Source organism: Streptomyces sp. NPDC058295 (assembly GCF_042880655.1).
Taxonomy (GTDB): domain Bacteria; phylum Actinomycetota; class Actinomycetes; order Streptomycetales; family Streptomycetaceae; genus Streptomyces; species Streptomyces coriariae.
The window spans coordinates 191,812-248,827 of sequence record NZ_JBHVYO010000009.1; the positions used below are offsets into that span (position 1 = coordinate 191,812).

Annotated in this window: 50 protein-coding genes (2 of these 50 running past the window's edge); 20 read left to right on the top strand and 30 right to left on the bottom strand. The window is 71.1% G+C overall.

Going from position 1 to position 57,016, the window contains the following annotated elements:
* From ACFVYS_RS12480 to ACFVYS_RS12520, 9 genes are all read right to left on the bottom strand, one after another.
* A protein-coding gene (locus tag ACFVYS_RS12480; protein ID WP_389501371.1) for a sensor histidine kinase crosses the window boundary here: on the bottom strand, positions 1–1,226 show its 5' portion. 208 nt of this gene lie to the left of the window's left edge; 1,226 of the gene's 1,434 nt are visible here — the first part of the coding sequence; the start codon lies at positions 1,224–1,226; its stop codon lies beyond the left edge, outside the window.
* A 9-nt stretch (positions 1,227–1,235) separates the two neighbouring features.
* Positions 1,236–2,123 carry a DUF5936 domain-containing protein gene (locus ACFVYS_RS12485; RefSeq protein WP_389501373.1) on the bottom strand — a complete coding sequence of 296 codons (888 nt, stop codon included), beginning with the start codon at positions 2,121–2,123 and terminating at the stop codon, positions 1,236–1,238.
* Positions 2,124–2,141: 18 nt separating this feature from the next.
* The gene (locus ACFVYS_RS12490; protein ID WP_389501456.1) at positions 2,142–3,086 is read right to left on the bottom strand and encodes a type II secretion system F family protein; all 945 of its coding nucleotides are present in this window, start codon (positions 3,084–3,086) and stop codon (positions 2,142–2,144) included.
* Positions 3,087–3,091: 5 nt separating this feature from the next.
* Positions 3,092–4,429, bottom strand: a complete 1,338-nt coding sequence (locus tag ACFVYS_RS12495) for a CpaF family protein (RefSeq protein WP_389501375.1) — start codon at positions 4,427–4,429, stop codon at positions 3,092–3,094.
* Positions 4,430–4,445: 16 nt separating this feature from the next.
* Entirely contained in the window at positions 4,446–4,817 is a 372-nt protein-coding gene (locus ACFVYS_RS12500; RefSeq protein ID WP_389501377.1) for a TadE/TadG family type IV pilus assembly protein, read from the bottom strand.
* Between the two features lies 1 nt (position 4,818).
* Entirely contained in the window at positions 4,819–5,202 is a 384-nt protein-coding gene (locus ACFVYS_RS12505; protein ID WP_389501379.1) for a TadE/TadG family type IV pilus assembly protein, read from the bottom strand.
* Between the two features lie 5 nt (positions 5,203–5,207).
* Complete coding sequence (locus tag ACFVYS_RS12510; protein WP_389501381.1) at positions 5,208–6,461, bottom strand: CpaE family protein; 1,254 nt, start codon at positions 6,459–6,461, stop codon at positions 5,208–5,210.
* A 13-nt stretch (positions 6,462–6,474) separates the two neighbouring features.
* Positions 6,475–7,182, bottom strand: a complete 708-nt coding sequence (gene cpaB, locus ACFVYS_RS12515; RefSeq protein WP_389501383.1) for a Flp pilus assembly protein CpaB — start codon at positions 7,180–7,182, stop codon at positions 6,475–6,477.
* 107 nt (positions 7,183–7,289) lie between these two features.
* Positions 7,290–8,162, bottom strand: coding sequence for a hypothetical protein (locus ACFVYS_RS12520; RefSeq protein ID WP_389501385.1), 873 nt, complete (start codon positions 8,160–8,162; stop codon positions 7,290–7,292).
* A gap of 250 nt (positions 8,163–8,412) precedes the next feature.
* On the opposite strand from ACFVYS_RS12520, the gene ACFVYS_RS12525 reads away from it, so the two are divergent.
* Complete coding sequence (locus ACFVYS_RS12525; RefSeq protein ID WP_389501387.1) at positions 8,413–10,110, top strand: chitinase; 1,698 nt, start codon at positions 8,413–8,415, stop codon at positions 10,108–10,110.
* 112 nt (positions 10,111–10,222) lie between these two features.
* Here the strand turns inward: ACFVYS_RS12525 and ACFVYS_RS12530 are convergent, their stop codons facing one another.
* The gene (locus ACFVYS_RS12530; RefSeq protein ID WP_389501389.1) at positions 10,223–10,663 is read right to left on the bottom strand and encodes a hypothetical protein; all 441 of its coding nucleotides are present in this window, start codon (positions 10,661–10,663) and stop codon (positions 10,223–10,225) included.
* Positions 10,664–10,782: 119 nt separating this feature from the next.
* Here ACFVYS_RS12530 and ACFVYS_RS12535 point away from each other — a divergent pair, with 119 nt between their 5' ends.
* Together ACFVYS_RS12535 and ACFVYS_RS12540 are read left to right on the top strand one after the other, a co-directional pair.
* Positions 10,783–11,295 (top strand): SigE family RNA polymerase sigma factor, encoded by a 513-nt coding sequence (locus tag ACFVYS_RS12535; protein WP_389501391.1) that lies wholly within the window; start codon positions 10,783–10,785, stop codon positions 11,293–11,295.
* Positions 11,296–11,392: 97 nt separating this feature from the next.
* Positions 11,393–12,652 carry a hypothetical protein gene (locus ACFVYS_RS12540; RefSeq protein WP_389501393.1) on the top strand — a complete coding sequence of 420 codons (1,260 nt, stop codon included), beginning with the start codon at positions 11,393–11,395 and terminating at the stop codon, positions 12,650–12,652.
* Positions 12,653–12,686: 34 nt separating this feature from the next.
* Here the strand turns inward: ACFVYS_RS12540 and ACFVYS_RS12545 are convergent, their stop codons facing one another.
* Positions 12,687–13,277, bottom strand: coding sequence for an isochorismatase family protein (locus ACFVYS_RS12545; RefSeq protein WP_389501394.1), 591 nt, complete (start codon positions 13,275–13,277; stop codon positions 12,687–12,689).
* Positions 13,278–13,369: 92 nt separating this feature from the next.
* Positions 13,370–14,707: an Nramp family divalent metal transporter gene (locus ACFVYS_RS12550; RefSeq protein ID WP_389501396.1), complete on the bottom strand. Its 1,338-nt coding sequence runs from the start codon at positions 14,705–14,707 to the stop codon at positions 13,370–13,372.
* Positions 14,708–14,986: 279 nt separating this feature from the next.
* Here ACFVYS_RS12550 and ACFVYS_RS12555 point away from each other — a divergent pair, with 279 nt between their 5' ends.
* Positions 14,987–16,357 (top strand): M14 family metallopeptidase, encoded by a 1,371-nt coding sequence (locus ACFVYS_RS12555; protein WP_389501398.1) that lies wholly within the window; start codon positions 14,987–14,989, stop codon positions 16,355–16,357.
* On the opposite strand, the gene ACFVYS_RS12560 is transcribed toward ACFVYS_RS12555, so the two are convergent.
* The 5 genes from ACFVYS_RS12560 to ACFVYS_RS12580 all read right to left on the bottom strand — a co-directional run bounded on the left by ACFVYS_RS12560 (position 16,354) and on the right by ACFVYS_RS12580 (position 21,121).
* Complete coding sequence (locus ACFVYS_RS12560; protein WP_389501400.1) at positions 16,354–17,082, bottom strand: hypothetical protein; 729 nt, start codon at positions 17,080–17,082, stop codon at positions 16,354–16,356. The genes ACFVYS_RS12555 and ACFVYS_RS12560 overlap by 4 nt on opposite strands.
* A 65-nt stretch (positions 17,083–17,147) precedes the next feature.
* Positions 17,148–18,626, bottom strand: a complete 1,479-nt coding sequence (locus ACFVYS_RS12565) for a GntP family permease (RefSeq protein ID WP_389501402.1) — start codon at positions 18,624–18,626, stop codon at positions 17,148–17,150.
* Between the two features lie 269 nt (positions 18,627–18,895).
* Positions 18,896–19,306: a RidA family protein gene (locus tag ACFVYS_RS12570; protein ID WP_389501404.1), complete on the bottom strand. Its 411-nt coding sequence runs from the start codon at positions 19,304–19,306 to the stop codon at positions 18,896–18,898.
* Positions 19,307–19,313: 7 nt separating this feature from the next.
* Complete coding sequence (locus tag ACFVYS_RS12575) at positions 19,314–20,081, bottom strand: IclR family transcriptional regulator (protein ID WP_020128061.1); 768 nt, start codon at positions 20,079–20,081, stop codon at positions 19,314–19,316.
* Positions 20,078–21,121: a sugar kinase gene (locus ACFVYS_RS12580; protein WP_389501406.1), complete on the bottom strand. Its 1,044-nt coding sequence runs from the start codon at positions 21,119–21,121 to the stop codon at positions 20,078–20,080. Before ACFVYS_RS12580 ends, ACFVYS_RS12575 begins: the two co-directional genes overlap by 4 nt.
* Before the next feature lie 171 nt (positions 21,122–21,292).
* Here ACFVYS_RS12580 and ACFVYS_RS12585 point away from each other — a divergent pair, with 171 nt between their 5' ends.
* Positions 21,293–22,567: an amino acid deaminase gene (locus ACFVYS_RS12585; protein WP_389501408.1), complete on the top strand. Its 1,275-nt coding sequence runs from the start codon at positions 21,293–21,295 to the stop codon at positions 22,565–22,567.
* A gap of 11 nt (positions 22,568–22,578) precedes the next feature.
* Positions 22,579–24,273, top strand: a complete 1,695-nt coding sequence (locus ACFVYS_RS12590; RefSeq protein WP_389501409.1) for an amidohydrolase family protein — start codon at positions 22,579–22,581, stop codon at positions 24,271–24,273.
* Here the strand turns inward: ACFVYS_RS12590 and ACFVYS_RS12595 are convergent.
* Positions 24,233–25,132 carry a serine protease gene (locus ACFVYS_RS12595; RefSeq protein ID WP_389501411.1) on the bottom strand — a complete coding sequence of 300 codons (900 nt, stop codon included), beginning with the start codon at positions 25,130–25,132 and terminating at the stop codon, positions 24,233–24,235. The two genes, ACFVYS_RS12590 and ACFVYS_RS12595, sit on opposite strands and share 41 nt — an antisense overlap.
* A 143-nt stretch (positions 25,133–25,275) precedes the next feature.
* Positions 25,276–25,929 (bottom strand): hypothetical protein, encoded by a 654-nt coding sequence (locus tag ACFVYS_RS12600; RefSeq protein WP_389501413.1) that lies wholly within the window; start codon positions 25,927–25,929, stop codon positions 25,276–25,278.
* Positions 25,930–26,053: 124 nt separating this feature from the next.
* Between ACFVYS_RS12600 and ACFVYS_RS12605 the strand changes: the two genes are divergently transcribed.
* The 7 genes from ACFVYS_RS12605 (at position 26,054) to ACFVYS_RS12635 (ending at position 33,013) form a co-directional block, all read left to right on the top strand.
* Positions 26,054–27,265 (top strand): pyridoxal phosphate-dependent aminotransferase, encoded by a 1,212-nt coding sequence (locus tag ACFVYS_RS12605; protein WP_020128071.1) that lies wholly within the window; start codon positions 26,054–26,056, stop codon positions 27,263–27,265.
* A gap of 77 nt (positions 27,266–27,342) precedes the next feature.
* Complete coding sequence (locus tag ACFVYS_RS12610; protein ID WP_389501415.1) at positions 27,343–27,783, top strand: hypothetical protein; 441 nt, start codon at positions 27,343–27,345, stop codon at positions 27,781–27,783.
* Positions 27,784–27,940: 157 nt separating this feature from the next.
* Complete coding sequence (locus ACFVYS_RS12615; protein ID WP_389501458.1) at positions 27,941–28,525, top strand: Uma2 family endonuclease; 585 nt, start codon at positions 27,941–27,943, stop codon at positions 28,523–28,525.
* A gap of 117 nt (positions 28,526–28,642) precedes the next feature.
* Positions 28,643–29,707: a hypothetical protein gene (locus tag ACFVYS_RS12620; protein ID WP_389501417.1), complete on the top strand. Its 1,065-nt coding sequence runs from the start codon at positions 28,643–28,645 to the stop codon at positions 29,705–29,707.
* Between the two features lie 12 nt (positions 29,708–29,719).
* Positions 29,720–30,892: a toxic anion resistance protein gene (locus tag ACFVYS_RS12625; RefSeq protein WP_389501418.1), complete on the top strand. Its 1,173-nt coding sequence runs from the start codon at positions 29,720–29,722 to the stop codon at positions 30,890–30,892.
* Complete coding sequence (locus ACFVYS_RS12630) at positions 30,889–32,424, top strand: substrate-binding domain-containing protein (RefSeq protein ID WP_389501420.1); 1,536 nt, start codon at positions 30,889–30,891, stop codon at positions 32,422–32,424. Before ACFVYS_RS12625 ends, ACFVYS_RS12630 begins: the two co-directional genes overlap by 4 nt.
* On the top strand, positions 32,411–33,013 hold the full coding sequence (locus ACFVYS_RS12635; protein ID WP_389501422.1) for a hypothetical protein: 603 nt from the start codon (positions 32,411–32,413) through the stop codon (positions 33,011–33,013). The genes ACFVYS_RS12630 and ACFVYS_RS12635 overlap by 14 nt, the downstream gene beginning before the upstream one ends.
* A 163-nt stretch (positions 33,014–33,176) precedes the next feature.
* Here ACFVYS_RS12635 and ACFVYS_RS12640 read toward each other — a convergent pair whose 3' ends face one another.
* Positions 33,177–35,000, bottom strand: a complete 1,824-nt coding sequence (locus ACFVYS_RS12640) for a phosphoenolpyruvate carboxykinase (GTP) (RefSeq protein WP_389501423.1) — start codon at positions 34,998–35,000, stop codon at positions 33,177–33,179.
* 324 nt (positions 35,001–35,324) lie between these two features.
* On the opposite strand from ACFVYS_RS12640, the gene ACFVYS_RS12645 reads away from it, so the two are divergent.
* The 4 genes from ACFVYS_RS12645 to ACFVYS_RS12660 all read left to right on the top strand — a co-directional run bounded on the left by ACFVYS_RS12645 (position 35,325) and on the right by ACFVYS_RS12660 (position 39,161).
* The gene (locus ACFVYS_RS12645) at positions 35,325–36,038 is read left to right on the top strand and encodes a hemolysin III family protein (RefSeq protein WP_020128078.1); all 714 of its coding nucleotides are present in this window, start codon (positions 35,325–35,327) and stop codon (positions 36,036–36,038) included.
* Positions 36,039–36,163: 125 nt separating this feature from the next.
* Positions 36,164–37,750 carry a DHA2 family efflux MFS transporter permease subunit gene (locus ACFVYS_RS12650; RefSeq protein ID WP_389501425.1) on the top strand — a complete coding sequence of 529 codons (1,587 nt, stop codon included), beginning with the start codon at positions 36,164–36,166 and terminating at the stop codon, positions 37,748–37,750.
* Positions 37,751–37,754: 4 nt separating this feature from the next.
* The gene (locus tag ACFVYS_RS12655) at positions 37,755–38,390 is read left to right on the top strand and encodes a TetR/AcrR family transcriptional regulator (RefSeq protein ID WP_389501427.1); all 636 of its coding nucleotides are present in this window, start codon (positions 37,755–37,757) and stop codon (positions 38,388–38,390) included.
* A 33-nt stretch (positions 38,391–38,423) separates the two neighbouring features.
* Positions 38,424–39,161: a Mut7-C RNAse domain-containing protein gene (locus ACFVYS_RS12660; protein WP_389501429.1), complete on the top strand. Its 738-nt coding sequence runs from the start codon at positions 38,424–38,426 to the stop codon at positions 39,159–39,161.
* Here ACFVYS_RS12660 and ACFVYS_RS12665 read toward each other — a convergent pair.
* The 5 genes from ACFVYS_RS12665 to ACFVYS_RS12685 form a co-directional block, all read right to left on the bottom strand.
* The gene (locus tag ACFVYS_RS12665; RefSeq protein WP_389501460.1) at positions 39,158–41,575 is read right to left on the bottom strand and encodes a galactose oxidase-like domain-containing protein; all 2,418 of its coding nucleotides are present in this window, start codon (positions 41,573–41,575) and stop codon (positions 39,158–39,160) included. The two genes, ACFVYS_RS12660 and ACFVYS_RS12665, sit on opposite strands and share 4 nt — an antisense overlap.
* Positions 41,576–41,598: 23 nt before the next feature.
* Positions 41,599–42,789 (bottom strand): glycosyltransferase, encoded by a 1,191-nt coding sequence (locus ACFVYS_RS12670; protein ID WP_389501431.1) that lies wholly within the window; start codon positions 42,787–42,789, stop codon positions 41,599–41,601.
* Positions 42,786–44,435, bottom strand: a complete 1,650-nt coding sequence (locus ACFVYS_RS12675) for an ArnT family glycosyltransferase (protein WP_389501433.1) — start codon at positions 44,433–44,435, stop codon at positions 42,786–42,788. The genes ACFVYS_RS12670 and ACFVYS_RS12675 overlap by 4 nt, the downstream gene beginning before the upstream one ends.
* The gene (locus tag ACFVYS_RS12680) at positions 44,432–45,766 is read right to left on the bottom strand and encodes a glycosyltransferase (RefSeq protein WP_389501435.1); all 1,335 of its coding nucleotides are present in this window, start codon (positions 45,764–45,766) and stop codon (positions 44,432–44,434) included. The genes ACFVYS_RS12675 and ACFVYS_RS12680 overlap by 4 nt, the downstream gene beginning before the upstream one ends.
* Positions 45,767–45,979: 213 nt before the next feature.
* The gene (locus tag ACFVYS_RS12685; RefSeq protein WP_389501437.1) at positions 45,980–48,025 is read right to left on the bottom strand and encodes a thioredoxin domain-containing protein; all 2,046 of its coding nucleotides are present in this window, start codon (positions 48,023–48,025) and stop codon (positions 45,980–45,982) included.
* Between the two features lie 157 nt (positions 48,026–48,182).
* Here ACFVYS_RS12685 and ACFVYS_RS12690 point away from each other — a divergent pair, with 157 nt between their 5' ends.
* Positions 48,183–51,383: a tetratricopeptide repeat protein gene (locus tag ACFVYS_RS12690; protein ID WP_389501439.1), complete on the top strand. Its 3,201-nt coding sequence runs from the start codon at positions 48,183–48,185 to the stop codon at positions 51,381–51,383.
* Between the two features lie 211 nt (positions 51,384–51,594).
* Here ACFVYS_RS12690 and ACFVYS_RS12695 read toward each other — a convergent pair whose 3' ends face one another.
* Both ACFVYS_RS12695 and mca read right to left on the bottom strand, forming a co-directional pair.
* The gene (locus ACFVYS_RS12695) at positions 51,595–51,858 is read right to left on the bottom strand and encodes a hypothetical protein (RefSeq protein ID WP_389501441.1); all 264 of its coding nucleotides are present in this window, start codon (positions 51,856–51,858) and stop codon (positions 51,595–51,597) included.
* Positions 51,851–52,711, bottom strand: a complete 861-nt coding sequence (gene mca / locus ACFVYS_RS12700; RefSeq protein WP_389501462.1) for a mycothiol conjugate amidase Mca — start codon at positions 52,709–52,711, stop codon at positions 51,851–51,853. The genes ACFVYS_RS12695 and mca overlap by 8 nt, the downstream gene beginning before the upstream one ends.
* Positions 52,712–52,836: 125 nt before the next feature.
* Between mca and ACFVYS_RS12705 the strand changes: the two genes are divergently transcribed.
* Together ACFVYS_RS12705 and greA are read left to right on the top strand one after the other, a co-directional pair.
* Complete coding sequence (locus ACFVYS_RS12705) at positions 52,837–53,238, top strand: DUF4307 domain-containing protein (RefSeq protein WP_389501442.1); 402 nt, start codon at positions 52,837–52,839, stop codon at positions 53,236–53,238.
* A gap of 210 nt (positions 53,239–53,448) precedes the next feature.
* Positions 53,449–53,949, top strand: a complete 501-nt coding sequence (gene greA / locus ACFVYS_RS12710; protein WP_171399139.1) for a transcription elongation factor GreA — start codon at positions 53,449–53,451, stop codon at positions 53,947–53,949.
* Between the two features lie 77 nt (positions 53,950–54,026).
* Here greA and ACFVYS_RS12715 read toward each other — a convergent pair whose 3' ends face one another.
* The 3 genes from ACFVYS_RS12715 to ilvA form a co-directional block, all read right to left on the bottom strand.
* Positions 54,027–54,890 carry an ABC transporter permease gene (locus tag ACFVYS_RS12715; RefSeq protein ID WP_267018663.1) on the bottom strand — a complete coding sequence of 288 codons (864 nt, stop codon included), beginning with the start codon at positions 54,888–54,890 and terminating at the stop codon, positions 54,027–54,029.
* The gene (locus ACFVYS_RS12720; protein WP_389501444.1) at positions 54,887–55,918 is read right to left on the bottom strand and encodes an ATP-binding cassette domain-containing protein; all 1,032 of its coding nucleotides are present in this window, start codon (positions 55,916–55,918) and stop codon (positions 54,887–54,889) included. The genes ACFVYS_RS12715 and ACFVYS_RS12720 overlap by 4 nt, the downstream gene beginning before the upstream one ends.
* A gap of 224 nt (positions 55,919–56,142) precedes the next feature.
* Positions 56,143–57,016 carry the 3' portion of a threonine ammonia-lyase gene (ilvA, locus tag ACFVYS_RS12725; RefSeq protein ID WP_389501446.1) on the bottom strand. The gene runs 356 nt beyond the window's last position, so 874 of the gene's 1,230 nt are visible here — the last part of the coding sequence; the start codon falls outside the window, past its right edge; it ends in the stop codon at positions 56,143–56,145.

A 57,016-nucleotide genomic window follows, 5' to 3' on the forward strand; every position in this document is an offset into this window, starting at 1 on the left:
ATGAGGAGCTCGCCGTGCACGGCCGCTCGCACCTCCACATGGGTCGGGGCCGCGTGGCGGTGGGCGTTCTCCATGGCCTCGGAGGTGATCGTGAGGAGCTGGCGGGCCACCGCGGGCGCGACGGGGAGCGTCGCACGGTCGCCGGAGGCGTGGTAGCTGACCGGCAGGCCCGTCCGGTCCCCGAACACGTCGGCATGGGCGGCCAGTTCGGGCAGGAGGTCGACGTCCTGCGCCGGGTCCGACTCCCGGCGGAGGTCGGTGAGGAGTTCGCGGGACTCGGCGGCGGCGCGGCGCGCGGCGCGGGCGACCAGCTCGGCGTGCTGCCGCACGATGACCGGGTCCATGCCCGGCGAGCCGGCCGAATGGGCCAGGGCGTCCGCGGCGAGGGCCACCCCGTGCAGGGTCTTGGCCACGGAGTCGTGCATCTCCCGGGCCAGTCGGGCGCGTTCGGCGGCGACCGCCTCGGTGCCGGCCAGGCGGGCCTTGACCGCGGTCAGGGCCTGGGTGGCCGCGCCGAAGCGGAGCATCAGGTGGCGCAGCGACGAGCCCATCGCGCCGGTGATGACGCAGAGGCCCGGCAGCAGCAGTCTCTCGGCGAGGCCGACGCCGGGCTCTTGCACGAGGGTCGCGTGGACCAGCAGCAGGATCAGTGACTGGAGGGACGCGAAACAGGCGGCGCCCCGCCAGCCGTAGACGATGCCGGCCAGCAGCGGGGTGCAGACGCTGACGTAGGCGAGCGTGGTGTCCGGCCCCGCCGAGATCAGCAGCAGGGTGCCGAACAGGGTGTCCACGGCCAGCAGCGAGGGGTGGCGCAGCAGGAGGGGGCCGAAGCGCTCCCAGTCGCGGAACAGGACGTAGGACCCCATGAAGGTGACGACGACGGCCGCGCCCACCAGGCGGGTACCCAGGCCAGGGGCGGCGTTGAGGAGGGCCGCGGGCGCGGCGACCGCGATCATGGCCAGCCGGAACCCGAACACCTGCCGGCACATCGCCTGGAGCGCGTTGACCTGAAGAGGGACGTCCTCCAGTATCGGCACCTCGGCTTTCGGCACCCCGGCCTTCTTCGACATCTCGGGGGCAGAGCCGGTCCCGGTGCCGGTGCGGGTGCCGGTCGGCAGGGTGTCCGCCGGTGCCGGGGCGACCTCCCGCTCCGGGCGGCGGCGCCTCAGCACTCCGCCGCGCGTCCGCGCCCTCGGCGTCACGCTCGTCGTCGTCATGGCCGTCATCCCGTCCGCCTACTCGCCCGTGATCGAGGTGAAGTCCGTGCCGGAGCCGAGCAGCATCCCCGCGCCGAGGAGGAGCATCGTCGCCGGGACCATGAACGTGGTGATCATCAGCGTGGCCTTCGGGACCGCGCGGGCCGCCTTGCGGCGGGCGTTCTGCGCGTCCGTCCGGCGCATGTCCTTGGCGATCGAGACGAGCGTGTCGACGATCGGCGCGCCGAGTTCCTCGCCCTGCTGGAGCGCCGTGACGAACATGGCGACCTGCTCGGAGTCGTTGCGGCGGCGCAGTTCCTGGAAGGCCTCGCGGCGGCTCACGCCGAGGTCCATCTGACGCAGCGTGATGCGGATCTCGTCCGCCCAGGGGCCCGCGTAGCGGGACGCCACCCGGTCGAGGGCCTGCCGGAAGCCGAGGCCCGCGCTGACCACCACGGCGAGGACGTCGAGGAAGTCCGGCAGGGTCCGCTCGATGGCGTCCTTGCGGACCCGGATCGCGGACCAGATGCCGACCTCGGACCAGAACACGCCGAAGGCGAGCATGAGCAGCCCGACGAAGAAGCTGCCCTGGAGCAGCGCGGCGAACGCGCCGAGGGCGCCGATCGCGCCGTAGACGGCGCGCCGGGCCGCGTAGCGGTCGATGGTCAGGCCGCCCGGGTTGCCCGCGAGGTCTATCCTGCGCCGGTACCTGTTGACCTGCTTGGGGCCCATCAGCCGCAGGACGGCGGGGGCGTACCGCATGCCCATGCGGTCGACGAGCGAGCCGACGGCGCCGGTGCGCGTCGAGCCGACCTCCAGGGCCAGCGCGAGGTCGCTGGGCAGCTTCACGTCGGCCCGGTACATACGGATGCCGGCGAACATGCCCCAGACGCTGAGGCCCACGGCGAGTGCGAGCAGAAGTTCCATCCCTACGCCACCTCCTGCTCAGACGTCGATACGGGACATACGGCGGATGAGGACGAAGCCGACCGCGTAGAGCCCGAACGCGATGATCACGCAGGCCTGGCCCACGGCCGAGCCCGTCATGCGGTCCAGCGTTCCGTCCTCGACGCTGTTCATGAGGAACAACGCCCCGACCCCCAGCGCGGGCACCGCGTAGGACGTCATGTTCACCTGCGACAGCTGGGTCCGGACCTCGCGCCGGGTCTCCTTGCGTTCCTCCAGGGTCTCCGTGAGGTTGCGCAGGGCGCCGACGACCTGGCCGCCGGCCCGGTTGGAGAGGACCAGGGTGGTGACGAGGACGACCAGTTCGCGGGAGGGGAGCCGGTCGGCGAGCTCGCCCAGGGCGTCGTCCATGGAGTGCCCGACCGCCAACTGGTTGGCGACCCTGGCGAGTTCCTCGCCCGCCGGGGCCTCCAGTTCCTCCGCCGCCATGCCGATCGCGGTGCGCAGCGCCAGGCCGGCGTGGGTGGCGTTGGCCAGGATGCGGGCCAGTTCGGGGAGTTGGTTGATGAACTTCTCGATGCGTTTCTGGCGTTGCCAGTTGAGGAACTGCCAGGCCGCCCAGACGCCCAGGAGGCCGGCGATCGGGCCGAAGAAGGGGGCGAGGGTGGCCTGGCCGATCAGCCACAGGCCGGCCACCGCCGCCAGCATGTAGACGAAGAACTCGCCGGGGGTCACGTCCAGGCCGGTCGCCGCCAGTTTCAGCTCCAGCCTGCGGCCCGTCCGCGTACGGCGCAGGCGGCGGTCCAGGGTGCGGAAGCGGCGTCGGCGGCCGGTGCCGGGGAGCTGGCCGGTGTAGGACAGGCGCTCCACCAGCTCCGCCCGGCGGGCGTGGCCCTGTGCGTACGCGTGCAGGCCCGCGACGGCCAAGGCGCAGGTCAGGACGGTTCCGCCGGTGGTGAGGGTGATCAGGGTCTCGAGGTCCATCAGCGTCACCGGGCTTCCCTTGTCGTCAGTTCGTGTGCCGCGCGCGCCACCCCGAACGCCTGCGGGATCGGCTGGCTCGCCATGTACAGGCGGTCCGCGGTGCGGCGTGGGAGGGGGAAGTACTCGAAGGCGCCGTAGACGCGGCCGTCGGCGGCCATCGGCTGGGCGTTGAAGCGGGCGATCGTCGCCAGCCGGTACGGCTCTCCGCCGTGGCTGTCCAGCACGGCTATCTCGGTGATGCGGCGGGCGCCGTCGGCGAAGCGGGTGAGCTGGACGACGACGTCCACCGCGCTGTTGATCTGGTCGTGCAGCGCGACGAAGGGGATCTCGACGTCCGACATCGACGCGAGGGTCTGCAGGCGCATCAGGGCGTCCTCGGCGCTGTTGGCGTGGACCGTGGCCAGGGAGCCGTCGTGGCCGGTCGACATCGCCTGGAGCATGTCGAGCGACTCGCCGCCCCGGACCTCGCCGACCACGATCCGGTCCGGGCGCATCCGCAGGGAGTTGCGGACCAGGTCGCGGATGGTGATGCGGCCGTTGCCCTCGACGTTCGGGGGCCGGGACTCCAGGCGGATCACGTGCGACTGCTGGAGCTGGAGTTCCGCCGAGTCCTCGATGGTGATGATGCGTTCGCCGTCCGGGATCAGGCCGGAGAGCGCGTTCAGCAGCGTCGTCTTGCCGGTGCCCGTGGCGCCCGAGACGATCACGTTGAACTTGGCCTGCACGAGACCGGCCAGCAGGTACAGCATCTGCTCGTCCAGCGAGCCGAAGCCGATCAGCTCGTGGAGGGTGAAGGACCGTGGGAAGCGGCGGATGGTGAGGGTGGGGCCGGTCAGCGACAGCGGGGGGATGATGACGTTGACCCGTTCGCCCGACGGCAGCCGCGCGTCGACCATCGGGTTCGTCTCGTCGACGCGGCGGTTGACGGTGGAGACGATGCGTTCGATCGTCTGCATCAGCTGGTCGTTCGACGCGAAGCGGATGGGGAGTTGTTCCACCCTGCCGCCCCGTTCGACGAAGATCGCGTCGGGGCCGTTCACCATGATCTCGGTGATCGACGCGTCCTCGAGGAGCGGCTCCAGGATGCCCAGGCCCAGTGCCTCGTCGACCACCCGGCGGATCAGCTGTGAGCGTTCCACCGTGGACAGGACGGGGCCCTCGCGGCTGATGATGTGTCCGAGGACCCGCTCCAGCCGCGCCCGGCGCTCGGCGGCGGCCAGCGAGCTCATCTCGGCGAGGTCGATCTCCTCCAGCAGCTTGGCGCGGTAGGAGGTCACCAGGTGGCCGTCCTCGCCCCGGCCGCCGTTCTCCTCGGGGGAGGTGATGCGTGCCCGCAGGCTCATGTCGGATGCCCTTCCCTCAGTGGTCGACCGGCATCGTGGCCGTCTTGTGGGCCTGACCGAAGTCCCCGATGCCGGGAATGACGGACGGGATGGTGACGGTGGAGGTGACCCGGACCTCGTCGCCCAGGCCGGCCGCGCTGCAGCTCACGTCCAGCCAACTGCTCACCGCCCGCTCGCAGTCGGCGCCGTAGTCCTCGTCGAGAGAGGCGCTGCGGGCTCCGGTCCTGGCCGCCGTGCCCGCCTGCTGTGCCGCGTACGCGATCAGGCCGAGCTGTACGGCACCCAGCGCGACCAGCAGCAGGAGGGGCAGGAACCCCAGGTACTCCAGGGCCGCTTGGCCCCGGTCCCGGGAGCGTGCTCCCGCGCGTGCGCGGCGTCCGTGGGCCATCTCAGTCGCCGTCCTCTTCCTCGACGGCGCCCGCGTGACCGTGCACCGTGAACGGGAAGTCGATGGTGCCGGGGAAGAGGACCGGGACCTTGAGGGAGACGTCCGCCGTGACATAGCCGCTGCCGCCGCACTCCACCACGGCGTTCCCCTTCCACGCGTCCCCGAGCTTGTCCAGGCCCGCCTGCCGGCACGCCTCGAGCCGCTCCCCCGGAGGGGCCGCCGTCCCCGCCCGCACCGCCTCGTCGGCAGCATGCCCCGCGAGCGTGAACGTGTACCCCACGAGGACGAACTGCCACACCACCACCAAGGTCACGATGATCAGCGGTGTCATGCCGAGGAACTCGATGGTGACCTGGCCCCGGTCGCGTGCCCGATGTCCCCACATGCCGTTCACTCCCTCCGCCGCCGGAACCCGGCCGCGCCCCGGTCCCCGCGCGCCCGTCCGCCGGACCTGCGCACGAGGGCCGTCTCCGGGGCCTTGACCAGCCCCAGTTCGGCCGCGAGCGCCCACAGGGCCTGCCGGACGGTGCCCTTGCCGTCGAGGGCGTGCACCCGGCCGGCGTCGACCGCGGCCTGGAGTTCACGGAAGTTGGCGGGGACCGTGGTCGCGGCGATCGCCGTGCCGGTGATCTTCTGGATGAGCGGGGGCTGGATCTCCGTACTCCGGGTGTGGCGGTTGACGACGACGGTCGTCTCCTCGGCCTTGCGGATCTGGAGCCGGTCCCACATGCGCACGGTGCGTTTGGCGCCGCGCACGGCGACGACGTCCGGGGTGGTGACGAGCAGGGCCCGCTCGGCCAGTTCGACGGCGGCCGCGCCCGCGCCGCTCAGCTGGGCGCCGCAGTCGACGACGACGACCTCGTAGCGGGAGCGCAGGGCGCCGATGATCTGGCGGGCGGCACGGTCGGTGACCTCCTCGCCGCGTTCGCCCTCGGCCGGGGCGAGGAGCAGGGCCACGCCGGTGTCGTGCCGGAAGACGGCCTCGGCGAGGATGCGGGGCGAGAGGTCGGTGATGGCGGCCAGGTCGACGACCGAGCGGCGGAACTGGACGTCCAGGTAGGAGGCGACATCACCGGACTGGAGGTCGAGGTCGACGAGGGCGGTGGGGCGGCCGGACGCCTGGGCGGCGAGGGCGAGCTGTACGGCCGTGAGGGTGGTGCCCACGCCTCCCTTGGCACCGCTGACCGTGACGACGGTGCCGCCGACACCGGTGAACACGTCGGCCCCGTGCCCGAGATGGCGCCGTACGCCGACCGACCACTGGGCGACGGCCTGGACGCGGTTCGCGAGGTCCTCGTAGCTCAGTGGGAGGGTGACCAGGCCGCGGGCGCCGGAGTCCATGGCGGCGGCGAAGAGGCCGGGCCCCACGTCGGTGGTGACGAGGATGACGCCGACCGCGGGAAACCGCAGGGCGACCTCCCGGACCAGCTCCAGCGCCGGTACGGGGCCGATGCGTTCGTGGACGACGACGACCTCGGGCAGTTCGTCGACCGACTCGGCGGCGAGCCGGGCGAGGGTGTCCACGAGCTGGGTGGAGTCGGAGACCGGGGCGACCGGTTCGGCGTCCGGGAGCTGGCTGAGCAGGGTGGTGAGGGAACGGACCGCGTCCGCGTCGCCGACGGCCGGGAGGATCCTCGTGGGCATGGGCGGCGGCCTCTCACTTGTCCGTGACGAGTTCGTAGGTACGGTCCTGGTCGGGGACCGTGGTGTCGCCGCCGGGCGCGACGAGGGCGAGGCGGACGCGCTTGGCGAAGGACTCGGCGTAGGTGATGCGCTGGGCGTCGAGCGTGGACAGCGCGAAGGTGATGGGGACCGCGTCGGTGGGCGACTGGCCGCGGTTGTTCTCGTCCGGCTCCAGGGCGGTCAGTTCGCCCACGTCGAGGACCCGGGCGTTCGTCACGATGATCTTCGACTGGTCGGGGTCGCTCTCCCGGGCACCCTCGAAGGTGGCGTACACGTTGACGGACGACCCCGGGGTGATCTTGCCGGCGACACCGGTGGCCGCGTCGATCATGATGGCGACCTCCTGCTGGCCCGGTTGGAGCGCGGGCTGGTCGACGATCATGTCGCTCTGGAGCAGGGAGCCCTTCTTCAGCGTCGTCACGGCGATCTTGCCGCGGATGGCGGCGAGGTCGGTGACCGCGTTCTCCGACAGCCAGCGCTCCGGCATCTCGATCTTCTTGAACTGGCCCGCGTTCAGGGTGGTGTAGGGCGCCACGTCGGAGCGCAGCTCGTACGCCGTGACCTCGGGGCCGACCTTGGACTTCACGTCGTCGATGACGGAGAGGACGCCGGCGAACGCGCCGAGGGCGCACAGGACCGACAGGAGCAGGAGAATCACGCCGCGGCGCTGACGGGAGTTCATGGGCCGTACAACCTCGTTGGGGGTCGGGTCGAGCGGACGGGAACGGGCGTACAGGTCGAGCTGGTTCGGTCGGGCTGGTGCGGTCGATCTGGTGCGGTCGGGCTGGTTCAGTCGCCCGCGGTGAGCGCGCGGGCGGCGGGGCGGGCGGTGAGGTCGGAGGCGGGCGGCGGGGTGGCGGAGCAGAAGACGCAGCGGTCGCCGATGACGTCGATGCCGCACCAGTGGCAGACGCTCTGCCGCACCGACGTGACCAGCTGGTAGAGGACCGACAGGTCGGGCAGGTAGGCGCAGAACTCGATCACCTTGCCGGTGCCCCACCAGTCGGCGGACTCGGCGGGCAGGTGCGTCTCGCGCAGCCCCTGGACCTTCCAGGCGGGGGCGAGGACCTCGGTGACCCAGTCGGACTGCAACTGCCCGCGGGCGACGAGCAGCCAGGTGCCGAACTCCGGTCCGGGCAGCACCGTTTCGGGGGTGGCCTTGACGAGTTCGGGCTGCGGGTGGGCGAGCACACCGAACTGACTACCCGGAACCCATGACCTGGCATGCGATGTCAGGCCGACCACGGGCACCCGGTCGAGGCGGGCGACCGAGCCGAGCAGGGCGCCCGCGTGGAGGTAGTGGGTGAGCAGCCGGCCCGCGGCGGCGAGGACGCCGGGGCCGAGGTCGCAGGAGGCCAGCTGTCGCAGCTGGCGGGCGAGGACGGCCGTCGCGAGCGGCGGGAGGTCGGGGCGGAAGAGCGCGATGCGGTCGCTCTCCAGGAGGGAGCGGATGGTGTGCAGGCGCTGCTCGACGGCGCCGGGGGCGGACCGCGAGTACACGACGATCACGTGTCCGTACTGGTCGACGAGGGCCTGGACGGCGGCGAGGGCATGGTCCAGCGGCTGCCGGTCGAGGTCGGCGAGCACGGTGGCGGGCAGGGTGCGTTCATCCTGCGGCGGCAGCGCCAGATCGGCTCCGGTCACGGCAATGGCTGTTGGCACGCGCAGCTCCCCGATTCCCGCGGTCCGGCCCACCGGCGTTACTCCGGTGCACCGGGGTGACTTCATTGCGTGACTACCTCAGCACTGTATCCACGCCTCTGTGGCCGGAGAACAGCTTTCCCTGGCTGCCAAGCAACTCTTCTTCGCGCAAGTCCCGCCAAATCGGGGCAGGTTACGCACGCGTGTCCTCCACCGGCCCTCCACGACCGGACCTCTTGACAACAGAATTGGTCTGGACCAACTTACTGTCATGTCCCCATCGAAACGAACGACACGACTCGGGTCGGGAGCCGCGGGCGTCCTCGCCGCCGCCCTCGCCCTGTCCATGACGGGCGCGGCTCAGGCGTCCGCCGCGGACCTGAACAACGCGAAGAACGCCGGCTTCGAGTCCGGCCTGGCCAACTGGACCTGTTCGGCGGGCAGCGGCACGACCGTCTCCTCGCCGGCGCACGCGGGCGCGGCCGCGCTGAAGGCGACACCGGCGGGGCAGGACAACGCCCGGTGCGCCCAGACGGTGGCAGTGAAGCCCAACTCGACGTACACGCTGAGCGCATGGGTTCAGGGTGGCTACACCTACCTGGGCGTGACCGGCACCGGCACGACGGACGTGTCGACCTGGACGCCCGACTCGGCGTCGTGGAAACAGTTGTCGACGACCTTCACCACCGGCGCGTCGACCACGTCCGTATCCGTGTACACGCACGGCTGGTACGGCCAGGCGGCCTACTACGCGGACGACGTGTCGGTGTACGGCCCCGACGGCGGCGGAGGCGGCGACCCGGCCCCGACGGTGCCCGGCGCACCGGCCGGGCTGACCGTGTCGGGCACGACCTCGTCGTCCGTGTCTCTCGCGTGGAACGCGGTCTCCGGCGCGACCGGCTACTCCGTCTACCGCGGCGGCACGAAGGTGACGGCGGTGACCGGGACCTCGGCGACCGTGACCGGCCTCGCCGCCTCGACGTCGTACAGCTTCCAGGTCACGGCGACCAACGCGGCCGGCGAGTCGGCGAAGTCGACGGGGGTCACGGGAACGACGACCAGCGGCAACACCGGGGGCGGGACCGTGCCCAGGCACGCCGTGACCGGCTACTGGCAGAACTTCAACAACGGCGCGACCGTCCAGAAGATCTCGGCCGTCTCCTCCCAGTACGACATCATCGCCGTGGCCTTCGCGGACGCGACGACGACGCCGGGGGCCGTGACCTTCAACCTGGACTCCGCGGGCCTGGGCGGCTACACGGTCGACCAGTTCAAGGCGGACATCAAGGCGAAGCAGGCGGCCGGCAAGAAGGTCATCGTCTCGGTGGGCGGCCAGAACGGCACCGTGTCGGTGAGCGACCCGACGTCCGCGGCGAACTTCGCGAACTCGGTGTACACGCTGATGCAGACGTACGGCTTCGACGGCGTCGACATCGACCTGGAGAACGGTCTGAACGCGACGTACATGTCGCAGGCGCTGCGGTCGCTGTCGTCGAAGGCGGGCTCCGGGCTGGTCCTGACGATGGCCCCGCAGACGATCGACATGCAGTCGACGTCGAACGGCTACTTCCAGACGGCGCTGAACGTGAAGGACATCCTCACGGTCGTCAACATGCAGTACTACAACAGCGGTTCGATGCTGGGCTGCGACGGCAAGGTCTACAGCCAGGGCTCGGTGGACTTCCTGACGGCGCTGGCCTGCATCCAGTTGGAGGGCGGCCTGGACCCGTCCCAGGTGGGCCTGGGCCTGCCGGCCTCGACGAGCGGCGCGGGCAGCGGATACGTGTCGCCGACGGTGGTCAACAACGCCCTGGACTGCCTCACCAAGGGCACGGGCTGCGGCTCCTTCAAGCCGTCGAAGACCTATCCCGCGCTGCGGGGCGCGATGACGTGGTCGACGAACTGGGACGCGTCGGCGGGCAACGCGTGGTCGGCGGCCGTGGGCCCGCATGTGCACGGACTGCCGTAACGGCGGGCCGTGCGGGGTCACGGGCGGCGGGTGAGCCGGTGACAGGCGACGGATGACGGAGGGTGTCGCTCCACGGGACGACCGTGGAGCGACACCCTCCGGTGCGTCCGCGCTAGTACCCCGCGGGCCGGTAGTGGCCCAGCACCCAGGCCAGTTGGGCGAACCAGCCCTGCAGCCGCTCCCTCGGCTTCGCCGTCACCACGCACTCGTAGACCCTGCCGTCCATGTGCACCACGGCGACCATGAGGGCCTTGCCGTTGGGGCTCGCCCGGTAGTGGACACTGCGGATCTCGGGCCAGGGGAACTCGACCGTGATGTCGTACATCTCGAAGGCGACGCCCGCCGCGTCCACGACGACCGAGTTGTGCTTGTCGACCGCGAGGAACTCCGGACCGGGCGGTGGCTCCGCCTGCGGGGCGTACTGCGGGGCGTGGTGCTGCGGGTGCTGCGCGTACGGCGGGTGCTGCGGGTGCTGCGGGTGCTGCGGGGCATACGGCGGCGGGGGCGGGCCGAAGCCCGGCGGCGGCGGAGGGGACGGCGGCTGGTCTGTCACCACGAAAAAGTACCCCCGCGATCCTGTGCGGCCACTTTCGGTCTCCCCTGAAACATTTCCCGCACCCCACCGCATTAGGGAGTTGAGGACAACACGGCAACCGCACAGGGGGATCATTCATGAGACAGGCCGCCCGCGCGGACGAGTACGCCGAGTTCGCGGCGGCGCGCACCGGGCATCTGTACCGGTCGGCGTGTCTGCTCACCGCCGGGGACACTCACCTCGCCGAGGATCTGGTCCAGGAGACCCTCGGCAGGCTGTACGTCCGCTGGGGGCGGGTGTCCCGGGTCGACAACCCGGCCGGCTACGCGCAGACCGTCCTCACCCGCACCTTCCTCGCCCACCAGCGGCGGCGCAGCAGCCGCGAGCGGGCCGTGGAGACGTTCCCGGACGTGGCCGACGGCAGCGGTACCGACACACCGTTGCGGCTGACCCTGATGCAGGCCCTCGGGCGGCTGCCCGCCAAGGACCGGGCGGTCGTGGTCCTGCGGTACTGGGAGGACCGCTCGATCGAGGAGACCGCAGGCGCGATGAACGCGAGCTCGGCGGCCGTGCGGACGCGCTGCTCGCGGGCCCTGGGCCGGCTGCGGGAGCTGCTGGGCGAGGACATCGGCGAGTACGCCCGCCCCTGAGCCGCCCGGCACCCGGCCCCCGGTACCGCGCATCGCGTCCCTCGCCCCCGTACTTCGCACTCTCTTCGACCCCTCTCGCCGAAAGCGGTGGTTCACCATGCCCGTCGACCAGTACACCGACCCCTTCGAGGAGCAGCTCTCCGTCGCCCTGCGGGAGGCCGGCGGCGCCTTCGACAGCCCCGCCGCGCTCGCCGCCGCCGGGCGGGCCCGGGGCGACCGGATGCGGCTGCGGCGCAGGACCGCGATCGCGGGGGGAGCGGCGAGTCTCGCCCTGGTGGGGGTGGGCGGGGCGCTGCTCGTGCCCTGGGGCGGCAGGCCGGCGTCCCAGCCCTCCTCGGTCGCCGCGTCCGGCAGCGGCAGCGCCAAGCCGGTCTACTCCCCCGACGACATGGTCCGCACCCTCCGGCAGCTGCTCCCCGAGGGCGAGTTCAGCAGGACGGACGCGCGGGGCACGGGTGAGGACCGCCCGCCGCTGGCGGTGGGCGTGTTCGACGACGGCAAGGGCGAGGGATCCGTCTCCGTGGGCCTGGGCCGGATCCCGGCGGACGGGGGTGAGATCAATCCGTCCACCGCGGTGATGCCCTGCCCGGAGGAGGAACAGTCGAGCCTCGACAGCTGCCGGACCGAGCTGCTGCCCGACGGGTCCGCGATCACCGTCTACCAGGGCTACGAGTATCCCGACCACCGCGAGAACCTCAGGTCGTGGGGCGCGGACCTGGTCACCCCGGCCGGGCACCGGGTGAGCGTCACCGAGTGGAACGCCGCCGCGGAGAAGGGCAAGCCCGTCAGCCGCCCCGAACCGCCGCTGACGACAGGCCAGTTGAAGACGCTGGCCGCGGCCTCGGAGTGGCGCCGGATCGCCGACGCCATCCCCGGGGAGGAGAAGAAGCCGGTCTCCCCGTCGGGCTCGTCCGCCCGGCCCGCGGAGATGGCCGGCTGGCTCATCCTGCGCAAGCTCAGCCTCCTGCTGCCCAAGGACCTGGAGACGGTCAGGAACGGCAGTCAGGAGACCGGGTACGGCTACTTCGTCGTCGACGACGGCAAGGGCGCGAGCCTGGTCCAGGTCAACGTGCAGCCGAACATGTCCGACGTGGCCGACCAGCTGTACGGCTCCGGCGACGAGACCCTCGCCGACGGCACCCGTGTCTCGGTGAAGCAGGGGCCCGGCGAGAAGGGCGGTGCGGGGGTCGTGATGTGGACCGTGGACACCCTGCGCAAGGACGGTCTGCGGGTGGTCGTCAGCGCCTTCAACGCCGCCGAGCAGGGCCAGTCCGCGACCCGTGCGAAGCCCGCTCTCACGATCGAGCAGCTGCGGGCCATCGCGCTCAGCGCCCGGTGGACGGCCACCGAGGACTGATGGACGGAGACCGCGAATGGACTGGCCCTCGGGTTCAGGCTCGAACGCCCGCCAGCAGGTCGAGGATCTCCCGCGTCGTGCCCGGCTCGCCGATCAGCGGGAACAGGTACGACACCCGGTGGGGGTGCGCATCTTCGTCGATGTCGGTCATCGCGTCGACCGCGAACGTGACGTGGTAGCCGTGCTCGTGGGCGGCGCGGGCGGTCGACTCGACGCCGAGGCTGGTCGCGATGCCTGCGAGGACGATCTGGGTGACTCCCCGGCGACGCAGCTGAAGGTCGAGGTCGGTGGCGTGGAAGGCGCCCCAGGCCCGCTCGGTGACCAGGATGTCGCAATCGTGGCCGGTCAGCGGTTCGGCGATCGGGCCGAGATCGTGGGGGCGGGAGCGGCCACCGGCCTTGCGCGCCGCCTGACTGCGGCCGGGCACCGCGTCGGCGCCGTCGGGCGAGGTGGACATGCGGACCAGGACGACGGGGGCGCCCGCGGCGCGGAAGGCGTCGGCGAGTTCGGCGGCGCGGGCCACCACGTCCGCCGCCGGGTACGGCACGGTGGGGGCGGCGAGTGTGCCGGCCTGGAGGTCGATCAGCACGAGCGCGGTCTTGTCGTCCTGCGCGGTCACAGCCACGGCGACGGCACCTCTCCTAGGGTATCGGCAGCCCAGGAGAGGTGATTGCGAAACTCAAGCTGGAGTTAGGCAAGTTCGAGCCGTGGTGATCATCAGAAGAACTCCGCCCACGGCTGGTCCCACACCTGTTTGACGCACAACACCAGGAACAGCAGCCCCGCCAGCGCCAGCATCGCGTTGCTCAGCGGTCCGTTGCGCCACTCGCCGGGCGTGCGCGAGGAGTTGAGCAGCCACAGCAGCGTCCCGGCCAGGAACGGCAGGAAGGCCGCGCCCAGCACGCCGTACAGGATGATCAGACGGAACGGCTCGCCCTGGAAGAGCAGCACGATCGGCGGGAAGGTCAGCCACAGCAGATACGCGCGGAAGGGCCAGGAGTGTTCCCGCTCGCCGGAGGCGACCTCCGCCCCGCTCGCGTCGCCGCGGCCGCGGTAACGGGCCACGAAGTCGGCGAACATCAGGCTCACGCCGTGCCAGACGCCGATCAGGGAGGTGAAGGAGGTGGCGAAGAAGCCGATCAGGAAGAACTTGGCGGTCGCCGTGCCGTACTTCGCCTCCAGGATGTCGCTCAGCTGGATGAGCCCCTTGTCGCCGCTCGCGATCGCCACGTTCGCGGAGTGCAGCAGCTCCGCGCCGACGAACAGCATGGCGACGACGAAGACGCCCGTCGTCACGTACGCGACCCGGTTGTCGAGCCGCATCACCTTCATCCAGCCGGTGTTCGTCCAGCCCTTGGCGTTCACCCAGTAGCCGTACGCGGCGAGGGTGATGGTGCCGCCGACGCCGCCGATCAGACCGAGGGTGTTGAGGACGGAGTCCTTCTCGTCCGGCAGGACCGGGAGGAGGCCCGCGAAGGCATCGCCGAGGTGGGGGGTGACCCGGATCGCCAGATACACCGTCACCACGAACATGACGCCCACCAGGACCGTCATGACCTTCTCGAAGACGGCGTACTTGTTGAACCAGACGAACACCAGGCCCACCAGACCGCAGGCGATGGCCCAGGCCTCGAGGTCCATCACGTCCGGGAACAGCGCCTGGAGCGGCAGCGCGCTCGACGACATCGCCGCCGCGCCGTAGACGAAGCCCCAGACGACCACGTAGACGACGAAGAACCACGTCGTCCAGCGGCCGAGGCTCGCCCAGCCGTCGAAGAGGGTGCGGCCGGTGGAGAGGTGCCAGCGGCCGGCCGCCTCGGCGAGGGAGATCTTGACCAGGCAGCCCACGACCGCCGCCCAGAGCAGGGTGTAGCCGAAGTTGCTGCCGGCGATGAGCGTGGCCACCAGGTCGCCGGCGCCGACGCCGGTCGCGGCGACGACGATCCCGGGGCCGATGTACTTCCAACTGGATCTGCGGGGGGACGCGTTGCCGATGCCGGATGGTGCCTCGGAGTGGGTGGAGTTTTCCGTGGGGGGTTCCGTGGTGTCCGCCATGGAGGTCAAGAAAACCCAAAGAGGCCGCTCCGGCAAGGGTGCGTGCGGCATCTCCACTCGATGTGCTCACACTCCGGTCCGACCCCGGATACCGGCCGACCGGCACAGGCGCGGATAAACTGCGCGGCCGACCGCTGGTCGCATTCCGCATGATTTCGGCCAGCGGCCCTTTGTCGTCTCTTGACCTGCTCATGCCATACCCCGACGATGAGCGGCACCGCACCGCCGCACACAGCAAGCGCACAGCCCCCACGACCCGGCTCCCCACAAGGAGAGTTCATGCGACTTCGCATTCGCGGCTCAGGCGCCGGCGCCACAAGCGCCCGCAGCGGCAGGCGGACCGCCGTCCTCGCCGCACTGCTCGCCCTCGCTCTCGCCGCACCGGTCTCGGCGACGGTCACCGACGCGGCGGCGGGCAGCGCACCGAAGGCGGCACCCTCCGCCGACGACATCCGCCAATACGAGATCCACGTCCACCACAGCACCCCCCAGATGCGCACCGCGATCGCCGCGTCCGGGGTGAGCGTCGACGAGGCCGACGAGGAGACCGTCGTCGTCTCCGGCCGCGCGGACCAGGTGAGGAAGCTGCGCGCGCAGGGGTACGAGGTGTCCCTGCTGGGCTCGGCACCCGACCGGGTCGCCGGGGACGAGGTAAGACTCTTCGACTTCCCGACCGCCGACTCGAAGTACCACAACTACGCCGAGATGACGGCGGAGATCGACCAGCGCATCGCCGCCTACCCGGGCATCATGAGCAAGCGGGTCATCGGCAAGTCCTACCAGGGCCGGGACATCGTGGCCGTCAAGATCAGCGACAACGTCGCCACCGACGAGGCCGAGCCGGAGGTGCTGTTCACCCACCACCAGCACGCCCGCGAACACCTCACCGTCGAGATGGCGCTGTACCTGATCCGCGAGCTGGGCGCCGGCTACGGCTCCGACTCCCGCGTCACCAGCATGGTCAACGGCCGCGAGATCTGGATCGTCCCCGACCTCAACCCGGACGGCGGCGAGTACGACATCGCCACCGGCTCCTACCGCTCGTGGCGCAAGAACCGGCAGCCCAACTCCGGCAGCTCGTACGTCGGTACGGACCTCAACCGGAACTGGAACTACAGGTTCGGCTGCTGCGGCGGCTCTTCGGGGTCCACGTCCTCCGAGACCTACCGCGGCACGGCCGCCGAGTCCGCGCCCGAGGTGAAGGTCGTCGCCGACTTCGTGCGCAGCCGGATCGTGGGCGGGAAGCAGCAGATCACCGCCGGGATCGACTTCCACACGTACAGCCAGCTGGTGCTGTGGCCGTTCGGCTACACCACCGCGGACACGGCGACCGGGATGACCGCGGACGACAACGCCGCGTTCAAGGCCGTCGGGCAGAAGATGGCCGCGAGCAACGGGTACACCCCCGAGCAGTCGAGCGACCTGTACATCACCGACGGGTCGATCGACGACTATCTCTGGGGCACGCAGAAGATCTTCTCGTACACCTTCGAGATGTACCCGTCGTCGTCCTCCGGAGGGGGGTTCTACCCGCCCGACGAGATCATCGAGCGGGAGACCTCCCGTAACCGGGACGCGGTGCTCCAGCTTCTCGAGAACGCGGATTGCATGTACCGGTCCATCGGGAAGCAGAGCCAGTACTGCGTCTAGTCGGCGGCCTTGGCGCCGGCGTCCTTGACGCCGGTGCCCTTGGCGCCGGTGCCCTTGACCTCGTCGTCCTCGGCCTCGGCGGCCTTGGTCCCGGTGTCCTCGGCGTCGGAGTCGGCGGCGGCGTTGGCGGCGGCCTCGACGGCCTCGTCGTCGGCGCCCGCTTCCGCTTCGGCTTCCCCGTCCTCGAAGTAGGCGTCGAGGACCGCGTCCAGCTGCTCTTCCCACTCCTTGAAGCGGGACCTGGCCGTCGCCTCGATCTCGATCGGGTACCAGCGGCGGTCAGGGGTGTGCACCGTGATGGTGAACCGCTTGCCGAAGCGCGGTGCCTCGGTCTCGACCGCGCCGATCTCGTCCCAGCGGAACTCGCACGACTCCTCGTCGAGGCGCAGCCGGACGCCCTTGGCGTCGGCGGCGATCCGCGCACGGCGGTCGGAGGCCTCGAAGACGGGGCCCTCGACGGACTCGGCGGAGTCGTCCGGTTCCTCGGACCCGTCGGACGTGTCGGACGGGTCCGACGTGTCCGGCTCCGCCGGCACGTCCGGGCGCTCCGGCGCCGCTGACTCCCCCTTCCCCGCCTCGGGCTCGACGGCGTCGACGCCGTCGTCCTCGGCCGGCCTCTTGTCCTCCGGCTCCGCGGTCACGGGCGACGTGAGCCCGGGGATGAATGCCGGGTCGAACCCGGCGCCCTCCAGGGGCTGGCTGCTCGAACCTATGCGCTGCTCCACAGCGGGCAGTATGGTCGAAGATCCTGTGCCGGACACAGTCAGCCCCTGACTTCGTTACCGGAGTCCTACACGAAGAGGCTGATTCCGGCCGCCATCACGAACCCGGCCACCGACAGCACCGTCTCCAGCACGGTCCACGTCTTGAGGGTGTCGCGCTCGCTGATGCCGAAGTACTTGGCCACCATCCAGAATCCGCCGTCGTTGACGTGCGAGGCGAAGATCGAGCCCGCCGAGATCGCCATGATGACGAGGGCCACGAAGGCCTGCGAGTGGTCGCCCTCGGCGAGCAGCGGCGCCACGATGCCCGCCGTCGTCACGATCGCCACCGTCGCCGAGCCCTGGGCGACGCGCAGCACCACCGAGATCAGGTAGGAGAGGACGATCACCGGCAGGCCCACGTCGTTGAAGGTGTCCGACAGCGCCTGGGCCACCCCGCTCGCCTTCAAGACGGCACCGAAGATCCCGCCCGCTCCGACCACCAGCAGGATGTTGCCGACCGGCTTCAGCGAGGCCGTCGAGACCGTCTCCAGCGACTTGCGGGACCAGCCGCGCCGGATGCCGAGCAGGTAGTAGGCGAGGAGCAGGGCGATGGTCAGCGCCACGAAGGGGTGGCCGAAGAACTCGATCACCGAGCGGCCGGTGGACGGGTCCAGGGCGATGGAGGAGAAGGTGGCGGCGAGGATCAGGATCAGGGGCGTACCGATGATCCCGAGGACCGTGCCCAGCGGCACCGGGTCCTCGCGCGGGACGACGCCCTGCGTCCGCTGCTCCTCGACGACGGCCCGCTTCGCCTCCGCCGCCGCCTCGACCATGTCCTGCGGCACGGCGACGAAGATGCGGCGGCCGATCCACGCCGAGTACGCCCAGGCCGCCAGCACCGCCGGGATGCCGCAGACGACCCCCATGAGGATGACCCAGCCGAGGTCGACGTGCAGCAGGCCGGCGGCCGCGACCGGGCCGGGGTGCGGGGGCAGGAACGCGTGGGTCATCGACAGACCCGCGAGCAGCGGGAGGCAGTACAGCAGGATCGACTTGCCGCCCCGCTTGGCGGCCGCGTAGACGATCGGGGCCAGCACGAAGATGCCGACGTCGAAGAAGACCGGGATGCCGAAGATCAGACCGGTCAGGCCCATCGCGAGGGGCGCTCGTCGCTCGCCGAACACACCGAGCAGCCGGGACGCCAACACCTCGGCGCCGCCGCTGACTTCGAGGACCGCGCCGAGCATGGTGCCCAGTCCGATGATGATCGCGACATGGCCGAGGATGCCGCCCATGCCGGACTCGATGGTGGAGACGGCGTCCGACCGCTGCACGGTGCCGAAGAGTTCGGTCACGGACAGACCGGCCAGCAGACCGACGGCTATGGAGACCGCGAGGAGGGCCACGAAGGGCTGGATCCTGACCTTGATGATCAGGAAGAGGAGAAGGGCGATGCCGAGGGCGGCGACCGTCAGCAGGCCCGCCGTGCCGTCGATCAGGAGAAGCAGTCCGCCGGTGTGGGGTGGGGTCTCGGCGGGGGTGGATGCCGCGAGCGGAAGGGGCATTCGGGGGTCCTCTGCTGGGGTTCACGGTGCTTTCGGGCAGGGGGGATCGCGGCACGGCGTCCCCTGCGAACGGGGATGCCGTGCCGTGAGGCGGTGCGGTGTGCGGGAGTTGCGAAGCGCCGGCCGGGTCTGGTGGCCGGTCAGCCGCCGGCCCGGTCAGCGAGCAGGCCCGGCCAGTCGGCAGGCCCGGTCGGCCGAGAGTGGTCACTCGGCCGGGACCGGTCGGCCGAAGGCGGTCGGTCCCGGCCGACCCGGCCGGTCGAGGGTGGTCAGCCGAGGACGGCGAGCGCGTCGATCTCGACCAGGAGCCCGGCCGGGAGGCCGACGTAGACCGTCGTACGGGCCGCGGGCGGGGCGGTGAGGGGCTGCTCCCCGAAGTACGCGTTGTAGAGCTCGTTGAACTCGGCGAAGTGCGCCGTGTCCGTCAGGTAGACGCGGATCATCATCACGTCGTCCCAGCTCGCGCCGCCCTCCTCAAGGATCGCCTTGACGTTGGCGAGGGTCTGGAGGGTCTGTTCGCGCAGGGTGGGGCCCGCGGGCGTCGGGGGCTTGCCCTCCTCGGCGGGCAGGAAGCCGACCTGGCCCGCGACCTGGAGGATGTTGCCCTTCTTCACCCCGTGCGAGAACTTCGCGGGCGGGGTGGTGTGGGTCTTGGGGGTGAGGGCGGTCTTCTCGGTCATGCCGGGCTCATTCCTTCGGGGCTTCCTTGATCGGGGTTCTGCCGGAGTACTCGCCGCTGATCGCGTCCGCCGTGCGGCGTACCAGCGGGAGCAGGGTGAGGAGTTCGTCGGCGGTGACGACGACGTTCGGCGCGGAGACCGACATCGCGGCGACCACCCGGCCGTCGGCGCCCCGGATCGGCGCGGCGGCACAGTTGATGGACTCCTCGTGGCCACCGAGGTCGGTGGCCCAGCCCTGTTCGCGCACCTTTTCCAGCTCGCGCAGGAAAGCGGGGGCGTTGGGGGTCGAACGGGCCGTGTAGAGGGGGTAGTCGAGCTTCTCGGCGATCACCCGTCGTTCGGGCTCGGGCAGGTCGGCGAGGAGCAGCTTGGCGACGGCGGCGACCGTGATGGCGACGGGCTTGCCGATCCGCGAGTACATGCGCACCGGGTAGCGGCTCTCCACCTTGTCGATGTAGAGGACCTCGCCCTCCTCGTACACGGCGAGGTGCACGGTGTGCCCGCAGGTCTCGTTGAGACGGGCGAGGTGCGGATGCGCGATCTCGCGGATGTCGAGGTTCTCCATCGCCTCCTGGGCGAGGGCGAAGAGGCGGGCGCCCAGGCGGTAGCGCTGGTCGGACTGGCGGTAGACGAGACCGTGCTCGTGCAGGGTGCGCAACAGCCGCAGGGCCGTCGATTTGTGCACGCCGAGGCGGTCGGCGACCTGCCCGAGGTCGGCGGGGCCCTCGGCGAGCAGCGGCAGGATGCTCAGCGCTCGGTCGACGGTCTGGCTCATGGGGTGGGTACCTCCTCGTCGGCCCGGTCTGCGGCGTGTGTCCAGCCGGGGCCGAGTCGAAGTCTCCCCCACGCGGCGTCGTCGAGGGCCGCGAGCCGGTCGGCGTGGTCGCGGGAGGGCGGCACGGCCAGGTCACCGGGGACGGTGAGGGCGGCGGCGGCCATCAGGTGCCCGTGCCGGAGGCGGTCGCGCGCGGGCAGCCCGCGCAGGGTGGCGGAGAGGAATCCGGCGGCGAAGGCGTCCCCGGCGCCGACGGCGGCGACGACGTCGACCCGCGGGGCGGGGACGTGCAGGACGCGTCCCCGGTCGAAGACGGTCGCCCCCAGCGCTCCTTGCTTGACGACGAGCACCTCGGGGTCGGGGAACGCGGTCCGTACGGCGTCGACGCCGTCCAGGCCCCACACCTCGGCCGCCTCGTCCTCGCCCACGAACACCAGGTCGGCGCCCCGGGCCAGTTCGAGGAGGACCCGGGGGCTGTTGCCGTCCGTCCACAGCCCGGGCCGGTGGTTGACGTCGAAGGAGACGAGGGGCCGGCCGGGCCGGGGGGCCGTCAGTTCGCGCAGCAGGCCGAGACAGTCCGTGGAGAGGGCCGCGGTGATCCCGGTGAGGTGCAGCACCCGGCCGGCCCGTACGGCGTCGAGGCCGACGGTGTCGACGGACATCGCGGAGGCCGCCGACCCGGACCGGTAGTAGGCGACCTCGTGCGCGTCGGTGGCCCGGTCGCCCGCGGTGCGGAAGTAGACGCCGGTCGGGCGGTCGGGATCGCGCCGTACGGAGGTCACGTCGACCCCGTAGGAGCCGATGGTCTCGACGAGGTGGTCACCGAACCCGTCCGCCCCCACCCGGCTGACCCAGCGCACCGCGTGTCCGGCCGCCGCCAGCGCGCAGACCACGTTGGACTCGGCGCCGCCGATGCCCCGGTCGAAGGTGGGTACGTCGGCGAGGCGGCCGGGCCGGGAGGGCAGGAAGGTGACCATGGACTCGCCGAGCGCGACGACGTCCACGGCGTCGGGGGCGTTGCAGGGTCCGGTGGCGGTCACGATCGTCGTAGCTCCCTTGCTGGTGCGGGCGAGCGAAGCGAGATGGGGGTCCCCCGGCCGAAGGCTGGGGGAGGCTCCGTTGACCCCGCGTTGGCCGAGATGTTAGACAGCAGTAAGCGATATACGCAATGGACGTTGCAGCTTGTGCAACGCTCCTGATCAGGAGGTTCCATGAGTACCGAGGCACTCGAGGCGCTCGCCCGACTGGCCGGGGAACGCGTCGACCACCGCTTCAAGGGCCTCCCGCCGGACGCCGACGGCCTCACCGTCGGCGAGCTGGCCGCCCAGCGCCGCAACCTCTTCACCGACGGCTTCGCGACCCCCGTGCTGGCCCTCTCCGCCGAGCGCCTCGAACACAACCTCGCCCTCATGGAGACCTACGCGACCCGCCACGGTCTCGCCTTCGCCCCGCACGGCAAGACCTCCATGGCCCCGCAGCTCTTCCAGCGCCAGATCGACCGCGGCGCCTGGGGCATCACCCTCGCCGTCCCGCACCAGGTGCGGGTGGCCCGGGCCTACGGCGTCCAGCGGGTCTTCCTCGCCAACGAACTGGTGGACCCGGCGGCCCTGCGCTGGATCTCCGCACAGCTCGACGCCGACCCCGCCTTCCACCTCCTCTGCTACGTCGACTCGGTGCGCGGGGTCGAGCTGATGGACACCGCCCTGCGCGGCGCCCGGCGTCCCCTGGACGTCGTCGTCGAACTGGCCGCGGGCGAGGGCGCCCGCACCGGCGTCCGTACGGAGACGGAGTGCGCGGCGGTGGCGGACGCGGTGGCCGCCGCACCGACCCTGCGGCTGGTCGGGGTCGCGGGCTACGAGGGCGAGGTCCCGCGGGCCGACCCGGAGCGGGTGCGGGCCTGGCTGCACCGCCTGGTCGCCCTCGCCGTCGAGTTCGACAAGGCGGGACGGTTCGCGGGCGCCGAACAGATCGTGGTCAGCGCGGGCGGCAGCGCCTGGTTCGACACCGTCGCCGAGGTCTTCGCCCAGATCCCCGGGCTCTCCCTGCCGGTGCTGAAGCTGCTGCGCTCCGGCGCGTACGTCTCGCACGACGACGGCCACTACCGCAGGCTGACCCCGTTCAACCGGGTCCCCGAGGAGGGCGCGCTGGAGCCCGCGTTCCGGCTGTGGACCCAGGTCGTCTCCCGCCCCGCCCCCGACCAGGCCTTCGTCAACGCGGGCAAGCGGGACGCGGCCTACGACCTCGACCTGCCCTTCGCCCAGGTGATCCGCCGCGACGGCACGGAACGCCCCGCCACCGGTGTCTCGGTGACCGCGCTCTCCGACCAGCACGCCTGGCTGCGCACCGACGCCGAGGCGGACGTCGAGGTCGGCGACTGGGTCGGCCTGGGCCTCTCCCACCCCTGTACGTCCTTCGACAAGTGGCCGCTGATCCCGCTGGCCGAGGCGGACGGCACCGTCGTCGACTACATCCGCACGTTCTTCTAGGGAGTCGGAACGTGGAAGACCTCGTCATCCGGGACGCGGACGTCGTCGACGGCACCGGCGCGGACTCCTACCGCGCGGACGTACTGATCGACGACGGCAGGATCGTCTCGATCGTGAAGGAGGCGGCGGCCGCCGGCTGCCAGCGCCCGAAGGCGGTACGGGAACTGGACGCGGAGGGACTGGTCCTCTCCCCCGGCTTCATCGACATGCACGCCCACAGCGACCTCGCCCTGCTGCGCGACCCCGACCACAGCGCGAAGGCCGCGCAGGGCGTCACCCTCGAAGTCCTCGGCCAGGACGGCCTGTCGTACGCCCCGGTCGACGACCGCACCCTCGAAGGGGTCCGCCGGGCCATCACCGGCTGGAACGGCTACGGCGAAGACCTCGACTTCGACTGGCGTTCGGTGGGCGAGTACCTGGACCGCCTCGACCACGGCGTCGAGGGCCGGGGCATCGCCGTCAACGCGGCCTACCTCATCCCCCAGGGCACGGTCCGTGCCCTGGTCGTCGGCTGGGAGGACCGCCCGGCCACCGACCGGGAGCTGGACCGGATGCGCCGGCTGGTCGCGGAGGGGCTGGAACAGGGCGCCGTCGGCCTGTCCTCCGGGCTGACGTACACGCCCGGCATGTACGCGCGCGGCGCCGAACTGACCGAACTGTGCCGGGTGGTGGCCGGCTACGGCGGCTACTACTGCCCCCACCACCGCAGTTACGGGGCCGGCGCGCTCGAGGCGTACGCGGAGATGATCGAGCTGACCCGCGAGGCGGGCTGCCCGCTGCACCTCGCCCACGCCACCATGAACTTCGGTGTGAACGAGGGCCGCGCCCCGGAGCTCCTGACCCTCCTGGACGAGGCCCTGGCCTCGGGCGCCGACATCACCCTCGACACCTACCCCTACACCCCCGGCTGCACGACCCTCGCGGCCCTGCTGCCCAGTTGGGCGAGCGAGGGCGGCCCGCCGGAGATCCTGCGCCGCCTCGCGGACCACGACACGGCCGCCCGCATCCGCCACGACCTGGAGGTGACCGGCGCGGACGGCTGCCACGGGGTGCCGGTGGACTGGGACACGATCGAGATCTCGGGTGTGGGCGACGAGCGGCTGGCGGACCATGTGGGCCGCACGGTCCACGCGTCGGCGCTCCTGCGCGGCGAGGAGCCCTGGACGACGGCCCGCCGCCTGCTCCTGGAGGACCGGCTGGCCCCCACGATCCTCCAGCATGTGGGCCACGAGGAGAACGTCCGCACGATCATGCGCCACCGCGTCCACACGGGCGGCTCGGACGGCGTCCTGACGGGCGCCAAGCCGCATCCGCGGGCGTACGGCACGTTCCCGCGCTACCTCGGCCACTACGTACGGGAGTCGGGGATCCTGTCCCTGGAGGAGTGCGTGGCCCACCTGACCGGCCGCCCGGCGGCCCGCCTGCGCCTGCCGGACCGGGGCCTGGTCCGCGAGGGCCACCGCGCCGACCTGGTGCTCTTCGACCCGGACACGGTGGCGGCGGGCTCCACCTACGAAGCCCCGCGCACCCTGCCCACCGGCATCCCGCACGTCCTGATCGACGGCCGCTTCGTCATCGAGAACGGCCGGCGCACGGACGTACTGGCGGGGCGGGCGGTCCGTCGCAGTCCCATGAGACGGAACGCCGCGCCCGGTGGCCCGAGCCCTACGGCTTGGGCAGGGTGCAGGCGGTCGCGCTCAGGTTGAGCTGGTTGCCGGTGGTGAAGCAGGCCGGGATGATGTAGGTCTCCTGGGCGTAGTTGATGCCCTGGCGGACGGTGACGTTGCCGCTCGCGTCGACCTCACAGGGGTTGTTCTCCGTGCAGCGCGCGCCGTCCTCGTTGCCGGTGTTGTTGACGGCGACGACCTTGCCGGTGGACTGGTCGATCACCGGCGAGCCGGAGGTGCCGCCGATGGTCTGGCAGGCGGAGGTGTAACGGACCGAGTCCTTCCAGGTCCAGTCACCCTCCTTCAGGCGGTACACGAACCCGTCGATGTTGCAGCTGTAGAGCCGCTTCCAGTAGCCGGACGCCACGGTGATGGCGGTGCCGGCGGTCGGGTGGGTGTCCTGCACGGTCAGTGCGGAGATCCCGTACGAGTTCTTGATCGTGGCGTACGTGCTGGTGAGCTGGTAGATCGAGATGTCCGTGTCGGTCATCGTCCCGTAGGCCAGCTTGCTGGCGCGCAGGGTCGCGACCCGGGTGCCGGCGGAGTTGAGCAGGCCGAAGGTACGGCTGGAGGCCTGGTTGACGAGCACCTCGCCGGGCTCCGGGAAGCCGGTCGACAGGCAGTGGCCGTTGGAGAGCACCAGCGCCGGGTCGGTGTCCAGGGAGTTCGGGAAGCGGACGACGGAGCCGGAACAGTTGCTGAGCGCGACGGTCCCGGCGAGGTTGACGGCCTGGAGCGTCGGCGCGGCGGCCTTGGTGTCCGCCTTGACCGCGGTCGCGGAAGCCGAGGCGGCGGAGGCCGTCGCGGGCTTCGCGCTCACCGGAGCGGCGACCGCGGGTGCCGCACCCGCCCCGGCGATGGCCAGGGCGAAGAGCGCGGCAACGAGAGGCTTTCTCATGTGGGGGTCCCCTCTTACGACAGGGCGACCGGAGATCTTCCGGCCGCCCGCTGATTTGTCATGCGCATTGTTAGTGCACAGAGGGGAGAGAACAAGGGTCGCTTTTCGGCCGCGGGATCCTCGGCTCCGGGGGCCGTCCCGGTCTACCTGCCCCCCTTGTCCCGGCCCCGGCCCTTCCCGGGATTGCCCTTGGCGGACCCGGAGGCGGACCCGGAGGCCGAGGCGGAGGCCGCGGCACTCGCCGCCTGGCTCACGGAGGCGTCGGCCGACGACCCGGCGGAGGGCGTCCCGGATGCCGTGCCCCCCGAGGACGGCACCGGAGCGACCGAAGCGGACGGGGCCGGCGCCACGGCCCCGGCGGAGCCGCTCGCGGCCGAAGCCGGCCCGTCCGACGGGCTCACCGCGCCGTCCGGCGCCGAGCGCGTGTCCCCCTGCTTGCCCCGCTGGTCCCCGGCCGGATCCCCGGAGAAGGACATCCCCGCCACCACCGCGGCCAGCGCCACCGCCCCGGCCGCCCCGGCGGCGGCCAGCACGCGGCGCGAAGGGCGGCCGCCCGTCCGGTGCGCGGCACGCCGACGGTCCGCGCGGCCGCCCGGCTCCGGCCCCGGCCCCGGCCCCGGCTCCCGCTCCGGAGGACGGACCCGAGGCAGCTCGGCGGTCTCGTCGTACGCGTTCTCCCACCCATGGGCGGCGGCCGGATCGGTGTACCGCTCGTACGAGGCCGGATCGGTCTCGGCGTACGGGTGGTACACGATCGGCTGTACCGGAGGCACGCCACTCTCACCTGGCCTGAACATGCCGCGGATTGTAGGGACAGGAGTGACTCCTGGGACAGCTACCGGCGATAACGACCCAAACCACCCGTCTCACGTGGCGGGAAACACGCCCCCGGAAGCGTTACCGGGCCGTAAGCTCCCAGACATGCAGGTGATCCAGTCGACCAAGCTCGCCAACGTCTGTTACGAGATCCGGGGCCCGGTTCTCGAGGAGGCGATGCGCCTGGAAGCGGCTGGTCACCGCATCCTCAAGCTGAACACCGGCAACCCGGCCGCCTTCGGGTTCGACTGTCCGCCGGAGATCCTGGAGGACATCCTCCGCAACGTCTCGACGGCACACGGCTACGGCGACGCGAAGGGTCTGCTGGCCGCACGCAGGGCCGTGGTGATGCACAACCAGACACTCGGCATCGAGACGGACGTGGAGCACGTCTTCATCGGCAACGGCGTGTCCGAGCTGATCGTCATGGCGATGCAGGGCCTGCTGGACGACGGTGACGAGGTACTGGTCCCGGCCCCCGACTACCCGCTGTGGACCGCCGCCGTCTCGCTCTCCGGCGGCACCGCCGTGCACTACCGGTGCGACGAGCAGTCGGACTGGATGCCCGACCTCGCCGACGTCGAGCGCAAGATCACCGACCGCACCAAGGCGATCGTCATCATCAACCCGAACAACCCGACGGGCGCGGTGTACGACGAGGCGATGATCCGGGGGCTGACGGACATCGCGCGCCGCCACAACCTCCTGGTCTGCTCGGACGAGATCTACGACAAGATCCTCTACGACGGCGCCACGCACACCCCGACCGCCAAGGTCGCCCCGGACCTGCTCACCCTCACCTTCAACGGCATGTCGAAGGCGTACCGGGTGGCCGGCTACCGGGTCGGCTGGATGGCGATCTCCGGTCCGCGCGCGCACGCCGACTCCTACATCGAGGGTCTGACGATCCTGGCGAACATGCGCCTGTGCGCGAACATGCCGGGCCAGCACGGGGTCGTGGCCGCGCTCAGCGGCCGCCAGACGATCAAGGACCTGGTGCTGCCGGGCGGGCGGCTCAAGGAGCAGGTGGACACGGCGTACGAGCTGCTGACGCAGATCCCGGGCGTGACCTGTGTCCGCCCGAAGGGGGCGCTGTACCTCTTCCCGCGTCTGGATCCCACCGTCTTCAAGATCAAGGACGACCGGCAGATGGTGCTGGACCTGCTGCGCCAGGAGAAGATCATGGTCGTCCAGGGCACCGGCTTCAACTGGCCGGAGCCGGACCACTTCCGGGTCGTCACCCTGCCGACGGCGACGGACCTGCGGGACGCGGTGGGCCGGATCGCCCGCTTCCTGGACGGCTACAGCCAGCCCTAGCGGCGGTTTATGGACGACTCAACTTTAGACGAGATCTAAGCTAGGATGGTTTCCTGACAGCACAGGAGGCCATCCTCATGTACGAGCCGATCCGCACCCCCGCTTCCCGTGGGTCCGCCCACACCTCGATGGCCGGCAAGCCCTCGGACTTCCCCCACCGCTCCCGCGAGGAGGAGCTGGACATCCAGCTCGCAGCGCATCTCGCGGCGCTGCTCGCCGTCACCGACGAGCTCCGCGCGGCGGCACCGTCCGCCGACCTGGACACCGCGACCGCACGGCTCGCGCAGCAGGTGACGCGACTGCGGGGCGGGCGGACTCCGGTCCGCGCCACCCTCGCCGCCGACCCGGCGGACCCGGGCCCCGCGGTCCTGCACGAGCGGGCGCACGCCCTGGCGGGCCGCGCCCTCCTCGTCGCCGCGTCCCGCGCGGACACCGCGGCGGCGATCCTGGCGGCCCAGCGCATGGACGCGCACGCCGCCGCCCTGGTGGAGAACAAGGAACTGAGCACCGCCGGCTGAACCCCTTCACCGGGGCCACCCTCCCGGTGAACCCCCTCCCCGGCCCCACCCCTGGCCGGGGCTCCCCTCCGGGGACCATGAACGGCCCCGGTCCGCGTGCACCCGCAGCGACGCGCGGACCGGGCGCCATCTTTCTCCGTACCATGCGCATATGGGCATGGACTACACGAAGATGCGCGCCATCGCGGAACAGCTCGGGGCCTACGCCGAGGGCCTCGAAGGGGCTTGGAGCGTCGAGATCGGCCCGGCCGGTCCGATACTGGCGATGATGTGCCCGTCGAAGCGGCACGAGGGCACGATCCGCCGCATCCGCAAGCAACTGGACGAGCAGCTCCTGACCACTCACCCCGGTTATATCTGTGCGAACGGCCCCGAGATCGAGAACCCCTCGGTCGGCCGTATGCGCCTGCCCGACGCGGTCGTCATCCCCGAGGACGCCCTGGACGAGGAGGGCATCGCCGTCGACGCCGGCCAGGTACTCGCCGCCGTCGAGATCGTCTCGCCGTCCAACCCGGACAACGACTACCGCGAGAAGCTCGCCGACTACCCCGCCATGGGCATCCCCCACTACCTGATCGTCGACCCGCGCAAGGGCACGGTCGAGGTGCACTCCGAGCCGTGCAACGGGCGCTACAGCCACACGGAGTCCTACATCTACGGCGACAAGATCCCCTTCGGCCCCTGGACCGTGGAGACCGACGACTTCCGGCGCTATGGCAAGGCCGGCGACCGCACGGACTGACCGGTCGTCACCCGGCAACGGGAACCTCCCCTTCCTGTTGCGTTCCGGGGCACCCCCTTCACTCCCCGTTCACCCGGACCACCCGGGAATGTGGGGTTCCGCGAGCACGCTCCCTTTGTGAGACGAATCGCAGGAATCGTCCTCGCGGTACTGCTGATGGCGGGTGTGGTGGTCGCCGTCGTCGCGGGCCGCAGTGATGAGGACAAGGGCACGGCAACGAAGACCGTGCGGATGGTGATCGGGTCGGAGAAGGCGGAGTTCTTCGCCGACCCGGACGTGGTGAAGGCCCTCGCCGCCAAGGGCTACGCCGTCGAGGCCGAGACCTCCGGGTCCTGGGCCATGGAGGGGCTGGACCTCAAGGGGTACGACCTCGCGTTCCCTAGCAGCCAGGCGCCCGCCGTCGAGCTCGCCGCGAAGTACAAGGTGAGCGGCACCCTCCCGCGCCCCTTCTACTCGCCGCTCGTCGTCGTGGCGCACAAGAACGCCGCCGGGGTGCTCGCGGGCAACGGCCTGGCGACGCTGGACGCCGACCACCGCGGCACGCTGAAGATGGCCGCCTACCTCGACGCGGCTCGCGCCGACCGGACCTGGCAGCAGCTCAAGGGGGCCGCGAAGTACGGGGAGTTGACCGGCACCCTCTACCTGTCGAGCACCGACCCGGAGACCTCCAGCTCGGGCGCCCTCTACCTGGCCGCCGCGTCCTACGTGGACAACGGCGGCAAGGTGGTCGCGAGCGACGCCGAGATCGGGCGCACGGCACCCCTGCTGCACAAGCTGGTCAGCGTCCAGGGCGCCCAGCAGTCCAGCACGGACGCGGCCTTCCGGGACTTCGTCAGCGGCGCCGGCAACCCGCTCGTCCTGGTCTACGAGTCGCAGGTCGCCTCGCTCCTCGCAAACGGGCAGCAGCCGGACGACCTGGTGGTGCTCTACCCGGACACCACCGTCAACAGCGACCACACCGCCGTACCGCTCACCGAGGACGGCCGGGCGCTCGCCCAACTCCTGTCCACCGAACCGGGGTTGCGCAAGCTGGAGATCCGGCACGGATTCCGTCCGCAGGGCGTCACCGCCGAGTTCGCCTCGGCCACCACCTACCTCAAGCAGGAACTGACCGGCGTCCGCCAGGCGCCCGTGCCCACCTCCACGGTGCTGCACGAGCTGGCGCGACGGGCGCGCGGATAGGGGGATCAGCACATGACCGACGACAGCACCTTCACCCTCACGCCGCCCGAGGCCGTCGCCGCGGTGCCGCGCGAGAAGGCCGGCGGGCTCGTGCCCGTCGACGACGCCGTCCGTACGGACATGGCCACCAAGGCCGCCGCGTATGTCGAGGGGCTCGCCGCGCTCGACGCCCGCTCGCCCGAGTTCGCCGGCAAGGTCGGCGAGATCACCGCGCTCGGCGCCGGTGAGATGCGCACGGCCGCCGCGCAGTCCAACCGCATGCTGGAACGGACCATCAGAAGCCTGCCGGACAAGGGCGGGGACGCCCAGTCGCAGGTCGCGGGCTCGCTCGTCGAACTCCGGCGGGTGGTCGAGGATTTGGACCCGCGTGACCTGCCGGCGTCCAAGGGACGGAAGTTCCTGTCCCGGCTGCCCGGCGGGAACAAGCTGCGTGACCACGTCGCCAAGTACGCCTCCGCGCAGGGCACGCTCAACCGGATCGTGGGCTCGCTGCGCGGCGGCCAGGACGAACTGCGGCGCGACAACGCCGCGCTGCAGACCGAGCGCGTCCGGCTCTGGGAGACGATGGGCAAGCTCCAGGAGTACGTCGTCCTGACCGACGCCCTGGACGCGGCGGTCGGACAGCGGATCGCCGACGCCGAGGCCACCGACCCCGAGCGGGCCGACGGCCTGCGCGCCGACGTCCTCTTCCCGGTCCGGCAGAAGCACCAGGACCTGCTCACCCAGCTCGCGGTCTGCGCGCAGGGCTACCTCGCCATGGACGTCGTACGCCGCAACAACGACGAGCTGATCAAGGGCGTCGACCGAGCGGCCACGACCACGGTCGCGGCCCTGCGCATCTCCGTGATGCTGGCCTCCGCCCTGGACCACCAGAAGAAGGTCATCGAGCAGGTCAACGCGCTGCGCGGCACCACCGAGGACCTCATCCGGGGCAACGCGGAGATGCTGGCGACCCAGAGCGGGGAGATCCAGCGCATCGCCGCCGATCCGGCGGTCGGCGCCGAGACCCTGCGCTCCGCCTTCCAGCAGATCTACCGCACCCTCGACGCCATCGACACCTACAAGGTGCAGGCCACCGAGGCGATGGCGGTGACCGTGGAGAGCCTGACGGCCGAACTCCAGCAGGCGAGCACCTATCTGGACCGCAGCCGCTCGCGGGGCGCCCTGGAAGGCGGGCTCGCATGAGACGTTCCCTCCTCGCGTGGACGGCCCTCGCCCTCCTGCTGACCGCCTGCTCGGCGCAGAGCGACGCCGATGACCCCGACGCGCCCGAACCCGGCACCCTGCGGATCCTCGCCTCCAGCGAGCTGAGCGACATGGCGCCGGTGCTCGAACAGGTCCGCAAGGACACCGGCGTCAAGGTCAGACCGACGTACATGGGCACCCTGGACGCCGTGAACCTGCTGGCGAAGGGCGGCACCGACGGGAAGTACGACGCCGTGTGGCTGTCCTCCGACGACTATCTGCGGCTGCGCCCGGACGCGGCGAAGAAGGTCGTGTCGGAGACGCCGATCATGTCGAGCCCGGTGGCCCTCGGGGTGAAGACCGCCAAGCTCGGCGCCCTCGGCTGGACGTCCGGCCAGGTCACCTGGTCGCAGATCGAGCAGGCCGTCCAGGACGGCGAGCTCACCTACGGCATGACCGACCCGGCCCGCTCCCACTCCGGCTTCGCCACGCTGATCTCGGTCGCCTCGGCGCTCTCGGGAGCCCAGTCGGCGCTCACCGACGCGGACGTCACGAAGGCGACGCCGAGGCTGAAGGAGTTCTTCAAGGGGCAGCAGCTGACCTCGGGGTCGTCGGGCTGGCTGGCGAGCGCGTACACCCGGCGCGGTGACGTCGACGCGCTGCTCAACTACGAGTCCGTACTGAAGGGCGTCCCGGGGCTGACCGTGATCCGCCCCACGGACGGGGTCGTCACCGCCGACTACCCGCTCTCCTCCCTCGCCGCGACCGACGCGGCGACCCGCAAGGACGTCAAGCGGGTCACCGACGCCCTGCGCACCGAGGCCGTCCAGCGGCTGATCACCACCCGGACGCACCGCCGCCCGGTCGTCGCCTCCGTGCCGCCCGCGGCCGGCCTCGACACCACCCGCCGGCGCGAACTGCCCTTCCCCGGCAGCCGCTCCGTCGCCGACGGGCTGCTCGACGCCTACGAGAACGAGCTGCGCCGGCCGTCGCGGACCGTGTACGTCCTCGACACCTCCGGCTCTATGGAGGGCGACCGGCTCAGCCGGCTGAAGGACGCCCTCGCCGACCTCACCGGTGACTTCCGCGACCGCGAGGAGGTGACGCTGATGCCGTTCGGGTCGGACGTGAAGAGCGTCGCCACGCATGTCGTCAGCCCCGCCGACCCGCAGACCGGACTGGCCGCGATCCGCGAGGACACCAAGGAACTCACGGCCGACGGCGAGACCGCGATCTACACCTCGCTGGAGAAGGCCTACGACCAGCTGGGCACCGACCGGGACGCCTTCACCTCCATCGTGCTGATGACGGACGGCGAGAACACCAAGGGCGACGACGCCGACGACTTCGACGCCTTCTACCGGGACGACCTCACCCCGGCCGGAAAGCGGATCCCCGTCTTCCCCATCCTCTTCGGCGACTCCGACCGCGCGGAACTGGAGCACATCGCCGACCTGACCGGCGGCCGGCTCTTCGACGCGCAGCAGGGCTCGCTGGACGGCGCCTTCGAGGAGATCCGTGGCTACCAGTAGGTTCGTCGGGTACCTGGAGTCCCGCAAGAACATCGCGGGCAGTGCGGCCGGACTGGCCGGTCTGGTGCTGACCTTCACGGGGGCTGCGGGCGCGTACTGGCCCGTCGTGGTGGTCGGTCTCTACGGCGCGGGAGCGCTGGTGGCCCCGCCGGAGCGGCCGCCGCTGCCCGACTTCCCGGATCCGTCGGCCCAGCTGGACGCGTTGCGCGACGACTTCGAGCGGCTCGGCGGGTATCTCGCGGAGATCGAGCTGCCGCCGGCCGCCGCCGGCCGTCTCACCGAACTCACCGGCCTGCTGGCCGCGCTGCTGGAGCCCGGCTGGGTCGCCGAGGTCCTCGCCCAGGACCCGGAGGGCGTCCACGCGCTCTCCCGGACCGTACGGCAGGACCTGCCCGAGGCCGTCGACAGCTTCGTCCGGACGCGCTGGTGGACCCGGATGGCGCCAGGCCAGGAACCCCCGGAGCGGCACCTGGAACGCCAGCTGGGCCTGCTGCAGGACGAGGCGGAGCGGCTGGCGGCGGCACTGAGGGAGACCGAGGCGCGGCGGCAGGAGACGCACACGCGGTATCTGGAGGACAGGGGCCATTAGGCGAAGGCCTGCCGTCGTCTCCTCGTCGGGGCGGACGGGGAGACGACGACAGGCCCATGGCCACGTACGCCGTTGTACGCGGCTCGCCGCATCGCACCGCGGCCGGCCGTGACGATCACTGGTCAGGGCAATCCCGTGCCGGCCGCGGAGTTCTCGGTGGGCTTCAGCCCAGGCGCTGCACCAGCGCGCGGTACTCGTCCCACAGTTCCTTCGGGGTGTGGTCGCCGAAGGTGTTGAGGTGCTCGGGGACCAGGGAGGCCTCCTCGCGCCAGACCTCCTTGTCCACGGTGAGGAGGAACTCCAGGTCGGAGTCGGCCAGTTCGAGGCCCTTGGTGTCGAGGGCGTCCTTGGTCGGCAGAATGCCGATCGGGGTCTCGACGCCCTCGGCCTTGCCGTCCAGGCGCTCCACGATCCACTTCAGCACGCGGCTGTTCTCGCCGAAGCCGGGCCAGACGAACTTGCCCGCCTCGTTCTTGCGGAACCAGTTGACGTAGTAGATCTTCGGCAGCTTCGACTGGTCCTTGCCCTTGGCGACGTCGACCCAGTGGCCCATGTAGTCGCCCATGTTGTAGCCGCAGAACGGCAGCATGGCGAAGGGGTCGCGGCGCAGCTCGCCGACCTTGCCCTCGGCGGCGGCGGTCTTCTCGGAGGCCACGTTGGCGCCGAGGAAGACGCCGTGGTTCCAGTCGAAGGACTCCGTCACCAGCGGGACCGCGGAGGCGCGTCGGCCGCCGAAGAGGATCGCCGAGATCGGCACGCCCCTGGGGTCCTCCCACTCGGGCGCGATGATCGGGCACTGCGCGGCGGGGACGGTGAAGCGGGCGTTGGGGTGGGCGGCGGGGGTACCGGACTCCGGCGTCCAGTCGTTGCCCTTCCAGTCGGTGAGGTGGGCGGGAGTCTCCTCCGTCATGCCCTCCCACCAGATGTCGTTGTCGTCGGTGAGGGCGACGTTGGTGAAGACCGAGTTGCCCCAGAGGGTCTTCATCGCGTTGGCGTTGGTGTGTTCACCGGTGCCGGGCGCCACGCCGAAGAAGCCGGCCTCGGGGTTGATGGCGTACAGCCGGCCGTCCTCGCCGAACCGCATCCAGGCGATGTCGTCGCCGATGGTCTCCACGGTCCAGCCGGAGACGGTGGGCTCCAGCATGGCGAGGTTGGTCTTGCCGCAGGCGCTCGGGAAGGCGGCGGCGACGTACTTGGACTCGCCCTGCGGCGGGGTCAGTTTGAGGATCAGCATGTGCTCGGCGAGCCAGCCCTCGTCGCGGGCCATGACGGACGCGATGCGCAGGGCGTAGCACTTCTTGCCGAGCAGGGCGTTGCCGCCGTAGCCGGAGCCGTAGGACCAGATCTCGCGGCTCTCGGGGAAGTGCGAGATGTACTTGGTGCTGTTGCAGGGCCACGGGACGTCGGCCTCGCCCTCGGCCAGCGGCGCTCCGAGCGTGTGCACGGCACGCACGAAGAAGCCGTCGGTGCCGAGTTCGTCCAGCACCGGCTGTCCCATGCGGGTCATGGTGCGCATGGACACGGCGACGTAGGCGGAGTCGGTGATCTCGACGCCGATCGCGGAGAGGTCGGAGCCCAGCGGGCCCATGCAGAAGGGGACGACGTACATCGTGCGGCCGCGCATGGAGCCGCGGAACAGCCCCTTCTCCCCCGAGAAGATCTCCCGCATCTCGGCGGGCGCCTTCCAGTGGTTGGTCGGGCCGGCGTCCTTCTCCTGCTCGGAGCAGATGAAGGTGCGGTCCTCGACGCGGGCGACGTCGGTGGGGTCGGAGGCGGCGTAGTAGGAGTTCGGGCGCTGCACCGGGTCGAGCCGCTTGAAGGTGCCCTTCTCGACGAGCTCCTCGCACAGTCGCTCGTACTCGGCCTCGGATCCGTCACACCAGACCACGTTGTCCGGCTGCGTCAGTTCGGCGATCTCGTTCACCCAGGAGACGAGTTCCTGGTGGTCGGTGGGGATGACGGGGGGAGCCGCGATGTCGCGCGCCACGATTGCTCCTAAATGAGGGATTTTTTGTTTGGAGGCCCCGTGGGGGCTGCGACCCGGATGCTTCGGATGATGACCTTGGCGCTCATCCGGTGTCGACCGCACTCATTTGATCATCCGATGGTACCGCCCATATGTCCAGAGGGCCTCACAGGTGAGCGGAGTGAGGATGGCCACGTGTAGACCCGACGTTTTGCGTCCACATGACGTTCAGCCGACGACCCTTTGACCCGGCCCGGCCCGGCCCCCGTGAGACGATGGCCACTCTCCACTCCCGGACATGCCGCGGTGACGCGTAAGTTACGGTTCCGTAGGTACGATTCGCCCATGACTGCGTCCGTCCCCGACGCGCCCACGGACTCGCCGGCCGCCGGCCCCGCGTCCGTCGCGCACTCCCTGTCGGAAGAGATCAAGCCCAAGCTCCGCGGCTGGTTGCACCTCGGCATGTTTCCGGCCGCTCTCGTCTCCGGGCTGGTCCTCACCGCCCTGGCGGACTCGTCCCGCGGCCGCATCGCCTGCGGAATCTTCGCCCTGACGGCCTGCCTGCTGTTCGGGGTGAGCGCCCTCTACCACCGCGGCGACTGGAGCCCGCGGATGGACGGCGTCCTGCGCAGACTCGACCACGCGAACATCTTCCTGATCATCGCGGGCACCTACACACCGCTCACCCTGCTGCTCCTGCCGGAGTCGAAGGGGCAGTGGCTGCTGTGGAGCATCTGGGCCGCGGCGATCGCGGGCATCGCCTTCCGGGTGTTCTGGGTCGGCGCCCCGCGCTGGCTCTACACCCCCTGCTACATCGCGATGGGCTGGGCCGCCGTCTTCTTCCTGCCGGACTTCATGCGGGCGGGCGGCATCGCCGTCATGGTCCTGGTGATCGTCGGCGGGCTCCTCTACAGCGCGGGCGGCGTGATCTACGGCATCAAGCGCCCCAACCCGTCACCGCGCTGGTTCGGCTTCCACGAGGTCTTCCACTCGCTGACCCTCGCCGCGTTCGTCGTGCACTACGTCGGCATCTCGCTGGTGGCATACCAGCACGGGTAACACCACTTTTCCGCCTCCCCCGGGCCACGGCTTCCGAGCCGTGGCCCTTTTTTGTGCGCGGGTTCCGCATACCGGGAGTCCATATCGATTGACACGCACCATCTTTTGAGAGCTACTCTCATTTCATGGCTACTGTCACGAACTCTGCTGCGGTGGGGCCCGACCCCCGCCGCTGGTGGGCCCTGGGGGCCCTGGTCGCGAGCATGCTCACGCTCGGCTTCGACACGACGATCCTCAATGTGGCCCTCCCGACGATGGCGGAACAGCTCGGCGCCGGCACAGGTCAGCAGCAGTGGATGGCGGACGCGTACATCGTCGTCTTCGCGGCGCTGATGCTCCCGGCCGGACTGCTGGGCGACCGCTTCGGCCGACGGAACATGCTGATCACCGGGCTGGGGATCTTCCTCGGCGGCTCGCTGGTCGGCGCCCTGGCCGGGGACGTGAACGCGGTGATCGGCGCCCGCGCCGTGATGGGCGTCGGGGCCGCGCTGGTCACACCGCTCGCACTGTCGGTGCTGCCCTCGCTGTTCGCGCCCGAAGAGCGCACCAAGGCCGTCGGCATCGTCTCGGCCGGCTCGACACTGGGCCTGCCGCTCGGGCCGATCATCGGCGGTTGGCTGCTCAACCACTTCTGGTGGGGCTCGGTCTTCCTCATCAACATCCCGATGGCCGCGATCGGCATCGCCGCCTGCGTCTTCCTGCTGCCCGAGACCCGCGACCCGGCCTCCCCCAAGGTCGACATCGTCTCCACCGCGCTCACCGCCGCCGGTCTCGGCGCCCTCATCTACGCGATCATCGAGGCGCCGACCCGGGGCTGGGGCGACCCGCTGGTCCTCGCGATGGACGCCACGGCCGTCGTACTGATCACCGCGCTGGTCCTGCGCGAGCGCCGGGCCGCGCGGCCCATGCTCGACATGGGGCTGCTCGCCCACCGCGGCTTCCTGTTCAACACGCTCGCGGCGACGCTGCTCATGTTCGTGCTGTCCGGCCTGCTGTTCGTCCTGCCGCAGTACCTCCAGGCCGTCCTCGGCAACGACGCCCTCGGCACCGGGGTGCGGCTGCTGCCGATGATGGGCGGTCTGATCGTCGCCGCGCGGGCCGCGCAGCCCGTCGTGGTCCGGTTCGGGGCACGGGCCGTGGTGAGCGCGGGCCTGGTGGTGCTGGCCTTCGCCATGCTGCTGGGCAGCCGGACGACGGTCGACTCCGGCTACGGCTTCACCGCGCTGTGGCTGTCGATCGTCGGGTTCGGCTTCGGCTTCTCGATCGTGCCCGCGATGGCCGGCGCCCTGGGCACCCTGCCCACCGACCGCGCCGGCAGCGGCTCCGGCCTGCTGATGACCCTGCGCCAGGTCGGCGCGGCCATCGGCATCGCGCTGCTCGGCAGCCTGCTCGCGAGCGCCTTCCGCGACCGCCTCGACGTCACCGGTCTGCCCGCGGGGGCCGCCGACAGCGCCGGGGACTCGGTGGTCGCCGCCCATGTGATCGCCGAGAAGGCGAACCTGACCGATCTCGCCTCCTCCGCGAACTCCGCCTACGTCCACGGCATGAGCCTGGTGCTGCTCGTGTGCGGCATCGCCGCCCTGGCCTCCGCGCTGCTGGCGGCCGCGTTCCTGCCGGGAACCGCGCAGGTCGAGGAGACCGGTGCGGTGGAGGGCGGGGCCGAGGACGCCGGTCCCGGCTTGGTCACCCCCACGGCCGATGCCCGACAATGAGCCCATGACGGCCGCACGCATCAGCTCTCCCGCCGACCACCCCTCACCCCAGCCGGGTCTCCGGGAGCGCAAGAAGACCAAGACCCGCGAGGCGATCCGCGCCGCGACCTACGCGCTGGTCGAGGAGCAGGGGTACGAAGCCACGACGATCGACCAGATCGCCGAGCGCGCCGAGGTGTCGCCGTCGACCGTCTTCCGCTACTTCCCGACCAAGGAAGACATCATCCTCACCGATGAGCAGGACCCGATCCTGCTGGCGCTGCTGCGCTCCCGGCCCGCCCACGAGGCGGTGGCGGACACCATGCGGTACGTGATGCGAGAAGGGGCCCGCATGGGCTTCGACGAGGACCCGGAGACGGCCCGGCTGCGCACCCATCTGATGGTCCAGGTTCCGGCGGTGCGCTCGCGGATGATGGAGAGCATGTCGGTCCTCGGCCGCATGCTCTGCGTCGCGATCGGCGAGCGCACCGGCCGCGACCCCGACAGCCTGGAGGTCCGCGTCTACACCATGTCCCTGCTCGGCGGCCTGATGGAGACGGCCCTGTACTGGGGCGAGCACGGCCACGAGGACGACTTCGGCGCCCTCCTCGACCGCACCCTGGACGTCCTGGAGCACGGCCTGAGCAACGAAAACCGCTGAGCCCCCGACCCTCCCCCGTGCCATCCTGACCAGGTGAACGCATTCGAGATCCGTGTCGAAGTCGCCCCGGAGCTGGCCCTGTTCGTCCCGCAAGCGCGGCGGGCCGGAGCCACCGCGCTCGCCGTGGACGGCGTCTCCACCCTCGGCCATGTCGTCGAGTCGCTCGGGGTGCCCCTCACCGAGGTCGGCACCCTGCTCGTCGACGGCCGTGCGGTACCGGTCTCGCACATCCCCTCCGCCGGCGAGTCGGTGACCGTCCGCCCGGTGGCCCGCCCCCAGCGGATCCCGGAGGCGCCGCTGCGCTTCCTCCTCGACGTCCACCTCGGCACCCTGGCCCGCCGGATGCGTCTGCTCGGCGTGGACACGGCGTACGAGTCGACCGACATCGGCGACCCGGCGCTCGCCACCCGGTCGGCGGCCGAACAGCGCGTCATGCTGAGCCGGGACCGGGGCCTGCTGCGGCGGCGCGAACTGTGGGCGGGCGCGTACGTCTACAGCACCGATCCCGAGGAGCAGCTCCGCGACGTCCTCGACCGGTTCGCGCCCGAGCTGCTTCCCTGGACGCGGTGCACCGCCTGCAACGGTCTGCTGCGCAAGGCCACCAAGGAGGAGGTCGCCGACCAGCTGCGCCACGGCACGCGGCAGTCGTACGACGTGTTCGCGCAGTGCCTGTCCTGCGGGCGCGCGTACTGGAAGGGCGCGCACCACGAGCAGCTGGTGGCCATCGTGGAGCGCGCCCTGGCGGAGTCCGCGGGACCGGGCCTGCCCTAGCCCCTGCGCAGGTCGCCCTTCCCGCACGCGAGGCCGTCCCGGTCGGGGTCGAGCCCCAGCGGGTCGTCCTTGCCGTTGACCTTCAGCCGCCCGTAGTCCTTGGCCCCGAGCCAGGAACAGCGGGCGGCCGTCGTCTTCTTCACCGTCGCCGGGAACGCCGTCGGCACGCACACGTTGATCGAGCCGTAGTGCCGGTCGCAGCCGGAGACGGTCGGGCCGACCGCTTGCGAGGTCCGCTTCCTGCCGGGGCCGGTGACCTTGCCGGTCAGGTCGTCGGCGAAGGAGTGCACGTGCGGTGCGGCCTCGGTGCCCGACGCCCCCGAGGACACCGAGAACGTCGACGCGGAGTCCGCGCTCAGCCCGGCCGGGCCCTGGAGGTGCACCCACTTCGCCACCGACGGCACCCCGTTCGCGTCCACCGCGAAGAGCATGTACCAGCCGGGCGGCGCCAGGTTCGGGTTGCTCGTCACGTTGAGGTCGACGTTGTTGCCGTCGACGGACAGCGGGAGATCGACGAAGCGCTGGTTCGGGTCGGAGGAGTGGGTCACCGCCGCCGGGCGGATCAGCTCCGCCTTGGCGATGGGCCGGTCGACCGTGATGCGCTGGGTGTCGCCGTACGTCCACTCCGTGTCGATGACCGACGTGATCGCCGGCCGGGCGCCCTTGAGCAGATAGGGCGGGGTGTAGATCGACACGTTGTGGTTCCAGGTGCCGTTGCCCGGGTTGTCGCCGGTCGACATCACCCGGCCGTCGGGCAGCAGGAAGGAGGACGAGTGGTAGCCGCGGGCCTGCGGGTCGGCGGCGACGGGATCGAAGGTGTTCGTGCCGGGGTCGTAGAGCGACGACTCGAAGACCGGGTCGGCCCGGTTGTGCAGCGCGCCACCCGTCTCCAGCACCTTGCCGTCGGGCAGCAGCACGGCGGACACGTACATCTTGCCCTGCGCGCCGGTCTCGGCCACCGGACCGTTGCCGAGGTCGACGGTGCCCTGCGGTAGCGGCGGCCCGGCGACGTACGACGGGTTCGCGGCCTTCAGGTCGATGATGTCGGTGAGCCGGTTGCCGTCCGGGTTGGAGTCGATGTTGCCGCCGCCGAGGGTGAGGACCCGCTGGTCCTGCGCCGGAGGCAACAGGACGCTCGCCGACTGGTCGCGCTGGTCCTTGTTCTGCAGGCCGGGGATCTGGGTGACCGTGTTGGCGTCGTAGTCGTAGACCGCCGAACCCGTGCCCGGGATGTTGTTGCCGAAGACATGGCTGCCCGAGTAGAAGAGGCGGCCGTCCTGCATCAGGATCATCGACGGGTACAGACCCCAGTACGACCAGGTCTGGTTGACCTTCCACAGCGGCTGCCACCGCTGCTCGGCCTGCGAGAACAGCTCGGCCGTCACCGATCCGGTCGAGTCCTCGCGCAGCCCGCCGAAGGACAGCACGTCACCGTTGCCCAGGACGGTGGCCGACGGGTACCAGTGGCCGTCGTTCATGTCGTTGGTCCTGCTGTACGTCTCGGTGACGGGATCGAAGACGTACGAGTCCTTGAAGCCCTCGTAGCCGTGCCCGCCCACCACCGGATAGGCCTTGTTGCCGCTCATCACGAGGACGCGCCCGTCCTGAAGCTGCACATGCCCGGAACAGAACATGTCCTTCGGCGTGGGGACGACCTTGTAACTGCCGGTCGCCGGGTCGTACACCGCCGACGTGAACGTGCCCGCGCCGAACTGCTCCTCGCTGTTGCCGGAGCCGGCGATCAGCAGCACCTTGCCGTTGTTGAGGACGACGGAGTGCATGGAGCGCACCGGGTTCCGCGTGGGCAGCACGTCCCAGCGGCCGTTGGCGCAGGTGTCGGCGGTGCCGGTGCAGGTCGCGGGCGGCAGGACGTCCGGTACCTGGTCCATCGCGTAGTCGTCGGTGGTCACCGAGCCGGTCCCGTAGACGGAGACGCCCCAGGTGATGCGGTCGGTGCCGGCCGGCACCGCGGGGGTGCGGACGGTGGCCTGGGTGTACGCGGACGCCATGTCCAGCGTCTTGAGGTCCGTCCAGTACTGCCAGCCCGCCGTCGCGTCGTGCCGGAAGAGGGTGACGGAGGTGTCGGGGGTCGTCGACCTGTACCAGAGCGACAGGTCGTACTGCTTGCCGACGGTCACCGCGGGCGCGCACGCCGCCGACTCGGTGATCAGCGCCTTGCGGTCGCCGTCGACCCGGCGGGTCAGCGTCACCTTCATCGCCTTGGCGCCGGTGTGCGCGTCCGAGGTGTGCGCGAAGGTGAAGTCGTTGTCGCCCCAGCCGGACTTCTCCCAGCAGGCCGGCATGCCGTCCGTACCGGACGTCTCGAAACCGGCGTTCTGAACGAGGTTGGCGGCGGACGCGGGCTGCGGCCCGGCCAGCAACAGGCCTCCGGTGAGGCCCGTCACCGCCAGCATCGCCACCCGTCTACGGCGTCTGTTCACACGGCTCTCCCTGCGGTGCGGCTTCCCCGCGGCCCTCCGCGGGGGAGGTAGACCAGCGCTTCGGTCCCGGCGAAGCGCACGACGAACGTCGTCACCAGCGCCAGCGCGGTCGCGGACAGCGCGCCCATCCCGAACCGGTGCACGAACAGCGCGATCAGCGGGATGCGCAGCACCAGATCGGCGTTGGCGAGCAGCGCGAACCGGCCGACCCTGTCCCACCAGCGGCGATGGGCCCGGCGGTCGCGGAACAGCAGATGCTCGATGAGGACGAAGTTCCAGGCGACGCCGAGCTGGTTGGCGAGGATCTCGGCCGGCACGTAGTGCAGTCCGGCGACGGTGAGGGCCCACAGCCCCAGCAGGTTGGGCAGGAACCCGGTCGCCCCGATCAGCCCGAAGCCGACCATGCGGGCGACCGGCGAGGCGGTGCGCAGCCCGACCAGGTGACGCAGGAAGCGGAAGCCCTCCCGCGCGCTCGACTTGGACTCGCCGGCGAAGCGCTCCTCGAAGACGAACGGCACCTCGCCGACCGCGCGCGGGCGGCTGCGGACGGCGAGTTCGAGAAGGATCTTGTAGCCGAGCGGCTTGAGGACCTCGGCGGTGACCGCGCTGCGCCGGATCGCGAAGAAGCCGCTCATCGGATCGCTGATCCCGCGCAGCTTCCGGGGAAACAGGGACTTGGTGAGCCAGGTCGCCCCGCGGGAGACGGCCACCCGGTAGCTGCCCGCGAGCCCGGCGCGGCTGCCGCCCTTGATGTACCGGGAGGCGACGACGAGCCCGGCGTTCGACCGCTCCCCGGTGGCCACCAACTCCGGTACCAGGGACGGGGGATGCTGGCAGTCGCCGTCCATGACGACGATCCAGTCCGACCCGGCCGCCTTCATCCCCTCGACGACCGCGCCCCCGAGCCCGCCGACCGGTTCCTCCCGGTGCAGCACGGTCACCGGGAAGGGGCAGTCGCGCGCCGCGTCCCGGATGACCTCGGGGGTGTCGTCGGTGGAGTCGTCCACGAAGACGACCTCGCAGGGCAGCCGGGACGGCACCGACTCGGTGATCCGGTGCAGCAGTTGGCGGATGTTCGCCGACTCGTTGAAGGTCGGTACGACGATGGTGACCGCGCCGGGCTCGGCGAGCTGGGCGGCACTCAGATCGGGGACGGGGGCGCTGTACTCGGTGTATTCGTGGCTCATCGGACGCCTCCGGAGTCGGTCTGGATCCGCCGGATCTCGATCCGGTCCTCACCGGAGCCGAAGGTGGCAACCGGCGTCGAGTGTTCGAGGGCCGCCCCGACCTGCGGCAGGTCGCTCGCGTCCCGCCGGACGGTCGGCGAGGCGACGACGTAGTCGATGTCCCGCCAGCCGTTCGGCAGGGTCTTGGTGACGGCGGGGTCGAGGTCGGCCTTGTAGAACCAGATGGCCCCGGGTCCGGGCCGGTAGCCGGCGTGCACCAGGTCCAGCCAGAGCGCGTCGTCGACCAGGACGCGGGTGTCGGCCGGGTCCTCGACCTCGGTGGCCAGCCAGGTGGAGGCGGCCCGGTAGGGGGCGTTGGCGTCGGCGGTGACGGCGGTGCGGTCGCCGTCGTACCAGCGCGGGACGACGTACGCGCCCGCCGCCAGGGCGAGAACGGCCGCGAGGGCGTAGCGGCCGCCGGTCCGCCACCGCGCCTCGTCCGGCCCGCGCCGTCTGCGCAGGACGGCGTGCGCGATGCTCGCGGTGCCGCCTGCGAGGACGAGCGCGAGGAAGGGCAGCGCCTGGATGACGTACATCGCGGGCAGGTAGCCGCTGGGCCGCATCGCGACCACCGCGAGGATCGCGACCGCCAGCGACGGTCCGGCGAGGGCGCGGGCGGTGACCGACCAGCGCCAGGTGAGCAGGAGCAGCAGCGCGCCCGCGAGGCCGCCGAGGATCAGCACCCGGTCGTAGTAGAGCCACGACCGGAGCGCGTCGTAGGACCCCGAGCCCTGGTCGAGGATGAAGCCCGACCCGGGCCTGGTCATCTGGTAGGCGATGCCGTCCCAGAGGGAGACATGACCGCTGCCCGGCAGCAACTCGCCCTTGAGCAGGGCGAAGAGGGGATACGCGAGGCCGATCAGCACACAGGCGGTGACCGCGCCGGTGAGGGCGAACTTACGGGTGTCGCGGTGGCTGTGCCGCCACATGGTGACGAAGACCGCCGGGAGGACGAAGAGCATCGTCTCCTTGGTGAGCACGGCCGTCGCGGCGGCGACGCCCGCCCCGAAGTGGTGCCAGAGGTGGCGGCTCGGCGAGGCGGCCAGGGTGAACGCGACCAGGGTCCACATCACCGCGAGGTTGTCGAGGAAGATCTCCCGCTGGAGGACGACCGAGAGCGGGGAGAGCCCGAACAGGACCATGCCGAGCCCGGCCGCCCATCGGGGCAGGGACAACCGCCGCCCGAGGACGTGGACGAGGACGGCGCTGACCGCGCTGATGACGAGCATCGAGCCCCGCATCGCGCCGACGGTCATCGAGTCGGGGCTGATCAGCTTGGGGATCCAGGTCAGCAGGGCGAGCTGGATCCAGCCGAGGGGCGGGTGGTCGTACCAGTAGGTGTAGTGGGCGAGGCCCCTGCCCTCCTGGACGGCCCAGGCCTGGGCGAGGTAGGTGCCCTCGTCGTCGCTGAGGGTCGGGTAGTCGGCGATGTTCCAGCCCTGCACGACGAGGATCGCCACGAGGAGCACGCCGCACAGGATCAGGTCGGGACGGGACCGGCGCAGCCGCTTCGGCGAAGCCGTTCGGCCGGTCGAACGCGGATCAGGCACAGGCCGGCGCTGCGCGGGGACCGTGCCGGTGGTCACCGCGGGAAGGGTGGAGGTCACGCAGGAACGTCCTCTCGGATCACTGCGGGATCGGAAACGGGTCCGGCTGCGGCCCCGGGTCCGGTAGCGGTCCCGGCTGCGGGTCCGGGAGTGGCGGCGGTCAGATGCGCACCGACGTGTGAGGTCAACTCCCAGTCGTTGCGGCCGCGTTGTTCACGCCAGACGGCGCGCATCGCGGCTCCCGCGAGGAGGACCTGGTAGAAGGGGCCGCCCACGACGAGCTTGAGGTAGTGGACGAGGCGGACGCGCAGGCCGTACTGCTTGCCGAAGTCGTGCAGGCCGACGAGCTCGAAGACGAAGGTGACGAGTGCCGTCACGGCCGGCAGGAAGGTGACGAAGGCGATCCCGACGGGCACGTCGAGGAAAAGCGCGATCGCCACGTTGAGCGGGATGATGACCCCGGAGAACGCCTGGAGAAAGGGCGTCATGAGGGTGTAGCGGGCCAGCAACCGCTGCCCGAACCCGGGGAGTTGCTTCCAGTCCTTCTTCCGGTAGACCTGGAGGAAGCCCTGGTTCCAGCGGGTGCGCTGCTTGAGCAGGGACATGAGCGAGCCCGGGGTCTCCTCCCGGGTCACCATGGCGGAGTCGTAGGCGACGACGACCTTCTTGCCGACGCTGGAGAGGCGGACGCCGAGATCACAGTCCTCGGCCAGGCAGTCCGGGTCCCAGCCGCCGGCCTCCCTGAGGGTGTGCGTCCGCACGAAGACGGTGTTGCCCCCCAACGGGATGAATCCTTTCTGCGCATGCAGATGGAGCCGGGAGCGGAACCAGAAGAAGTACTCCAGGCAGTTGCGCAGGCTGTACCAGCTGGAGTGGAAGTTGATGAGCTGCACCCCGCCCTGCACGACGTCGGCCCCCGTGGTCCGGAAGGCGTGGTCGACATGGGCGAGCAGCTCGGGATGGACCTGGTCCTCGGCGTCGAAGACCCCGACGACATCGCCGCGGCAGTGCGGCAGCGCCGTGTTCATGGCCTTCGGCTTGTTCTTCTTCTCGTGGGTGTCTACGACGACACGGACGCGCCCGTCGCGTTCGGCGGCGCTCTCGGCCACCGCCGTGGTCTCGGGGTCGTCGTGACCCACGATGACGATGATCTCGAAGTCGGTGTGGCCGGATTCCAGCAGGCGCTGGATGGTGTGGTCCAGCACGGCTTGTTCGTGCCGTGCCGGAAGCAGCAGCGAGAAGGAGACGTGTTCGTCGCCGTCCGGGCTGCTGAACCGGGTGGAGGCGAGCACTTCGGGCGTACGCCACGCGTGCATCTGCCACCACAAGGTGAACGCCGCCATCCAGAACAAGGCCAGTGAGACGGCAGCGATGAAGACAGACGTGAGCAAGCAGATCCCCCCAGATCCCAGAGCCCCCTGTCGCGACGGCGTGTCACATCCGTCGCGGCACTGTGGAGAGACTAGGAGGACTCTGTGAAGTCCGGGAACTCTTCCGATAAATAGATTGTTTCGGAACTCTGCCGCTCGTAACCCGATTTATCCGAACAGGTGCTCAGCTTTCCCTTCGGGATCGAGGGCGCTGTGCAGCTGTTTCCGGCCGTTTCAGCCGCTCACCACGGTGGTCAACGCCGTGCGCAGTCGCTCCGGGTCGGCGGTCGGCGCGTCACAGGTGAAGTTACGGCAGACGTACGCGGTCGGTTCACCTTCGATCAGCGGGCGGTCGGCGAGCAACGGGAACTCGTCGCTCCCCGTCGTGCCGAACGCGACGACGGCCCCCGGGGCGGTGCCCAGAAGCGCCGTACGGTGCAACGCCACTGAGGCGGGGTCGGTCTTCCGGGGCACGACCACGGCGACCTCGCGCGGCCCGTCGAGCAGCGCCTCGGCGGCGGCGAGCCCCCATCCGATGAACCGCGGCACCCGCGGCCCGAGCGCCTTCACGACGCCCAACGCCCGCTCCGCGGCGGTGCGGTGGGGCTCCGAGCCGGTATGGGCGGCGTAGCTCAGCAGCGCGCCTGCGGCAGCGGTCCAGCCGGAGGGCACCGCGTTGTCGGTCGGATCCTGCGGACGCCGGATGAGCCGCTCGGCGTCGGCCGCGGTGTCGTACAGCGCACCGGACCCGGGGTCGACGAACCGGACGAGGACGTGATCGAGCAGGAATCCGGCGAACTCCAGCCAGACGCCTTCCCCGGTGACGGAGGCGAGGGCGAGGAACCCCTCGGCCACGTCGGCGTAGTCCTCCAGGACCCCCGCGTTGGCCCCGGCCTGTCCGTCCTTGCTGGTACGGGCGATACGGGCTTGCTCGTCGAGATGCAGCCGGACGAGGAGATCGGCGGCCCCGACCGCGGCCTCGACGAGATCCGGCCGGTCGAAGTAGGCGCCGGTCTCGGCGAGCGCGGCGATCGCGAGCCCGTTCCAGGCGGCCACCACCTTGTCGTCCCGGCCCGGCGCGGGCCGTCCACCCCGCTCACGCAGCAGCCGCCCCTTGATCCCGGCGATCCGCTCCGCGTCGAAGACCTCGTCCTGCTGCGGGAGCTGGAGGACGGAGGAGCCGTGCTCGAAGGTGCCCTCTTCGGTGACGCCGAAGTAGCGGGCGGCGAGCTCGGCGTCCTGCGGCCCGAGCACCTCGGTGAGCTGCTCGGGCGTCCAGACGTAGTACACGCCCTCGACGTGCTTCCCGCTCCCGTCGTCGCTGTCGGCGTCGAGCGCGGAGGCGAACCCGCCCTGCTCGGTGCGCAGTTCGCGCACCATGAAGTCGGCCGTCTCGAGGGCGACCCGCCGGGCCAGCTCGCTGCCGGTGGCCCGCCAGAGATGGGCGTAGACCCGGCACAGCAGGGCGTTGTCGTACAGCATCTTCTCGAAGTGCGGCACAACCCAGTCACGGTCGACGGAGTACCGGGCGAAGCCGCCGCCGAGCTGGTCGTAGATCCCGCCCCTGGCCATCCGTTCGCAGGTGTCCCGGGCCATCTGGAGAGCGCCCTCGGCGCCGGTCCGCGCATGGTGGCGCAGCAGGAACTCGATCACCATCGACGGCGGGAACTTCGGCGCGCCGGCGAACCCGCCCCGCTGCGGGTCGTACTCCCGGGTCAGCCCCAGCAGCGCCTGCGACAGCTGCTGCTCTCCGGGGGCCAGGCCGTCCCCGTAGGAGATCTCCCGGCCCGCCAGATCCCGGACGATCTTCCCGGCGACCTCGGCCACCTCGTCCCGCCGCTCGGTCCAGGCCTGCCGCACCCCCTCCAGCACCTGCCGGAAGGAGGGCATGCCCTGCCGGGGCGCGGGCGGGAAGTAGGTCCCGAAGTAGAAGGGCTCGGCGTCGGGTGTCAGGAACACGGTCATCGGCCAGCCGCCCTGGCCGGTGGCCGCCTGCACGGCCTCCATGTAGACGGCGTCCACGTCGGGACGCTCTTCCCGGTCGACCTTGACGCTGACGAAGTGCTCGTTGAGGTGGTCGGCGGTCGCCTGGTCCTCGAAGGACTCGTGCGCCATCACATGGCACCAGTGGCAGCTCGAATACCCGACACTCAGCAGCACCGGCACGCCCCGCCTGCGCGCCTCCTCGAAGGCCTCCGCCGACCAGGGCCACCAGTCGACGGGGTTGTCGGCGTGCTGGAGGAGGTACGGAGACGTCTCATGGGCCAGTCGGTTCGGCATGGGGTCCATCCTGCCGCAGTACCCCGCTCGGCAGACGTCAGGCGCCCCCGGGCGATCACCGCCCCGGCGACCCGGGGCCCTTCGCCCCCTCGCTTCGCGGAGCCGCCCACCGCACACTTGACCAAGGAAATCTGTGACCTCCGGAGGGGGACGGTACATGCGGGACGGCCATAGGGCGGAAGCCGAGCGGTTGTTGGCGCGGGCCGTGGAGGAGGAAGTACGGCGGTCCGGCGGGCGCAGCGACCGGCAGGTGCTGATGACGCGGGCGCGCGGCGCGCTGGACGCCATGGCGCAGACGGCCGCCGAGGAGTACGAGGCCTACGCGCGCGCCCTGGAAGAGACGGAATCCCGCCAGGTCAGCTTCGGACAGCGGTACGCGCGGGAGGGCGGGCGGACTCCCCTGCTGGTGGCGGGTGTTGCCGCCGTCACGACGGCGGTCGCCGATCTCGCGCTGGGCACCGGGCCGGGCACGGCGCTCGGCGCCGGAGTGGCCGTCGGCGTCGTCGGCGCCGCGGCGACCGTCGTGAAGGTGGCCGGCTCCCATCTGCCGGCCGCGCATCACCGGGCCGGCGAGGCGGGGCAGCCCGGCGGCGCCGAGCAACTGCGGCTGCAATGGCTCACCGCGCTGGAGGTGCGGGGCATCCGGCCGTTCCTGGATCAGCAGCGGATGCTGAGCGCGACGACCGGCCCGAAGAAGGCGCCGGGACCGCAGCTGCGCGGCACCGACAAGAGTGCGGCGGCCCGCGGCCGGACCGTGCTGGCCCAGTCGTTCGCCCAACTACCGGACATCGCGAGCCCGTTCGCCGGACGCCGGACCGAACTCGGGCAGCTCCGGCAGTGGGTGCAGGCGGCGCGCGCCAGCACGCAGACACGGCCGACGGTGGTCGTGCTGCACGGACCCCCCGGCAGTGGCCGCACCACCCTCGCGGTGCGGGCCGCGCACGATCTGCGCGACCAGTTCCGCGGCGCCTGCGTGGTGGACCTGCGCGGCCACAGCGCGCAGGAGGATCCCCTGCCCACCCGGGACGCCCTGCTGCACCTGCTGAACCGGCTCGGCGCGCCCCGCGAGCAGCTCCTCTTCCGTGAGCGCTCCTCCGCGGACCAGCAGGTCAAACGGCTCGCCGAGCTGTACCAGCAGCACTTGACCGGCCTGCCGGTCACGGTGATCCTGGACGACGCCTCGGACCCCGAACAGGTCCTCGCGCTCGTGCCGGAACGTTCCGACAGCCTGGTCCTGGTCACCGCCCGCTCCCCGCTGGGAATGCCGGCCGAACTGTCCGCCTGGGTGCACGAACTGGCGGTGCGGCCCCTGGACGCGGCGGGCGCGGAGGAACTGCTGGGCGCGGCCGCCCAGGACGCATCCGGCCCGTACGACGCCGAATCCGCCGACCGCATACGGGAGTTGTGCGGCGGGCTGCCGTTGGCGCTGCGCGTCGTGGGCTCCTCCCTCGGCCCGCGCTCGCCGCGCGCGCTGGCGGCGGACCTGGGGGTGTACGGACCGGTGGAGCCGGTCGAGCGCGCCCTGTGGCTGCGCTACACCGACCAGCCGGACGTCACCCGCAGACTGCTGCGCCGGCTGGCCCTGGCCGGACGGGCCTCGCTCGGGACGGCCGCGGCGGCCGCGCTCCTCGCCACGGACCGTGCGGAGGCGACCCGCCATCTCACGGCCCTCGCCGACGCCGGCCTGGTCGACCACGTCCGCGGCGACCGCTACCGCCTGCACGACCTGGTCCGCGCCTTCGCCCAGGCCCGGCTCCTCGACGAGGAGGAGCAGAACGAGCGCTCGGCGGCCCAGGAACGCCTGATCGTCAGCTACGCCGAGCTCGCCGACTCCGTGCTGCGACTGGTCGACGGCAACATGTCGACCCGCTCCGACCGCTTCACCCCGCACGGCTTCACCTCCCTGGACGAGGCGCTGCGCTGGCTGGACGACGAGTCCAGCTTCATCACGGCGACGCTGCGGCACGCGGAGGGCGTGGACCAGAACGCCGTACTGAGCCTGCTGGGCGCCCTGTGCGACTACTGCCTGCTGCGCGGCGACCTCTACCGGCTCGGTGAGATCAGCGAGCTGGCGCAGTCGGTCGGCCAGGACCTGCTGGTGCGGTCGGTGCAGTGGCGTACCGGTATCGCGGCCCGTCAACTGGGCGAGCTGGACAAGGCCCGTACGACGCTCAGCTCGGTCGTCGACCTCTATCTCCAGGCCCATCACGACGCGGGGGCGGCACGCGCCCTGTGCTCGCTGGGCATCACCCTGCACCACCAGGGCCAGCTGACGGAGGCGGCGGCGAAGCTGCGGGAGGCGATGGACCTGCAGGCCGCGCCCGAGCTGGCCACGGACCGGGCCTGGACGATGCACGCGCTGGCGGCGGTCGAGCGGGACAGGGGGCATCTCGCCGAGGCCCTCGACCTGCTCACCCGCTCCCTGGTCCTGCACCGCGAGGGCGGCTCCGTGCACGGCGAGGCGTGGGCGCACTTCCAGCTGGGCCAGCTGAACCTGCGCCGCGGCGACGTCCCGCGGGCCGAGGCCGATCTGCGCGAGGCCCTCGATCTGTACGGCCGCACCCGCGACGCCCGCGGCGAGGCCTGGGCCCTGACCCAGTTGGCCCGGGCCCGGCTCATCGCCGGGGACCCGGACCCGGCGGCGGAGGACCTGCGCCGGGCGTCGGCACGGCACCGGGACAACGAGGACGCGCGCGGTGAGGCCTGGACGGTCTACTACCTGGGCCTGGCCCTGGAGGAGACGGGTGACCTGGACCACGCCGTCCGCGAGCTGGAACGTTCCCGCTCCCTCTTCTCCCGTATGCGTGACGTCTACGGCCTGGCCTGTGCCCGTCACCACTCGGCCCGGGTGACCCGGGACCAGCGCGCCGCCCAGACCGGTTCGCTGCGCAACTCGGGCTTCGCCCGGCAGCTCCTGGTCGACGCGCGCGCCGACTTCCAGCGCATCGGCGTCGCCCACGGCGAGGCCTGGACCTGCCTGGAGCTCGCGATCGTCGACGCGGGGAACGCCCGTACGCAGGCGGCCCTGGCCCTGTGCGACGAGGCGGCCGGCCTGTTCGCGTCGTACGGCGACCGGCGCGGCGAGGACTGGGCCCGTTTCCTGCGCTGCAGTCTGCTGCCCTACGCGGCCCCGGGCGGGGTCGAGGTCGGCACGGCGGTGGCCCAGGAGGAACTGGCCCAGCTGGTCCGCACCCACCACCCGCTGCGCGACACCCGACTGACCGAGTGCCTGGAGGCCTACGGGCTCCTCCTTGAGCGAGGCATCCGCCTGGAATCCGGCTGGCAGGCCTGGCGCCTCGGCCTGGTACCGAACAGACACGGCCGGGAGGTCATGGGCGTCGCAGTCGGCGACGAGTAGCCGCCCCGAACGGGGGCGAGCCGCGCCCTGGGGCGAAACGGGCGCCGGGCGGGCGCCGGGGCGAGGCTCGTCCTGGGGCGAACCGTGCGCCGGGACAAGGCGAACCCCCGGGAAGGGCGAGCGCCGAGAGGGGCAGGCCCCGGGGCGCGGGCGCCGGGATGAGGCGGTCAGGCCGCATCCCTGCGCCACGCACCCTCGCGGCGCGCTCGCCTCACGACGTCGAGGAGGGCTTCCCCGTGGCGGTCGTCTTCGCCGTGCCGGCGGCGGGCGCCTGCTCCGGGTCCGCCGGCTCCTTGAAGTCGACCTTGCCCATGTGCTTGCTCATGGACTTCATCAGGCCCCACACCGCCACGGCCATCGCCGCGAAGACGATGAAGCCGAGGACGCCGGGGGTGACCTTGTTCTCGTCGACCTCCTTGGCGAGGGGGACGAGGTGCGTCATTGCCAGGCTCACGCTTGCGCTCATATCAGGCATTGTCGCGGATGCCCGCAAAGAGGTCGTCCTCGGGGAGGGAGGTATCGACGCGGGACTTCGCGAGCTCGTACTCCTCCGTGGGCCAGACCTCCTTCTGGATCTCCATCGGCACCCGGAACCAGCCGCCGTCGGGGTCGATCTGCGTGGCGTGCGCGATCAGCGCCTTGTCGCGGATCTCGTAGAAGTCGGCGCACGGAACGTGCGTGGTGAGCGTGCGCTCCTTCTGGCCGAACTCGTCCCAGCGCTTGAGCCACTCCCCGTAGGGCGACTCCAGACCGCGGTCGAGCATCGCGTGGTGCAGCGCCTCGGTGCGGGGACGGTTGAAGCCCTGGTTGTAGTACAGCTTCGACGGCCGGTACACGGGACCGAACTCGGCCTCGGGGTACTTCGCGGCGTCGTCCGCGCCCTCGAACGCCACCATCGAGATCTTGTGGGTCATGATGTGGTCGGGGTGCGGGTAGCCGCCGTTCTCGTCGTAGGTGGTGATCACCTGGGGACGGAAGGTGCGGATCTGCTTCACCAGTTCGCCGGCCGCCTTGTCGACGTCCTCCAGGGCGAAGCAGCCGTCGGGCAGCGGCGGCAGCGGGTCGCCCTCGGGCAGGCCCGAGTCGATGAAGCCGAGCCACTCCTGCTTGATGCCGAGGATCTCGCGAGCCTCGTCCATCTCCTTCTTGCGTACCTCGTGGATGTGCTCCTCGATGTACTTGTCGCCCTGAAGCTTGGGATTGAGGATGGAGCCGCGCTCCCCGCCCGTGCAGGTCACCACCAGCACGTCCACCCCCTCGGACACGTACTTCGCCATGGTGGCCGCGCCCTTGCTCGACTCGTCGTCGGGGTGCGCGTGAACGGCCATCAGTCGCAGCTGGTCAGTCAAGACTCAATCCTCGGTAAGTCGGCGCCCGGTGTGAACCGGCGCGATCGCAGGCTTCTATAGTGACCGAATCGGGAGGCGAATAATTCCGTGCCGGGAGGACGATCATGAGTACGGCGAGCACGCGACTCCCCGAGGGCCGCTATGGCCGTTCCTCGGACGAGCGGGCCGACCGCAAGCTCAGGATCACCGGCGCCGTACTGGGCGCGTTCCTGCTCGCCCTGGTCGGTTACTTCGCCTACCACTACGTCGGCCAGAACAAGATCAGCGCCGAGGTGATCACCTTCAAGGCGACCTCGGACGAGGCGGTGCGGCTCCACCTGGAGGTCCGCAAGGACTCGGGCGCGAGCGGCTACTGCACGGTGCGTTCGCAGGCGGCCAACGGCGCCGAGGTGGGCCGGGCGGACTTCCGCTTCGCCGGCTCGGACACGCGCATCGACAGGACGGTCACGCTGCGTACGACGGCCAAGGGCACGACGGCGGAGCTGCTCGGCTGCCACGCCGACTGACGCCGACCGGCACAAGCTGACGCCGGGCCGCCCGGGCGAGCCGCATCCTCCGCAATACGTACACGCTGACCTGCGTCGACGTAATTCTGATGGCTTATGTCCTCCCCCTACGGCCACTGAATTGTTAGGCTCGTGGTTTCGCCCATCGCCTGAGGAACATGCTTTTGACAGGGCGATGCTTTGTATTCCCAGTACCGACGAGGAGCACCTGTGACCCAGACCAGCGAGTCCGTCACCTGGCTGACCCAGGAGGCGTACAACAAGCTCAAGGTCGAGCTTGAGTACCTGACTGGTCCTGCGCGCACGGAGATCGCCGCCAAGATCGCGGCCGCGCGCGAGGAGGGGGACCTGCGTGAGAACGGTGGGTACCACGCGGCCAAGGAGGAGCAGGGCAAGCAGGAGCTCCGTGTGCGCCAGCTGACCCAGCTTCTCGACAACGCCAAGGTCGGCGAGACCCCGGCTTCCGCCGACGGCGCGGTGGCGCCCGGCATGGTCGTGACGATCGCCTTCGACGGTGACGAGGACGACACCATGACGTTCCTGCTCGCCTCGCGCGAGTACGCGAGCTCGGACATCGAGACCTACTCGCCGCAGTCCCCGCTCGGCACCGGCGTGATCGGCCACAAGGTCGGCGAGAACGCGGAGTACGAGCTGCCCAACGGCAAGAAGGCCTCCGTGCGCATTCTCAAGGCCGAGGCCTACAGCGGCTGACCGACCCCTGTCCGTCGCCCCGCTGTGACCGGCCCCCGGCGCCCACGCCGCCGGGGGCTTCGTCATGTCCGGAACACTCAGGCCGTCGCCGAGCGGTACTTGCGGACCGCCAGCGTCCGGAAGATCACGACGATCAGCACCGAGTAGATCAGCGAGGCCCAGACCGGGTGCTGCATGGGCCAGGCGTCGGACGCGGACTGGCCCGGGTTGGCGAAGAGCACCCGGCAGGCCTGGACGGTGGCACTGAACGGGTTCCACTCGGCGATGTGACGCAGCCACGGCGTCATGTTGCTGGTGTCCACGAACGCGTTGGAGATGAAGGTGACCGGGAAGAGCCAGATCAGTCCGCCGGAGGTGGCCGCCTCGGGGGTGCGGACGCTCAGGCCGATCAGGGCGCCGATCCAGGTGAAGGCGTAGCCGAGCAGGAGCAGCAGCCCGAAGGCGGCCAGCACCCGGGCGGCGTCGGTGTCGCCGTCGGAGCCGACCCGCCAGCCGACCAGGAGGGCGACCACCGCCAGGACCAGCAGGGTGAGCGCGGTCTGCACGAGGTCGGCGAGGGTGCGGCCGGTGAGCACCGCGCCCCGCGCCATGGGCAGGGACCGGAAGCGGTCGATGAGGCCCTTGTGCATGTCGTCGGCGATGCCCGCGCCGGCTCCGGCGGTGGCGAAGGTGACGGTCTGCGCGAAGATGCCCGCCATCAGGAAGTTCGTGTAGTCGGTGGCGCTGGTGCTGCCGCCGATCTGCATGGACCCGCCGAACACGTAGGTGAACAGCACCACGAACATGATCGGCTGGATGAGCCCGAAGATGACCATCTCCGGGATGCGGGACATCCGGATCAGGTTGCGCTTCGCGATGACCAGTGAGTCGCGGACGGACTGTCCCAGCGGATGGGCGGGCTTGGGCGCCGCGCCGCGCACGGCGTCGGTGACGGCACTCATTTGACGGTCTCCCTCTCGCTCTGGCCGCTCTGGCCGCTCTTACCGCGCGGGGCGTCCCGTCGGTCCTCTTCGCTCTCCTCGGCCGCCGTCTCGGCGACGTGTCCCGTCAGGGACAGGAAGACGTCGTCAAGGGTGGGGCGGCGCAGGCCGATGTCGTCGATCTCGATGCCGCGGCTGTCGAGCTCACGGATGACCTCGGCGAGGAGCTTGGCGCCGCCGGCGACGGGCACGGTGAGCTTGCGGGTGTGCTGCTCGACGCTGGTCTCGCCCTTGCCGAAGCCGGCCAGTACCTCCGCGGCCGTGGCGATGTGTTCACGGTCGTGCACCACGACCTCCACGCGCTCTCCGCCGGTGCGGGCCTTCAGCTGGTCGGAGGTGCCGCGGGCGATCACCCGGCCGTGGTCGACGACCGCGATGTCGTGCGCGAGGTGGTCGGCCTCTTCGAGGTACTGCGTGGTGAGCAGCAGTGTCGTACCGCCGGAGACGAGGCGTTTGATCACCTCCCACAGCATCTGGCGGTTGCGGGGGTCGAGGCCGGTCGTCGGCTCGTCCATGAACATCACGGGCGGTGAGACGACCAGTGCCGCGGCCAGGTCGAGGCGGCGGCGCATGCCTCCGGAGTAGGTCTTGGCCGTGCGGTCGGCGGCTTCCGCGAGGCCGAACTGGTCGAGCAGCTCGGCGGCCCGCGCCTTCGCCGCGCCCGCCTTCATCTGGTAGAGCATGCCGACCATCTGGAGGTTCTCGCGGCCCGTGAGGTATTCGTCGACGGCGGCGAACTGGCCGGACAGACCGATGGAGCGGCGGACCTCGTTGGGGTGCTTGAGCACGTCGAGGCCGGCGACCATGGCCCGGCCGCGGTCGGGGCGCAGGAGCGTGGTCAGACAGCGGACCGTGGTGGTCTTGCCCGCTCCGTTCGGCCCGAGCAGGCCCAGAACCGTGCCCTCCGGGACGTCCAGGTCCACGCCGTCCAGAGCCTTTACGTCGCCGAAGGTCTTCACCAGGCCTTCGGCATAGATGGCACCTGGCATAACAGTCTCCACGTCATTGAGGATTCTTCGGAAAGCCTAGGTTTGTACTTTTTGTTCCGCCCGACGAGAGGTGGGGGAGCGGCATGAGACACACCATAACGCGATGTATCGCGTCTCACAACGGTCTTCCTCGAACGGGTGACGAAAGGACTCGAAGCGGGCTCCGAGAGGGCTCGGAGCAGGTTCCGAGAGGGCTCCGACCTCGGTCGACACCCCTGTCGGCGTCAGTCGATGACGGTGTAACCGGCCTCGCGCAGGGCTCGGCCGACCTCGGCGCAGTGCTCCGGCCCCTTCGTCTCCAGGTGCAGCTCGACCTCCGCCTCGGTCAGCCCGAGCCGGGGGTCGGTCCGCAGATGGCTCACGTCCAAGACGTTAGCGTCGACCACTGACAACGCCCCCAGAAGCGTGGCGAGGGCACCCGGCCGGTCCGTCAGCCGCAGGCGTACGGCCAGGTAGCGGCCCTGCGCCGCCATGCCGTGCCGCAGGACGCGCTCCATCAGCACCGGGTCGACGTTGCCGCCGGACAGCACCGCGACGACCGGGCCCTCGAAGGCGCCGGGCGCGCTGAGCAGCGCGGCCACCGGACTCGCCCCGGCCGGCTCGACGACCAGCTTGGCCCGCTCCAGGCACAGCAGCAGCGCCGCGGCCAGCTCGTCCTCCGTCACCGTGCGCACCTCGTCCACCAGGTCGCCGACGATGGAGAACGGCACGTCACCGGGCCGGCCGACCTTGATGCCGTCGGCCATCGTCGCCGGGGTGCGGAGCGACACCGGCCGCCCGGCCGCCAGCGAGGGCGGGTACGCCGCGGCCCCGGCCGCCTGCACCCCGACGATCCGCACGTCCGGCCGCAGCGCCTTCACCGCGACCGCGATGCCCGCCGCCAGCCCGCCGCCGCCGATCCCGACGACGATCGTGCGCACCTCCGGGCACTGCTCCAGGATCTCCAGGCCGACCGTGCCCTGACCCGCGATGATGTCGGGGTGGTCGAAGGGGTGGATGAACACCGCACCCGTCTCGGCCGCGTACTCCTGCGCCGCGGCCAGCGTCTCGTCGACCACCTGACCGTGCAGGCGCACCTCGGCGCCGTACTCGCGGGTG

Bases quoted from the DNA above. Each gene is read 5' to 3' on its own strand.
- ACFVYS_RS12485 (WP_389501373.1), bottom strand. From the start codon at position 2,123: ATGGAACTTCTGCTCGCACTCGCCGTGGGCCTCAGCGTCTGGGGCATG.
- ACFVYS_RS12490 (WP_389501456.1), bottom strand. From the start codon at position 3,086: ATGGACCTCGAGACCCTGATCACCCTCACCACCGGCGGAACCGTCCTG.
- ACFVYS_RS12495 (WP_389501375.1), bottom strand. From the start codon at position 4,429: ATGAGCCTGCGGGCACGCATCACCTCCCCCGAGGAGAACGGCGGCCGG.
- ACFVYS_RS12500 (WP_389501377.1), bottom strand. From the start codon at position 4,817: ATGGCCCACGGACGCCGCGCACGCGCGGGAGCACGCTCCCGGGACCGG.
- ACFVYS_RS12505 (WP_389501379.1), bottom strand. From the start codon at position 5,202: ATGTGGGGACATCGGGCACGCGACCGGGGCCAGGTCACCATCGAGTTC.
- ACFVYS_RS12510 (WP_389501381.1), bottom strand. From the start codon at position 6,461: ATGCCCACGAGGATCCTCCCGGCCGTCGGCGACGCGGACGCGGTCCGT.
- cpaB (WP_389501383.1), bottom strand. From the start codon at position 7,182: ATGAACTCCCGTCAGCGCCGCGGCGTGATTCTCCTGCTCCTGTCGGTC.
- ACFVYS_RS12525 (WP_389501387.1), top strand. From the start codon at position 8,413: ATGTCCCCATCGAAACGAACGACACGACTCGGGTCGGGAGCCGCGGGC.
- ACFVYS_RS12535 (WP_389501391.1), top strand. From the start codon at position 10,783: ATGAGACAGGCCGCCCGCGCGGACGAGTACGCCGAGTTCGCGGCGGCG.
- ACFVYS_RS12540 (WP_389501393.1), top strand. From the start codon at position 11,393: ATGCCCGTCGACCAGTACACCGACCCCTTCGAGGAGCAGCTCTCCGTC.
- ACFVYS_RS12550 (WP_389501396.1), bottom strand. From the start codon at position 14,707: ATGGCGGACACCACGGAACCCCCCACGGAAAACTCCACCCACTCCGAG.
- ACFVYS_RS12555 (WP_389501398.1), top strand. From the start codon at position 14,987: ATGCGACTTCGCATTCGCGGCTCAGGCGCCGGCGCCACAAGCGCCCGC.
- ACFVYS_RS12565 (WP_389501402.1), bottom strand. From the start codon at position 18,626: ATGCCCCTTCCGCTCGCGGCATCCACCCCCGCCGAGACCCCACCCCAC.
- ACFVYS_RS12570 (WP_389501404.1), bottom strand. From the start codon at position 19,306: ATGACCGAGAAGACCGCCCTCACCCCCAAGACCCACACCACCCCGCCC.
- ACFVYS_RS12575 (WP_020128061.1), bottom strand. From the start codon at position 20,081: ATGAGCCAGACCGTCGACCGAGCGCTGAGCATCCTGCCGCTGCTCGCC.
- ACFVYS_RS12585 (WP_389501408.1), top strand. From the start codon at position 21,293: ATGAGTACCGAGGCACTCGAGGCGCTCGCCCGACTGGCCGGGGAACGC.
- ACFVYS_RS12595 (WP_389501411.1), bottom strand. From the start codon at position 25,132: ATGAGAAAGCCTCTCGTTGCCGCGCTCTTCGCCCTGGCCATCGCCGGG.
- ACFVYS_RS12600 (WP_389501413.1), bottom strand. From the start codon at position 25,929: ATGTTCAGGCCAGGTGAGAGTGGCGTGCCTCCGGTACAGCCGATCGTG.
- ACFVYS_RS12605 (WP_020128071.1), top strand. From the start codon at position 26,054: ATGCAGGTGATCCAGTCGACCAAGCTCGCCAACGTCTGTTACGAGATC.
- ACFVYS_RS12610 (WP_389501415.1), top strand. From the start codon at position 27,343: ATGTACGAGCCGATCCGCACCCCCGCTTCCCGTGGGTCCGCCCACACC.
- ACFVYS_RS12615 (WP_389501458.1), top strand. From the start codon at position 27,941: ATGGACTACACGAAGATGCGCGCCATCGCGGAACAGCTCGGGGCCTAC.
- ACFVYS_RS12625 (WP_389501418.1), top strand. From the start codon at position 29,720: ATGACCGACGACAGCACCTTCACCCTCACGCCGCCCGAGGCCGTCGCC.
- ACFVYS_RS12630 (WP_389501420.1), top strand. From the start codon at position 30,889: ATGAGACGTTCCCTCCTCGCGTGGACGGCCCTCGCCCTCCTGCTGACC.
- ACFVYS_RS12645 (WP_020128078.1), top strand. From the start codon at position 35,325: ATGACTGCGTCCGTCCCCGACGCGCCCACGGACTCGCCGGCCGCCGGC.
- ACFVYS_RS12650 (WP_389501425.1), top strand. From the start codon at position 36,164: ATGGCTACTGTCACGAACTCTGCTGCGGTGGGGCCCGACCCCCGCCGC.
- ACFVYS_RS12655 (WP_389501427.1), top strand. From the start codon at position 37,755: ATGACGGCCGCACGCATCAGCTCTCCCGCCGACCACCCCTCACCCCAG.
- ACFVYS_RS12665 (WP_389501460.1), bottom strand. From the start codon at position 41,575: ATGCTGGCGGTGACGGGCCTCACCGGAGGCCTGTTGCTGGCCGGGCCG.
- ACFVYS_RS12670 (WP_389501431.1), bottom strand. From the start codon at position 42,789: ATGAGCCACGAATACACCGAGTACAGCGCCCCCGTCCCCGATCTGAGT.
- ACFVYS_RS12685 (WP_389501437.1), bottom strand. From the start codon at position 48,025: ATGCCGAACCGACTGGCCCATGAGACGTCTCCGTACCTCCTCCAGCAC.
- ACFVYS_RS12690 (WP_389501439.1), top strand. From the start codon at position 48,183: ATGCGGGACGGCCATAGGGCGGAAGCCGAGCGGTTGTTGGCGCGGGCC.
- ACFVYS_RS12695 (WP_389501441.1), bottom strand. From the start codon at position 51,858: ATGCCTGATATGAGCGCAAGCGTGAGCCTGGCAATGACGCACCTCGTC.
- mca (WP_389501462.1), bottom strand. From the start codon at position 52,711: ATGGCCGTTCACGCGCACCCCGACGACGAGTCGAGCAAGGGCGCGGCC.
- ACFVYS_RS12705 (WP_389501442.1), top strand. From the start codon at position 52,837: ATGAGTACGGCGAGCACGCGACTCCCCGAGGGCCGCTATGGCCGTTCC.
- ACFVYS_RS12715 (WP_267018663.1), bottom strand. From the start codon at position 54,890: ATGAGTGCCGTCACCGACGCCGTGCGCGGCGCGGCGCCCAAGCCCGCC.
- ACFVYS_RS12720 (WP_389501444.1), bottom strand. From the start codon at position 55,918: ATGCCAGGTGCCATCTATGCCGAAGGCCTGGTGAAGACCTTCGGCGAC.